Below are 57,671 nucleotides of genomic sequence, written 5' to 3'. Positions count from 1 at the left end.
CTGCTCCGTCGCCGGTTCATATTGAAGCAGTTGAAACAGGTCGTTCTCGAATACGACCGCGCCGCTGGATGCCGCGACGTCCTTTCCGACCTCGAAAGCGCCCTCGTCCGTGATCGTCAGACTACCCCTGCTCAGATCCGACATCAGGTTGTCCAGGCCTGCCTTGAGGCTTTGGCCTTCGGTGTCCGTCGCGAGCTTGATGACGTCGGGATTGGTGGTGACAAAATTGGTCGGACTCATCGCCTCGACGAGTTGGCGCGTGAAGAAACGCAGCCGATGCTTTTCCTTTTCGTCCAGATCCAGCGCTTCGACGAAGTCAGTGCAATAGCGCGAATCCAGCAAATAGCATTGCTTCAGCAGACTATGGAGCGAATTGTCCCGCCATTCCGTGGCGCTGAACCTGCGATCGCCGCGCAGAGGTTCGAGGGCCGCCTCGGTCTGCATTCCTGCCGCCGATTTGAAGACGTTTTCCGTGAGCTGGTACAGACGCATCAGATGGTCAGCCTGTAGTTCGGCGATGCGTCCCGACGAACTCAGAGCTGAGCTGACGCTCGCGCCGTCACGATCGGCATTCGGTGTCCATCCCAGCGACCGCCACAGGCTCGCACCCGCCTTCATGAATCCCTCGACAAACTCGTCAGGCATATTGAATGGCCGATTCATCGTTTCCCCTCACTCAGCAAATTGAATGCTTCGTTTGTTTCCGGTTTTGGGCCGCTTCTGTCCGGCGCCCTTCGTTGTCGTGCCCATCGCGCGATCGCCATGTCCGGCCAGCTGCAGGAGGCCGGCCCGCAAGCCTGCAAGGGCGTCGCAAGGGTTCGCTTGATCGTCAGGATCCGGTGCGAACGATTGTCGTCCCTTCCCTGATCTCGTCGACATTCACTGAAAGGCGTTTGATCTTATCGTACAGCGTCTGCTTCGGGATGCCCAAAAGCATTGCAGTTGCCTGAACGTCGCCCTGCTTGCGCCGCAGCGCGTCCTCGATGATCGACCGCTCGATGTTCTCCAACTGTCGAGGCAGCGACACGTCCGATGCGCCGAACCCGGGCTTGTTGACGGCCTTGCCGTCGAGCACGCCGAGCACGAAGCGATCGGCGACGTTACGGAGCTCCCGTACGTTTCCCGGCCACGAATAGGCCAGCAGGACGGACAGCGTCTGCTCGTCCAGTAGCGGCGCGTCGCGCTCGAACCGTCTGGCGGCATCCAGCGTGAAGTGCTCGAACAGGAAGGGAATATCTTCGCGCCGCTCGCGAAGTGGCGGCAGTTCGATGAATGCGACGCCGAGGCGATAATAGAGATCGGCGCGAAACACCTTTTTTTCGCTCAGCTCGAGCAAATTCGTTTTGCTGGCCGCAATGACACGGCAATCGACGGAAATCGGCTTGTTCGAGCCGACGCGCTCGATCGACCGGTCCTGCAGCGACCTCAACAACTTCACCTGCACGCTCAGCGGCATGCTCTCGATTTCGTCGAGGAACAGCGTTCCGCCATTCGCATATTCGATCTTTCCGATACGCTGACGGGTGGCGCCGGTAAATGCGCCCACCTCATGGCCGAACAGCTCGCTCTCGACCAGCGATTCGGGAAGGCCGCCGCAGTTTACCGCGACATAATTGCCGCCGCGTCGCCCGCTGTGATTGTGGAGACAGCGCGCAACCACGTCCTTGCCGGTTCCGGTTTCGCCATAGATCGTGACGTCGACATTGGTCGCGGCCAATGTGGAGACGAGCCTGCGAACTTCCTGTATCTGCGGCGACCGGCCCAGCAGGCTCGACTCGATTCCCTGGCGGTCCGCCAGAGCGGATCTCAACGAGCGTACTTCCAGGGTCAGCCGTCTCTTTTCGGCCGCCCTGCGCACCACCGAGATCAGCTGCTCCGAAGAACATGGCTTCTCGATGAAGTCGTAGGCACCATTTCGCATTGCCTGCACGGCCATGGAAATATCGCCATGCCCGGTGATCAGGATCACGGGCAGGTCCTGATCCAGCCGGCGCAGATCGGACAGCCATTCAAGGCCGCTCTTGCCGCGCAGGAGCACGTCGCAGACCACAACGAATGGCATGTCGGCGCACACGGACCCAGCAGCGGTCTCGACCGAGGCGAATCCCGAGACGGAAAACCCGGCGAGTTCGAGCGCCTGAACGCCACCGATCCGGACATCGTTGTCGTCCTCGACGTAGATCACGCCGATCGATTGGTCATCGTCCATGCGAGGTCTCTGATGTGCCAGCCAATGGAAGGATCACGACGAATTCGGCGCCGGACGGCATCAGGTTTCGGGCGCGCAGTTCGCCGCCAAAGGAGCGCGCGATGTGGTTGGAGAGCATCAAGCCGAGGCCGAGCCCCTTGCCGGCAGGCTTGGTCGTCACAAAAGGCTCGAACATGCGCTGCAGGACGTCGGACGCGATTGCAGGACCGCTGTTGCTGATGACGATGCGGCAGCGGGCGGTCTGCGCCTCTTCCCGGGTCGCGCGTATCAGGATCGACTTCCGATCGGCGCCCTCCACGGCGTCCAGCGCATTCGCCACGATATTGCACAACAGCTGCTCAAGTCGCGTCTGGTCGGCAACGACGGAGAGATTCGCGTCAATATCCGTTACGAGATCGACTCCGGTCTCCTTGACGCGCGCGGCGAGGATCTTGAGGGATTCGGCCATAGCATGCTCGACAGCGACCGCGTCAAGCGGGCTGCTCGACTTGTATGCAAAGACCCGCAGTTGACTGGTCAAGCGTCCGAGCCGACGTACCAACTCGCCGATCCGGGTGAGATTTCCGCGGGCATCGCCGATCGACCCGCGGTCGACGAGCAGAACCGCATTGTCGGCAGCGGTCTGCAGGGCGGCCAAGGGCTGATTCAGTTCATGCACGATTCCGGCCGACATCTGGCCGAGGGCGGCGAGCTTCCCGGCATGGACCAAATCATCCTGCGCGGCCCGCAGTTCAGCGGTTCGTTCCTGCACCCTGATCTCGAGCATGTCGTTCGCCGCCTGCAACGCCGCCTGATTGGCCAGGCGTTGCTTGATCGCTCGCCTGCGTTGCTCGACCAGACCAGCCGCCAGCAACGCAACGATGGAGGCGAGACCCGACATCGCACCGATGATGAGCGCAGTCTGCCGTATTGGCGCCTCATCGTCGAGAAGGACCAGCTTCCACAGACCATGGTTGATTGGCCGTTCGCTGAGGGTGTAGGCGCGGTTTTCTGCGGTGACGCGTGCAGAGCCATCCGAGAACTGAGCGGCAAAGGTCCATCCGAGCGGCGTCAGCTCGTGGTTTCCATATGGCTTGGATCGCGAAATCTCATCGTGCATCTGAAGCGACAGCGGCTGCATTGGACGAAAGCGCCACGCGTCGCGAGAGGAAAGTATCGCGACCCGGCGCTCGTCGAGCAGAAGAATATCGCTGTCAATGTCGCGCCACGCGCGCTCGAACGAATCCAGGTTGACCTTGACGGTAGCGATACCCCTCGTCTCTCCGCCCTCCTTGAGGGCATAGGAGAGATAGTAGCCGGCGCGCGCGCTTGTGATGCCGACACCGAAGAACGCCCCTCGACCCTTTGACAGAGCCTCGCTCACATAGGGCCGGTACGACAGGTTTTGGCCAACCGGTGTACCCGGCTGCTCGAAATCAGCCGCGGACAGCGTATCGCCGGAGACGCCGAGGACGTAGAGATTGTCGGCTCCCGCCAGCAGATTGATCGATTTCAGGTACTGGCTGACGGCTTGCCGCAACGCGGAATCGACGGGAGCCCCGAGCAGCTGGAAGACGCTGGGGGACGTTTCGAGCAAAGACGGCAGATACTCAAATCTTGAAAGATGACCGTCGAGCCGGGCTGCTTCCACGGCCAGCCGCTGCTGGGCGGCAGCGCGCAAATGGTCAAGTCCGCGCTGGAAAGCCACAGCATATCCGAGCCACGAAGCGGCAACGACCAGCGCGACTGCGGTTGCTCCGCGCACAAGCCAACGCGTGGAACCTGACGCCACCGAACTGATTTCGGGTCGCCCCTTGATGTTCACCAGCGATGGAAGGTCCGTCATCTCGGGAACCAGACAAATCCGAGGAGCGCCGGCCACGACGGACGACCGCTCATGCATAGTCTAACTCTATGGTCTTGCCCCGGAATACGCGATAGGAAAATCCGGTATAGGCGATGATGACAGGCAGCGTGACGCACACCCCGATCAGGATGATCTTGAGCGATTCGGGGCTGCTGGCGGCTTGCCAGACGGTAAGCCTGTCGATCACCACGAAGGGATAGATGCTGTAGCTGAGGCCAAGGAAGCTCAGGAGGAACACAAGCACAAGCAAGGCAAACGGCAACCAGCACAGGGCGCCGCGCACGGCGGGCGAGCCGAGCAGGAGGCGCACCGTCAGCAGCGCTATCCCCGCCGTTATCGGGATCGATGCCACCGCAATCATCGCCGGCAAGGTAAACCACCTCTCGCGAACGGTCTCGCTGATCCAAGGCGTCGCCATCGAGATCAGTATCAAGCCTACGACCATGGGCGGCCAGGCAATCTTGCTCCATTCGATCGCCTTGTGCTGGAGCTGGCCGTCGGTCTTCATCACCAGCCATGTCGCGCCGAGCAGCGCGTATGCCATGGGCAGCGCCACCGCAATGGCGCCGGCAAAGATCGGATAGTTCCAGCCCTCGCCGAAGCCGCTGATATAGCGACCAAGCATCCAGCCCTGACACACGGAGGCAAGCATTGATCCGGCGATAAACAGGCGATCCCACGTCGCCTTCCGGTTGGCCTTGCCCTTGACCCTGAAATCAAAGGCTGCGCCGCGCAGTATCAGGCCGACCAGCATGAGAGCGGTCGGCAGGTACAGTTCCGATAGGACCAGCCCATGCGCCTTTGGGAAAGCTACTAGCAGCAGGCCGACGCCAAGAACCAGCCACGTTTCATTGGCGTCCCAGAACGGACCGATGGACGCGACCATGGTATCCCGCTCCTCGGGCGTCGCCCGATGCATGAGCATGCCGACCCCGAGATCGTATCCGTCGCTCACGACGTAGACGAGCAGCGATACCCCCATCAAGCCGATGAAAATGAGCGGAAGGAGTTCATCGAAGGACATCGAAATCATGCGAATTCTCCCCGGCGCTGATACTTGTGCGGGCCGTCCTCATAGTCTTTCGATGTGATGGGGCCTTTGGTCCTTTCCGCTGTCTCCGACATGTATTTCAGCACCCCGACATACGCCACGAGCAAGGCCAGATAGAGCACAACGTAGATTGCGAGCGTCAGGGCAACGCTTGACGACGGCACCCGTGAGGCAACGTCGGCCGTTCGAATGAGACCGGAGACGATGAACGGCTGGCGTCCGATCTCCGTGACGTACCATCCGGCAATGGTCGCAACCCAACCGGCAAAGGTCATGCCTGCGAACACCTTGAGCATTGGCCGTGGCATCCGGGCGAAATCCCAGCCATCGCGCCAATGCCTCCACAGGCCGATCCAGCTGACCAGCAGCATCAGGATGCCGGTCCCGACCATGATCCGGAAGCACCAGAACACCGGAAAGACCGGCGGATGGGCCGATGGAAATTCGTTCAGTCCCTTGATTTCGCCGTCAAGATCGTGCCGGAGGATCAGGCTCGCGAGCTTCGGCACGGCCAACTCGAAATGGTTCGATCTCGTCGCATCGTCCGGGATCGCAAACAGAAGAAGCGGCGCACCGCGCGTCGTTTCCCAGACGCCTTCCATCGCCGCGATCTTCTGCGGCTGGTGCTTCAGCGTGTTGAGCCCGTGCAGATCGCCCGCCACCATCTGCGCGGGCGCCGCCAGCGCAGCGAAGATGAGCCCGGCCCGCAACACGCGTGATGCAGTGTCGATCGCGACGCCCTTGAGGATCTGCCAGGCGCTGATCCCGATGAGCAGGAACGCGCAGGTCAGCGCGGATGCCAGCACCATGTGGACGAAGCGATATGGGAAGGACGGGTTGAAGATGATCTCCAGCCAGTTTCGCGCGTGAAACTGGCCATCGACGATCTCATATCCTGCAGGCGTCTGCATCCATGAATTGAGGGCAAGGATCCAGAATGCGCTCATCAGCGTGCCGAAGGCGACCAGAAAGGTCGCCCCCAGGTGGACCATCTCGCCGACCCGGCGGTGGCCGAACAGCATCACGCCGAGAAAACCCGCTTCCAGAAAGAATGCGGTCAGCACCTCATAACCGAGCAGCGGGCCGGCAATATTGCCGACGCGCTCCATGTAGCCCGGCCAGTTGGTGCCGAACTGGAAGCTCATGGTGACGCCGCTAACGACCCCGAGCGCGAATGTCAGGGCGAATATCTTTGTCCACAGCCGGTAGGCGCGCAGCCAATCCAGCTTTTGCTGCGGGTCGGTCGCGCGCAGGTGCTTCAACCGAAAAACAGCAGAACCCAGCCCAGCGCGATCGAAATCGAGGGAAACAGAATGTGGAACGTGATATTGGCGGCAAACTGGATGCGCGCAAGGAACACAACGTCCATCAGGATGCCCTCCAGGTTCGGCGCAGTGCCTTCGCATCAATCAAGCACGACATCCCTCCCGCTTGCGACCCGATATCAATGAAGCTTCACATGCGGCTCCGTGCGCCGGGTGATCAGGCGGGCGAGCGTATCGAGCGCAACCTTCACCGAACCGTGCAGCGCGTGTTCGTGCATCTTGTAGAGAGACAGGTACATCATCCGCGCGAAGATGCCTGCGAAGACGAGGTTGCCGCCCACGAGCGCTCCCATCATCGAGCCGACGGTGCTGAATTCGCCGAGCGACACCAGTGATCCGAAATCTTTATACTTGTAGTCCTTGATCGGCTCGCCCCGCAGATAGCGCGGAAGCTGGGAATAGAGGTGTGAGGCCTGCTGATGGGCCGCCTGCGCGCGCGGCGGCACATTACCGCGCTCGCCCCACGAGCAGGCCGCGCAGTCACCGATGGCAAAGATGCCGTCGTCGCGCGTTGTTTGCAGCGTCGGCCGAACGACGAGCTGATTGATGCGGTTGGTTTCGAGACCGGCGATTTCTTTCAGGAGATCGGGCGCCTTGACTCCCGCAGCCCAGACGATCAGTTCGGCGGGGATCGTCCGGCCGTCCGTCAGATTCACACGGTCGGCACCGACCTCCGAGACCTTGGCGCCCACCAGCAGATTGACGCCCAGCCTGACGAGCAACTTCTCCGTCTCTTTCGAAACCCGTTCGGGCAAGGCGGGAAGCACCCGTTCGGCGGCTTCAATCAGCGTAATCCTGATGTCCTTCTGGGGATCGACCTGATCGAGGCCATACGCCACCACTTCGCGCGTCGTTCTGTGGAGTTCGGCCGCAAGTTCGACGCCGGTCGCACCGGCCCCGATGATTGCGACTTTCAACTGGTGCGCTCCCAGAGGCGCCGATTGGGCATGCGCGCGGATACACGCATTGACCATTCTTTCGTGGAACCGCCGTGCGTCCGACTGCGATTCGAGCTTGATCGCATGGTCCACGACTCCAGGCGTGCCAAAGTCGTTGTTCTGGCTTCCGACGGCGACGACGAGCACGTCATAGTCAAAGGTCCGCTTCGGCGTGACCTCGCGGCCCTCGGCGTCGAAATACGGCGCTACCAGCACCTGACGGCGATCCCGATCGATCCCGATCATCTCCCCGATCCGGTAGCGAAAGCCATGCCAGTAGGATTGCGCAAGATAATCGACCTCGTGGGCGGCGATATCCATGCTCCCGGCGGCAATCTCGTGAAGCTTCGGCTTCCACACATGCGTGCGGTTTCGCTCGATCAGCGTGATGTCGAGCTTTCCCTTGCGCCCGTATTTGTCGCCCAGGCGCGTCGCAAGCTCCAATCCGCCGGCTCCGCCTCCGACGATCACAATGCGGGATGTTCCCAACTGTGGCTCACTCATGATGATGGCCTCGACCGATCAGTTCACAGCTCGTCCAAGCGCTTTCCCGATCAAGCTCGCTCCGAAACGGCGTCAGCGGCCGCGACGGCAGCCATGTTAACGATGCGCCGCACCGTGGACGACGGCGTGAGGATGTGGGCCGGCTTTGCCGCCCCGAGCAGAATGCCGCCCACCGTCAGCCCCTGCCCTGCAGCCATCCGCAACAAATTGTAGGAAATGTTGGCGGCATCGAGATTCGGCATCACCAGCACATTCGCCGGCCCCTCGAAATCGGTGTCGGGAAACTCGTGATCAAGCACCGACTGCGACAGCGCGGCATCCCCGCGCATCTCGCCCTCCACGGCCAGATCGGGCGACCGCTCGCGGATGATCGCGCGCGCTTCCCGCATCTTGTGCGCTTCCGGGACCGCCGAGCTGCCAAAGCTCGAATGCGACAACAGCGACACCCTCGGCGTGATGCCGAACCGCCTGACCTCGGCGGCTGCCAACAATGCAATATCGGCGACCTGCTCGGCGGTCGGGTTAAGATTGCAGTGCGTGTCGCAAATGAACAGCTGATGCTTTGGGAGAATGAGCATCTGCATCACTGCGAGCGTGCGCACGCCGTCCCGGGTCCCGATCACGTGGCGTATGGCGGTGAGGTGATTGGCGGTCCTTCCGATGACCCCGCACAGCATGGCATCGCCGATGCCCCTCTCGAGCAGGATCGACGCCAGCACCGTCGCATCGCTTCGCGTCTCCGAGAGGGCCAGCGCGGCCGACACGCCATCGCGCTTTCTGCGCGCATGGTACACTTCCGCGCACTCGGAATATACCTGCGCATCATGCGGATCGATGATCTCGCAGTCGTCGCCCGGCCTGAGCCGGAGACCGAAGGCCTTGATCTGCTCTTCGATCGTTGACGGCCGGCCGAGAAGCAGCGGTCTGGCAATTCTCTCGTCGGCGATGACTTGTGCTGCGCGCAGTACGCGCTCATCCTCGCCTTCCGCCAGAAGCAGCGATTTGCCGCTTCCCTTCGCCACCAAAAAGACCGGCTGCATCGCGTTGCCGGACTGGTAGACGAACCGGCCGAGTTTCTGACGATAGGCCTCCATATCGACGATCGGACGCCTGGCGACGCCGGTGTCGGCAGCGGCCTTGGCCACCGCCGGCGCGATCATTTCGATGAGCCGCGGGTCGAACGGCTTGGGAATGAGATAGTCGCGGCCAAAGCGCAGCCCCTCCCCCTTATAGGCGGCGGCGACCACCTCAGGCACCTCCGCCATCGCCAGATCCGCGAGCGCGCGGACCGTCGCGAGCTTCATCTCCTCATTGATCGTGGTCGCCCCGCAATCCAGCGCGCCTCTGAAGATGAACGGAAAGCACAGCACATTGTTGATCTGGTTGGGGTAGTCGGAACGTCCCGTCCCGATGATCGCGTCGGGGCGGACCGCCAGCGCATCCTCCGGCATGATTTCGGGTATCGGGTTGGCCATGGCGAAGATCAGGGGATCTCGCGCCATCTTCTTGACCATGTCGGGCGTCAGCACATTGCCGGCCGACAAGCCGAGGAAGATATCCGCGTCCTGAATGATCTCGTCCAGCTTTCGCGCATCCGTTTTCACCGCATAGCGCGCCTTGTTGTCATCCATGCCCTCGGTGCGGCCCGCATAGACGACGCTTTTTGCGTCGGTCACGATGATACGGTCGTGCCGCAGGCCAAGGCTGACGATGAGATCGAGGCATGCAAGAGCCGCTGCGCCGGCGCCGGAGCAAACCAGCTTGACGTCCGCGATGTCCTTTTTTACCAGCTTCAGCCCGTTGAGGATCGCCGCCGCCGCGATGATCGCGGTGCCGTGCTGGTCGTCGTGAAAGACGGGAATTTTCATTCGCTCGCGCAGCTTCTGTTCGATATAGAAGCATTCCGGCGCCTTGATGTCCTCCAGGTTGATGCCGCCGAAGGTCGGCTCCATCCTGGCGATCGTTTCGATCAGCGCGTCAGGGTCTTCCTCGGCGAGCTCGATATCGAACACGTCGATCCCGGCGAACTTCTTGAACAGGCACGCCTTGCCCTCCATGACCGGCTTGCCCGCCAGCGGGCCGATATTGCCGAGACCGAGCACCGCGGTGCCGTTGGTGATGACGGCCACGAGGTTGCTGCGCGCTGTCAGTTCATCGGCCTGCAAGGGGTCTTTGGCGATGACCAGGCAAGGCTCCGCCACGCCGGGCGAATACGCCAGCGCCAGATCGCGCTGCGTTGCCATTGATGTCGTCGGCACGACGGAAATCTTCCCCGGCGTCGGCAGGCGATGATATTCGAGTGCGGCTTCCCTCAGATCCTGATCCATCGTGTTTCCTCGACTTGATTTCTTCGTTCGAAAGGCCGGCGCGACCGATCCCTCGCCTGCCTTGAGCTGTGGGTGGCCTCACGCGCTTCCGCTGCGATTGCGCGCGGCCCCCATTCCGTCCTCGAAGCGGCGGTGCAATATTTCCATCGTTTGCTTCTGGGAATCGGCCGCCGTCTCGGCAAGCTGGCGCATGTTGGCCAGGGCCTTCTCGAATCCCTGCCTGGCGATCTCAGTGCGGCGTCCCGCAACGGATTCGTCGCGCGCCTCGGCGGCGATCGCCGTCATGGTTTCCTGGAAAACCTCGGCCTGCCGAGCCATCAGGTTTCGCCAGCTGTCATATGCCGAACGGTTGACCTCGATCAGCGCGTCGATGTTTTTCTTCTCCGTATCGATCAGCGACATCATGTCGACGCCGCTGATCTGGCAGGATTCGATGAGCTTGGCGAAGTCGAACCCCGTAAAGCCCCAGTCGGCGTCGTTTGACTTCGATTTGCTGTCAGACATTTTCTTCTCCTTCATCGGTTGTTAGTGCCGGCTCGTTTGAAGCGTCGCTTACGGTCGAGATGCTTCCCCTTGTCGATCAAACCCGATCGGCGCAGGACGTCCCTCACCGTCGAGAGCGACGAACGTAAAGATACCCTCCGTCACCTTGACACGGTCCCCCAACCGGCTGCGCAGCGCCCAGGCCTCGAGGCGGATCGCTACCGACGTACGCCCCATGCGCTCGGCCGCCGCGTAAACGCAGAGAACATCTCCGACATGCACCGGCTTGATGAAATGCATCGCCTCGATCGCAACCGTCGCGACACGCCGCTGCGCACGCTGTCCGGCATGAATTCCTCCGGCGATGTCCATCTGCGAAAGCACCCAGCCACCGAAGATGTCGCCGCTCGGATTCGCATCCGCAGGCATTGCGAGCGTTCGTGTCGTGAGATCCCCTCGTGGCTGCATCGACATGGCGGCGGCTCAGACCATGCTCTGGCCGCCGTTTGCGGATATCGTCGAGCCCGTGATGAAACCGGCATCATCAGATGCCAGGAACACGACCGTGCGCGCGATCTCGTGCGGTTCGCCCAGACGGCCGACCGGGATCAGGGGAAGAATGTTCTTGGCCACGACTTCCGGGTTGATCGCCTTGACCATCTCGGTGGCGATATAACCAGGACAGATCGTGTTGACGGTGATGCCGGAGCGCGCTCCCTCCTGGGCCAGCGCCTTGACGAAGCCGATGTCGCCCGCCTTGGCGGCGGAGTAGTTGACCTGGCCCATCTGGCCCTTCTGGCCGTTGATCGAGGAGATGCAGATCACGCGACCGAACTTGCGCTCACGCATTCCTTCCCACACCGGCCTCGTCATGTTGAACAGCGAGTTCAGGTTGGTGTTGATGACCGCATACCATTGGTCCGGCGTCATCTTGTGGAACATGCCGTCCTTGGTGATACCAGCGTTATTGACCAGCACGTCCACCGGGCCGAGATCAGCTTCGACCTGCTTCAGACCTGCGACGCAGGCGTCGTAGCTCGACACGTCCCATTTGTAGGCGTTGATGCCGGTCTCGCCCTTGAATTTAGCGGCAGCCTCATCGTTGCCGGCATAACTCGCAGCCACCTTGTAGCCCGCCGCCTTGAGCGCGATCGAGATCGCCTCTCCGATACCTCGCGTACCGCCCGTCACCACCGCAACCCTGGACATCGTCTCCTCCTGATCCTGATCGGTTCAACTGGTATTTGCCCGGCTTTCGGAGAACCGTTGTTGTTCGTGGACGGCCTGGTGCCGTCCACGTCTCGCTTCGGCCGGATGACCGGCCGTCCGTCGGTCTAGCGCTCGACCGTCAGGGCGACGCCCATGCCCCCGCCGATGCACAGTGTGGCAAGCCCCTTCTTCGCGCCACGCTTCTGCATCTCGAACAGCAGCGTCGTCAGAACGCGCGCGCCGGATGCACCGATTGGATGGCCGATGGCGATGGCGCCGCCGTTCACGTTAACGATCGAGGGATCCCAGCCCATATCCTTGTTGACCGCGATGGCCTGCGCCGCGAAGGCCTCGTTGGCCTCGACGAGATCGAGATCCTTGACCTTCCAGCCGGCCTTTTCGAGCGCCTTGCGCGACGCCGGAATCGGGCCCGACCCCATGACCGCGGGGTCGACGCCCGCAGTCGCCCAGGAGACGATCTTGGCAAGCGGCGTGAGGCCGCGCTTGCTGGCTTCGTCGGAGCTCATCAACACCAGCGCGGCCGCGCCGTCGTTGAGACCGGAGGCATTGCCGGCGGTGACCGTGCCCTCCTTGTTGAAGGCGGGCTTCAGCTTTGCCAGCGCGTCCTGTGTCGTGCCCGGACGAATATATTCGTCCTGGTCGACGACGACGTCGCCTTTCCTGGTCTTGACGGTGACGGGAATGATCTCGTCCTTGAAGCGGCCGGCCTTCTGCGCGTCCTCGGCCTTGTTCTGCGAGCTGGTGGCGAACGCGTCCTGCTCTTCCCGGGTGATCTGCCACCTGGCAGCGATGTTCTCCGCCGTGACTCCCATGTGATAGCCGTGGAACGCATCCAAGAGGCCGTCCTTCAGCATGGAGTCGACGAACTTGGTGTCGCCCATCTTGGTACCGTTCCGCATATGCGATAGATGCGGCGCCATCGACATCGACTCCATACCGCCGGCGACGATGACCTTCGCATCGCCATTGGCGATCTGCTGCAAGCCGAGGGCCACCGAGCGCAGGCCCGAACCGCAAAGCTGGTTCATGCCCCACGCCGTCTTCTCCTGCGGAATGCCGGCCGCCATGGCGGCCTGCCGCGCGGGATTTTGTCCTTCGCCGCCGGACAGTACCTGGCCCAAGATCACTTCATCGACTTCTTCCGGCGAGACCTTGGCGCGCTCAAGCGCTCCCTTGATCGCCACCGCCCCAAGCTGATGGGCAGTCAACGCACCAAACGCCCCATTGAAGGAGCCAACCGGCGTCCGGGCAGCAGACACAATTACTACTTCAGTCATGATCAACTCCTCGTTTAGCGTTCCCTGCGCTTCTGTTTTCAAGGTCAAGCGACGACTGGCCGGGGCGCGCCTGCCTCTATCTCGTCATCCGCAATCTTTACCGACTCCGGATCGTCCGCTTCGACATCGCTCTCCTGGTTCAGGCGTTGATGGAGCATTCTTTCATCGAGCGCCCCTTCCCATTTGGCGACAACGACTGTCGCAACGCCATTTCCTATGAGGTTCGTGAGCGCGCGCGCCTCCGACATGAAGCGGTCAATGCCAAGGATCAAGGCGATGCTCGCAACCGGAATCGTCCCGACGGATGCAAGTGTTGCGGCCAGAACGATGAAGCCGGATCCCGTGACACCAGCGGCGCCCTTGGATGTAAGGAGCAGAACGCCAATGATGCCGAGCTCTTGCCAGATCGTCAGCTCCGTATTGGTCGCCTGCGCCAAAAAGATCGCGGCCATTGTCAGGTAAATACAAGTGCCATCGAGGTTGAACGAATAGCCGGTTGGAATGACCAAACCGACGACCGACTTTTCGCAGCCAAGATTTTCACACTTGGCGATCATACGCGGCAGCACTGATTCCGACGACGACGTGCCAAGCACGATCAGGAGTTCTTCCTTGATATAACGGATGAACTTGAAGATCGAAAAGCCGCTAAGGGCAGCAACGGAGCCGAGCACGATGAAGACGAACAACAAGCATGTTACGTAAAACGCCAACATGAAGTTCCCCAGCGAAATTAGCGTCGCCACGCCATACTTGCCGATCGTGAACGCCATTGCGCCGAACGCTCCGATCGGCGCAACTTTCATGATGTAGCCCACGATCTTGAAGAACACGTGGCTCACGACATCAATCAGCCGCAGCACGCCCTCACCGTGTTGACCGAGAGCTTGCAACCCAAATGCAAACAGGATCGCAAAGAACAACACCTGTAAGATTTCGCCTTGGGCAAAAGCGCCGACAACTGTCGGCGGGATAATGTCCATCAGAAACTGGACCGTGCCCTGGTCCTTCGCTTTTGCGGTGAAGGCCGCGATCGATTTTGTGTCAACGGTCGACAGATCGACGTTCATGCCGACGCCAGGCTTCCAGAAATTGATAACGATAAGTCCGATGATCAGCGCAGCTGTCGTCAGCACTTCGAAATAGATCAATGCCTTCAAACCAACGCGTCCGACCTTCTTCATGTCGCGCATGCTGGCGATACCATGCACAACCGTGAAGAAGATGATCGGGGCGATAATCATCTTGATGCATTTGATAAACGCATCACCAAGCGGCTTCATCTGCTCGCCAAGCTGAGGATGAAAATGGCCCAGTAATATGCCGGCTGTGATTGCAGCCAAGACCTGCACATAGAGGTGCTGATACCATTTTACGGAATGGTGACCGCCTGTCGTTACTGCTGCTGTTGCCATATCTCATTCCTCCCTAAGCTTCTTCTCAGTCCGCATTCACAACTCCGGGCGTAAGCCTGCTGCGATACCAACTGACCGCGCCGCCATGCAGCGGGATGAAATTGTTGCGCGTGATGTTCGAGGGAATCGTTTCCGCCGCCGCAGGATGAAATTCGATCATCCGCTCGTTATTGGCGAACACTGTGTTGACGATGGCTGTGACCAGATCGTCCGGCAAATCCTTGTGCGCGACGGCAAAATTGAACAGGCCGACCGTGTCGTAACGGCGCCGCAAGGTGGGATACGTACCTGCCGCGACAACGGATGCGGAGAGTTCCGGCATCGTCAGGCGCAGCGTTGCGATCTCCTGCCGCGTGAGAGGCAGGTAGCGCACCTTCGCCTTTCGCTCTATATCGATAAGCATTGGAACCGGTACGCCGGCGCCAACCGCGAGCGCATCGATGCTTCGCACCAACGACTTCTCCGCAAGCTCCGCCCAATCGCCGTGAACTACGGTGGCCTCGATCTTCAGCGCCTTAAGGAACTCGGGAAAGTAGGTGGCGGTGGTGCCGCCTTCGGGCCCGACACCGATACGCTTGCCGGCGAATTCGGCAAACGATTGAATCGGCGAGTCACTGAGCACCTGAAACTGAAACGGCGTATCATACATCGCGAACATGACGCGCATGCTTCGGTATTGCCGCCCATCGGTCCAGGCAGCGCTGGCGTTCCAGGCTTGCAACGCCACGCCTTGTGTGACGAAGGCCAGCTGGATTTCACCGGTCTCAAGCAGCTTGATATTCTCAATCGGGCCGCCAGTTGGTCGCGCCACCACCGCGATGCCGAGTTCTCGCGAGAGCAATCGAGCCAGCCCTTCGCCATAGGCGTAATAGGTGCCGCCTTCCGACGCGGTGCCGAGAGTGAGCACCTGGGGCCAATGCGCCTCCGCCGCCGACGCCAACCTCGGCGGCAGCAGAACAAATGCGAGAAGGATAAGAATTCGCCACGCTCTTGAAACCATGACTGTCTCCTTCATTTCGACCGCGGCGTCACTTTTTCTTTTGCGGCGGCAGGTCCGTGCAATGGCCCTCGAACACTTCGGCCGCCATGCCGATGGACTCTCCAAGTGTCGGATGCGGATGAATGGTCTTGCCGATATCGGCTGGCTCGCAGCCCATCTCGATGGCAAGGCAGATCTCGCTGATGAGATCGCCGGCATGCGTCCCGACGATGCCGCCGCCGACCACGCGATGGGTCGTCGCATCGAACAGCAGCTTGGTGAACCCCTCGTCGCGGCCGTTGGCGATGGCGCGGCCGGAGGCCGCCCATGGAAAGACCGCCTTGCCGACCTTGAGCCCCTCGGCCTTGCACTGCTCCTCGGTCTTGCCGGCCCAGGCAACTTCGGGATCGGTGTAGGCGACGGAAGGAATCTGCCGCGCGTCGAAATAGGACTTCTCGCCATGCGCGACTTCGGCGGCCACATGGGCTTCATGCACGGCCTTGTGCGCCAGCATCGGCTGACCCACGATGTCTCCGATCGCGAAGATGTGCGCCACGTTAGTGCGCATCTGCTTGTCGACGTCGATGAAGCCTCGCTCGGTCACCGCAACGCCGGCCTTCTCCGCGCCGATCTCCTTGCCATTCGGGCTTCGGCCGACCGACACGAGAACGAGGTCGTAGACCTGCGGCCCGGCGGGCGCCTGCTCGCCCTCGAAGCTCACCTCGATCCCGGCCTCGGTCGCCTTCGCGCCGACCGTCCTGGTCTTCAGCATGACCTTCTCGAAACGGCCCGCGTTCATCTTCTCCCAGACCTTAACGAGGTCACGGTCGGCTCCCTGCATCAAGCCGTCGAGCATTTCGACAACGTCGATGCGTGCGCCGAGCGTCGAATAGACCGTCGCCATCTCGAGACCGATGATGCCGCCGCCGATCACCAGCATGCGCTTGGGGATTGATTTCAGTTGCAGCGCGCCGGTCGAATCGACGATGCGCGGATCGTCGGGCAGAAACGGCAGTTTCACGGCCTGACTGCCGGCGGCGATGATGGCGTTGGCAAACTTGACCGTCTTCTTGCCTCCGGCTGAGAGAACTTCGAGATGATGCGGGTCGAGGAAAGTACCGACGCCGGTCGCAACCTCGACCTTGCGGGCCTTCGCCATGCCGGCAAGGCCGCCCGTCAGCTTCCTGATCACGCCGTCCTTGAACGCGCGCAGCTTGCCGAGGTCGATCTGCGGCGCGCCAAAGGAAATGCCGTGGTCGGGGAGATGCCTGACCTCGTCGACCACGGATGCCGTATGCAAAAGCGCCTTGCTCGGGATACAGCCGACGTTAAGGCACACGCCTCCGAGCGTATCGTAACGCTCGACCAGCACCGTCTTCATGCCGAGATCGGCGGCGCGGAAGGCGGCCGAGTAGCCACCGGGACCGGCGCCCAGCACCAGCATGTCGCACTCGATTTCTGCCTTGCCGGAATAGGATGCCGCGGAAGGCGCGGTTAGCGGCGGACTGGCGGCAGCGGCCGGCTGCGATGCCGGCGCAGCTTTTGGCGCGGCAGCGGCGCCTGTAGCCTCCAGCACGAGGATGGTCGATCCTTCGCTCACCTTGTCGTCGACCTTGACCCGGACCTCCTTCACGACGCCGGCGTGGGAAGACGGAATCTCCATCGACGCCTTGTCGGACTCGACCATGATGAGGCTGGTGTCGACCGCGACGGTCTCGCCGGGCTTCACCATGATTTCGATCACGGCAACGTCCTTGAAGTCGCCGATATCCGGAACCTTCACTTCGATCTGCTGAGCCATGCTGATTCCCCCGATCTCAGAACAGCACGCGCCGCAAATCGGCGAGCACGTTGGCGAAGTAGACGTTGAAGCGCGCGGCCGCCGCACCGTCGATGACGCGGTGGTCCCAGGACAGCGACAGCGGCAGTGTCAGCCGCCAGTTCGACGTCTTGCCGTCGGAGGAGTGCTGCTTCCAATAGCCCTTGCAGACGCCCATGATCGCGACTTCGGGCGCGTTGATGATCGGCGTGAAATAGATGCCGCCGATGCCGCCGAGCGAGGAGATCGAGAAACTCCCGCCCTGCATCTGGTCGGGCTTGATCTTGCCTTCGCGCGCGAGTTTGGCGAGGGCGTTCATCTCCTTGGCAATCTCCGGCACCGATTTCTTGTCCGCGTCGCGGATGACAGGCACCATCAGGCCATTCGGCGTGTCCGCGGCAAAGCCGATGTGCCAGTAGTTCTTGTAGACGAGCGCGTCGCCGTCGAGGCTCGCATTGAATTCCGGGAATTTTTGCAGCGTTGCTACCGCGGCCTTCACCATGAACGGCAGGAGCGAAAGCTTGACGCCGCTCTTCTCCAGTTCCTTGTTCATCGTCACCCGGAATTGTTCGAGATCGGTGATGTCAGCCTCATCGTGGGTCGTTACATGCGGGATGACGACCCAGTTGCGGTGAAGATTGGCCGCGGAAATCTTCTTGATGCGGCCAAGATCCTTGCGCTCGACCGGCCCGAATTTTGCGAAATCAACCTTGGGCCAAGGCAGAAGGTCGATCCCGCCGACACCGCCTCCGCTTGCGGCCGCTGCTTGCGGCTTTGCAGAGGGTGCCCCGCCTTTGCCGAAGGCCTCGACGTCTTCACGCAGAATACGGCCGTGATTCCCCGAGCCCTTGACCTTGCCGAGATCGACACCCAATTCGCGTGCCAGCTTGCGCACGGCCGGACCGGCATAGGCGAGCGCGAAGCTTTTTTCGTCAAGGGCGTCGGCCACCGCCGTTCCAGCGGCGGTGGCCGACGAGGACGCAGGCGGCGACATGGGAGAGATGTCGGCCTGCAAAGGTGCTGCCCCAGTTGCGAGCGATAGGATGATCGAGCCCTCGCTGACCTTGTCGCCGGTCTTGACCTTGATCTCGCGCACGGTGCCCGAGAGAGGCGCCGGCACTTCCATCGTCGCCTTGTCCGACTCGAGCGCGATCAGCGGATCCTCCGCCTTCACGCTGTCGCCGGCCTTTACGAAGATCTCGATGACCGGAACGTCCTTGAAGTCGCCTATGTCAGGGACCCGCACCTCGGCGACTCCAGCCGGTGCGTTGACCGGCGATGGTGGAGCGCTGACGACCGGGCGTGCCTCGACCTGCTCGGCGCCGCCGCCCTCGAACTGCACAACCACCGTGCCTTCGCTGACCTTGTCGCCAACCTTGGCGATCACCGACTTCACCACGCCATCGCGTGGCGACGGCACCTCCATGGTCGCCTTGTCGGACTCCAGCGAAACCAGGGGATCCTCGGCCTTCACCTTGTCGCCCGGCTTGACGAAGACCTCGATCACCGGGACGTCCTTGAAGTCACCGATGTCGGGCACCTTGATGTCGATCAGACCACTCATCGCTCTGTCCTCGGCTCCGCTGGCTCACACGGTCCAGGGCGCAGCACGCCCGGCGTCGATTTTGTATTTGGCGATGGCTTCGGCCACGATCGCCGGCTTGATCGCCCCGTCGTCGGCCAGTGCCTTGAGCGCCGCGACGGCAACGTAGTGCCGGTCGACTTCGAAGAATTTTCGCAGCTTCACGCGATAGTCGCTGCGGCCAAAACCGTCCGTGCCGAGCACGACGTATCGACGGCCGGCGGCCTGGACATATTCCCGGATCTGGTCGGGGTAGTTGCGCATGTAGTCGGTCGACGCCACGACGGGCCCCGGATGCCCATCGAGTTGCGCCTCCACCCAGCTCTTGCGGCGCGGCTCGGTTGGATGCAGCAGGTTCCAGCGTTCCGACGCCATGCCGTCACGGCGCAGTTCGTTGAAGCTGGTCGCGCTCCAGATGTCGGCGGTGACGCCGAAGTCCGCCTTGAGCAGATCGGCGGCCGCGATCACCTCGCGCAGGATCGTACCCGAGCCGACGAGCTGGACGCGAAGCCCCTTCTTCGGCGTCTCGCCACCGTTCTTCAGGAGATAGAGCCCCTTGAGAATTCCCTCCTCCGCCCCCTTGCCTGCGTCGGCGAGGGCGGGATGCGGATAGTTCTCGTTCATCAGGGTGATGTAGTAGTAGACGTCCTCCTGCACCTCGTACATGCGCCGCATGCCTTCGCGGACGATCGTCACGACCTCATAGGCAAAAGTCGGGTCGTACGACACGCAGTTCGGGATGGTCGCGGCGAGGACATGGCTGTGGCCATCCTCATGCTGCAGCCCCTCGCCGTTGAGCGTGGTGCGGCCGGCGGTGCCGCCGAGCAGGAACCCGCGCGCACGCATGTCGCCGGCGAGCCAGGCCAGGTCGCCGACGCGCTGCAGGCCGAACATCGAATAGTAGATGTAGAACGGAATCATCGGCACGTTGTTCGTGCTGTAGGACGTCGCGGCGACGATCCAGCTCGACATCGCGCCGCCTTCGTTGATGCCCTCCTGCAGGACCTGCCCGCTCTTGTCCTCACGGTAGTACATCAATTGATCGGCGTCCTGCGGCCGGTAGAGTTGGCCGACCGATGAATAGATGCCGAGTTGGCGGAACATGCCCTCCATGCCGAAGGTCCGGGATTCGTCCGGCACGATCGGCACGATGTGCTTGCCGATCGCCTTGTCGCGCAAGAGGGTGCCGAGCATCTGCACGAACGCCATCGTGGTCGAGATTTCGCGGTCGCCCGTAGCGTCGAGCAGCCGCTGGAATGTCGACAGCGGCGGAATTTGTAAGGACGTGGATTTGCGCCGGCGTTGCGGCAGGCTGCCGCCAAGTTTTTCGCGCTGTGCGCGGAAATACTTCATCTCCGGGCTGTCTTCCGGCAGGCGGAGGAAAGGAACCTTCGCCAGATCATCGTCGGTAACCGGCACCTGGAAACGGTCGCGGAAGCCGCGCAGCGCGTCCTGCGTCATCTTCTTGGCCTGATGCGCGATCATCTGGCCTTCGCCAGACTCGCCCATGCCGTAACCCTTGACGGTCTTCGGCAGGATCACCGTCGGCTGGCCCCTGTGATTCACCGCCGCTGCGTAGGCCGCAAAGACCTTCTCCGGATCATGGCCGCCGCGCGCGAGCTTCCAGATCTCGTCGTCGCTCATGTCAGCGACGAGCTGTTTCAATTCATCGTACTTGCCGAAGAAATGTTCGCGGATGTAGGCGCCGCTCTTGCTCTTGAAATCCTGGTACTCGCCGTCGACGCACTCCTCCATGCGCCTCAGCAGCAATCCGCTCTTGTCCTTTTCGAGCAGGCGATCCCAGCCCGAACCCCACAGCACCTTGATGACGTTCCAGCCCGCGCCGCGGAAAACGCTTTCGAGCTCCTGGACGATCTTGCCGTTGCCACGGACGGGTCCGTCGAGCCGCTGGAGGTTGCAGTTGATGACGAAGATCAGATTGTCGAGATTTTCGCGGCCGGCGAGCGAAATCGCGCCGAGCGATTCCGGCTCGTCCGTTTCGCCGTCGCCCATGAAGGCCCAGACCTTGCGATTCGAGGTCTCGGCCAGCTTGTGGTTCTCAAGATACTTCAGGAACCGCGCCTGATAGATCGCCACCAAAGGCCCCAGTCCCATCGACACCGTCGGGAACTGCCAGAAGTCCGGCATCAGCCATGGGTGCGGATAGCTCGACAAGCCCTTGCCGCCGGTCTCCTGCCTGAAACCGAGAAGCTGCTCCTCGCTCAACCGGCCTTCGAGAAAGGCGCGCGCATAGATGCCGGGCGAACAGTGACCCTGCACGAAAATCAGATCGCCGCCATGGCCGTCGGTCGGCGCATGCCAGAAATGGCCGTAGCCGATATCATAGAGCGTGGCAGCCGACTGAAAGCTCGCGATATGACCGCCGAGCTCCGAGCTTTCCTTGTTGGCGCGCAGAACGATTGCAAGAGCGTTCCACCGGATGATCGAGCGAAGCTTGTGCTCGATCGCGCGATCGCCCGGCAGCGCCGGCTGCCGATCCGGCGGGATCGTGTTGCAGTAGGGCGTTGTCAGTGACTGCTCGATCTTAAGGCCGCCACGGCGTGCGGCGTCAAGCATCGCACTGACGACGAACTCGGCTCGTTCGTTGCCGCGATGACCGCGGACCGCCGACAAGGCGTCCAGCCATTCCCGGGTTTCCTGCGGATCCAAATCCTGCGCGTCCGCGACCTTCATTAACATCTCCATTGCATGCCAAGCCGAAAACAGGCGTCAACGTTCATTGCGCTCCGCATGCTGCGGAAACGCGCAATGCCACACAGGCGATATCGCCTGGCGCTCTAGGTCATGAGTTGAATACTGGCTGGCATCTGAACGTCCCCTCGCGTTGTTTATTTTCGAGCTGTCGCTTCTTTTGCGGATACCTAAGCAGCATTCGTGCCAGACCATGAAAAGCGCAGCCATTCGCGCGCATGCCATTCATTTTGCTTGAGTTCGCCTCGGCTGCCGCCGCGCGCGCCAATCCGATCGGGCAGGATCTGTCCGAAGCTCCGGAAAACCGGCTGGAGGCTCATCCGAGATATCGGATCGTCCGGCGACGGGTTCCAAATACAAGGCTCGAAGTCGCAAACCAACCTGCGCGCACGAAGCGAGAGCGCCCGCAGGCAGCGTCCGGTCACGAGAGGGTCGCTGGTGGGGGACAAAGAATCGAATTGACGAAGTTCGCTTGGATAGCTGAATGTCCGCAACCGGCGCATTCACGAGGCGCACCAAATGACCGTCGTACTCGATCTCCTCAACAACGATCCGAGAACGAAGATGCGGCCCGACATGCCGCGTCACCCCGAAAAGGCCAATCGCCCCGACACGCCCATGCAGAGCAAGCCTGCTTGGATTCGCGTGAAGGCTCCCGGCTCCGCCGAATGGGCCGAGACGAAGCGTATCGTGCGCGAGAACAAACTCGTGACCGTCTGCGAGGAAGCGAGCTGCCCCAATATTGGCGAGTGCTGGGCGAAGAAGCACGCGACCTTCATGATCATGGGCGATACGTGCACTCGTGCCTGCGCTTTCTGCAACGTTCGCACCGGTCTGCCCGGTCCGCTCGACGCCGATGAACCGGTCAAGGTCGCCGAAGCAGTTGCCAAGCTGGGACTGGAGCATGTCGTCGTCACCTCGGTCGATCGCGACGACCTTGCCGACGGAGGCGCCGCCCATTTCGCCGCGACGATTGCGGCCATCAGGGCGACGAGCCCGGGTACGACTGTCGAAATCCTGACTCCGGATTTCCTCCGCAAAGACGGCGCGCTCGAAACGGTCGTTGCGGCAAAACCCGACGTGTTCAACCATAATCTGGAGACGGTGCCGTCGAAATACCTGACGGTGCGGCCCGGCGCGCGCTATTTCCATTCGGTCCTGCTGCTGCAGCGCGTGAAGGAACTCGACGCACAGATCTTCACCAAGTCCGGGATCATGGTGGGCCTCGGAGAAGAGCGCAGCGAAGTGCTGCAACTGATGGACGACCTTCGTTCCGCCGACGTCGACTTCCTGACCATCGGCCAGTATCTCCAGCCCACGCGCAAGCACCATGCTGTCATGCGCTTCGTACCCCCTGACGAATTCGAGGCGTATGAGAAGGTCGCTTATGCCAAGGGCTTTCTGCTGGTGTCAGCCACGCCGCTGACACGCTCCTCGCACCACGCGGGCGATGACTTCCGCAAGCTGCGTGAGCGCCGGCGGGGCTAGCGATTGGTTGCGGTCGAGCCACACGTTGCGGTGCTCGACGATCAGGCTCGTGGTTAAACCGAGCCCGTTAGCTCAGCAGAACCATCCCAACGTCTTCATCTTGCCTGCACCCTGATCGTACCCGTTGCCGACGGGACCTGACAGAGTTCGCGACACTTCCCGACGATCGCCCCAGCGGCATTAGACGCGCGGCACCAATAAAGGAACCTCGTCAAGGCCCGATAGCCTGCGAAGCGAGGCGTCCTTCCTCGATCAGTTGTCGCCGCTGTTCGCCGTTCAGCGAACCGGCACCAACATACTGCACCGCGCTGTTCGGATTGTAGCTTCGTCGATCCCGCGGCGCGCGGCTTTCGTCCTCTTCCTGGCGATTTGAACTGCCGTCTCCGCCGCCGAGCCAAGCACTTCGACGATGATGACGGACGGCTGCTCGGACGTTCGCGATTGCGTGACGTCCTTCACGGCATCGGTCGCCGCCTTCTGGCTCGCGTCGCCCTCGAGCTTCAAGGGAGGCGCCGAACTCTCTTTCGCCGGTAAACCTTTGACTTCACCTGAGACCTGGAAATTGTTCGCGTTCAGCACAAAGAGGGGCCGTGTTCCGAACCGAATACAAGGGGGCGACCCTGCGCGACCACCTCGGCCTGTCGCGCCCAAAAACTCCTCACTTTCGACACTGCATGACTTCTGCGACCATCCGGATCGACCAGAGCCCTTCGCTTCAGCCTGACGTCCGGCCGCCGAGCGGAACGCCGTCGAGACCGTCCAGTGGCAAACCGAGGTGGTACAGCGCGGTCGGCGCGAGATCGATGATACGGCTCGTCGTCGTGACGACGCTGCCAGCCGAAAACCCGTTGCCGACGGCTATCAACGTTGGCTGCGTTTCATGCGGGCCAAGCCCGCCGTGCATTCCGCAATCGCGCCGTACGGCATCCTCGTTCTCGGCGAAGCGAACCGCCATCGCCGTGAGCCCCGGAATGCCGTTGCAATTGCTGCCTTGCGACTTCGCCATATCAACCGCGAGAACGTCGGCGGCTGGAATTTGACCAAGCTCGGCGAGGTCTTCGCCTTTGATGATGCGTCCAGCCCAGGACTGTTGGCCGAGCCAGTCGGCCACCTCGTTACGCCGCGACAGGGCGTCGCCGCCAAAATGGATGAAAGCCGATGACCCCTGAGGCGCAACGACAATTTCCGGGCTTTCCAGGCCCGCCTTGAATCCCGCTTGGTACAGCCGCCGTTCGACCGGCACCGTCTCGGTGACGGATTCGTGGCCATGGTCTGACCCGACGAGCAAGAGCACATCATGACCGCGGTCCCGCAACTGTTCCACGGCTTCCGCGACCGCACCGACATGCATATCGACCTCGCGCAGCACCATGAGATGTTCCGGTGATCCGAGCGGAAAGGCGTGCATGGTCTTGTCGGGCTCGGACAACCAAAGCGCTGCAACCGAGGGCGGTCGCTCCATCAGAATCGATATAAATTTGTCCGTTAGCACCGCATCACCAGCCGCGCCAGGAGGAGCGACAACTGCGGGCATCAGCGGTACGCGGCCTCGGCTATAACTCAATTCGCGGTGGTACAGTTCGCCGTGCCCCTCAGCGTCGTGAAAGAAGGCCGCGCCCGGCGAGACGTTGGAACAGAGCACCGCTCCGTGCAACGGCGCCGCCCGCAGCGACAAGGATGGGCGCGTCAACAATCGCCCGAAATGATTGCGGTACGTCTCGTAGAACTCCGGCCTTCCCGCGTCATGAACTTCATGGCCGTTCTCAATCGGCAATGCGACCGTATTGCCCCTCAGTCCATGCGATATGGGCCAGCAACCGGTGGCGATGGATGCAGACGACGCCCGCGTCGCCGACGGAAAAATCCCGCGATGGTCCGCGAACCAGGTTCCCGCCTGCCGAAGCCGCGCCATGTGCGGCGTCATCTCTTCGGACACGAAGTCCGGCCGGTGCCCATCGCAGATGACGATGACGACGATCGGGTGTGACATCGGTAATCCCATTTTGAGAAATACTAAGCCAGGGTAGGATCGAGCTTGTCGCGCAGCCAGTCGCCGATCAGCGAGACCGCAAGCGTCGTCAGCGTGATGACCGCCGCCGGCGTCAGCATGATCCACGGCGCGCTGCCGATATACTCGCGGCCATATCCCACCATGTTGCCAAGGCTGGTCATCGGCGGCTGCACACCGAGACCTAGAAAGGACAGCCCGGATTCGAGCAGGATGACCTCGGGAAACACCAGAGTCATCGAGATGATCAACGTAGACGCAATGTTGGGAAGAATATGGCGCAGATAGATCCGCGACGGCGCCGCGCCGAGCTGCCTGACGGCTGAGGCATACCCCTGCCCTGTTGCGGAGATTGCCAACCCCCGGGCGATGCGCGCGTAGCGTTCCCAGCCATAGAAGCCCATGAGCCCGATAAGCAGTGGCAGCGAACTTCCGAAAAAGGCCAGCACTGCAAGCGCCAGAATCAGAAACGGCATGCTGGCTTGAAAATCGGCCAACATCAGCACGGCCTGTTCGGCGAGTCCGCGGAAATGCGCCGCGAAAAATCCGAGAAGCGTGCCAACGATGGCCGAGATCGCTGTCGCGCCGAAAGCGATCAGCAATGAAATGCGGATCGAAAAAATGAGCCGTGAGAGCACGTCGCGGCCGAGCTCGTCGGTTCCGAGCCAATGCGCGGCATTGCCGGGGGCCGAAAGACGATTGCGCAGATCCATTTTTGTGACGCTATAGGGAGCGATCGTTTCAGCCAGGATTGCCACCACCAACATGGCAACGACCCACAGGATAGCAACGGCGACGACGGGCGGAATCCTCGGCCATGAAATCGTTCGTTTCGCCACGCTTGATCCCGGTAATGACAAATCCGCCATGTCAGTGCGCCCCCGCCGCTTCCCGGTTCCTCAGGCGCGGATCGAGGAAACCATAGAGGAAATCGACGACCAGATTCGATGTCACCATCGTCGCCGCGACGAGAAGCAGGATGCATTGCACCACAGCAAGATCGCGGTTCGCAACGGCAACGACAAGCAGTCGCCCGACCCCGGGCCAGGAGAACACGCTTTCGACGACGACGGCGCCGGCGATCAAGGTGCCGACCATGAAGCCGACGATGGTCACCGTCGGGATCGCGGCATTGGGTAAGGCGTGCGACAGGACCACCGCGCGCCATGATACGCCTTTGGCCGACGCCGTGCGGATGTAGGGCTGGCCTAGCACTTCCAGCATCGCGCTGCGCGTGAAGCGCGCAAGTACCGCCGCACCTCCGATGCCGAGCGTAACAATCGGAAGGATCGCGTGCCGCCAGGTTTCCTGCCCGCCGGACGGCAGCCAGCCGAGTTGTACGGCGAAAATCAGCACCAGCACGAGGCCAAGCACGAAACTCGGAACCGTAAACCCGGCCACGGCCCCGATCATCACCGCGCGATCGATCAGGCTGTTGCGATGCAGCGCCGCGAAAATGCCACCGGGGATGCCAATCGCAAGCTTGAGCAGGAGCGCCGGGATGGTCAGCGTCAGGGTTGCGGGGATTCGCTCGAGAACAAGAGTGATCGCTGGGCGCCCGTCTCGCATCGAGCGTCCGAGTTCTCCCTTGGCGATGGCGCCAAAATAATCGAAATATTGCATCCAGATCGGATCGTCGAGCCCCCACGCCTTGCGGAAGGCGGCGATGACTTCAGGAGGCGCTTCTGGGCCCATAATGATCAGTGCCGGATCGCCGGACAGCCGAAGCACGACAAACGCAAAGGTGACGACCAGAGCGATCGTGATCATGGCCCGTCCAATGCGGATCACGAAATAGCGCGCCATCAGGCAACGGCTCCCAACGCCACAGCCGCAGGCGATTCAAGTCCAGTCAGATGGCAGGCCGCACTTCGATCGGGAGAAACCTCGACAAGAGCCGGCGCTTCGGTGCGGCAGCGAGCGAAGGCGCTTGGGCATCGCGGGTGAAAGGCGCATCCACCCGGTTTCGAGGCTGGATTTGGCGGATCGCCAGAAAGCACGATCCGCTCACCTCTGCGCGCCCCAGGGGCCGGCGATGCGGAAACCAGCGCCCGGGTGTAGGGGTGCTGCGGCGAGACAAACAGGTCGTCGGCGTTCCCCAGTTCGACCACACGCCCGAGATACATCACGGCGACGCGCTCGCTAATCTGGCGTACCACGCGCAGATCGTGACTGATGAACAGCATTGTCAAATCCAGTTCCGCCTGAAGATCAATCAGAAGATTGACCACCTGCGCCTGGATCGAAACGTCGAGCGCACTGACTGGCTCGTCGCAAACCAGAAAATCGGGCTTTGTCGCCAGAGCGCGTGCAAGCACGGCACGCTGCCGTTGGCCACCCGACAGCTCATGCGGATATCGCTGCCCAACGTCGTCCGAAAGCCTGACGCTGCGCATCAACTCCTCGACGCGCGCCGTGCGGAATGCCTCATCTCCGACGGCGTGAATATCGAGCGGCTCTCGCACCTGCGCTGCAATCGGCAGGCGGCGGTCGAGCGCACCGAGCGGGTCCTGAAAAATCATTTGCATACGGGCACGCGAGGCCCGCCATTCCGGTGTGTCCATCGCCGGAAGTCGCCGGCCGTTGAAGGCGACGGACCCTGCGTCTGGATTTTCCAGACCCAGCACGAGCCGGCCTGTAGTCGATTTTCCCGACCCGGATTCGCCGACAAGACCGAGCGTCTCGCCGCGATTGATCCTGAGGGTCACCCCGTCGACGGCACAAACCCCGCGTGGACGGCCGAACATACCCGCCCGCATCCGGTAAGTGCGGACCAGCCGGTCGACGCTTACCAATGGCGCGGTCATTCAGCGGCCTGGCCGATGATATCTGTCGCGCGCGCACGCCGATCAATTACGCAGGCAACACGTCGATTTTCACCAACGGCGCGAAGCCGTGGCGGTTTCGTTCCGCACAGCGCGGCGGCATGGACACAACGCGGCGCAAAAGCGCAGCCCCGCGGCATGGCCTTCGGATCCGGCACGGTGCCGGCGATGGCGGTGAGCCGACGGCGCGGGCCATCGATGGGCGGCAGCGATCCGATAAGTCCATGTGCGTAAGGATGGAGCGGATCATCGAACAACTCCACCGACGGCGCCTCCTCCACCACACTGCCCGCATACATGACCGCGACGCGGTCGCAGTTTTCCGCGACCACGCCGAGATCATGGCTGATGAGCACAATCGCCATGCCGGTCTCCCGGCGCACGCGCCGGATGAGTTCAAGAATTTGCGCCTGAATTGTCGCATCGAGCGCCGTCGTCGGCTCGTCCGCGATCAGCAGATCCGGGTTTCCAGCCAAAGCCATCGCGATCATGATGCGCTGGTTCTGTCCACCGGAAAATTCGTGCGGATAGGCGGAAAGCCGGCGTTCTGCATCCGGGATACCGACGAGGTCCAGCAGGCGCCTGGCTTCGGCGTGGATCGCTGCCCCCGACAGTCCCCTATGCAGCGCCAGGCTTTCGCCGACCTGCCTGCGAATCGTGAGCACCGGATTCAATGCGCTCGCCGGGTCCTGAAATATCATCGCGACGCGGCCGCCGCGCACCCTGTCCATGGTGGAAGGCGACGCGCCGAGAATTTCAGTTCCTTCAAGTTTCACGCTGCCGCTGACGGCCGCAGTCTTCGGAAGGAGACCGAGCGCCGCCAGCCACGTCACCGATTTGCCAGAGCCGGATTCGCCGACAAGCCCGACCGCCTCGCCGCGACCGACACTGAGGCTTATGCCGTCCAGCACCTTTATTCCGTTAAAGGCGACTGTCAGGCCGTCGAGCGAAACCAGCGGCTGCATGTCTCAAACCTCGAAATTTCCGGCGCGGAAATCCATGGCAAAGGCTGGGGCAGCCTTCCACTTGATGGACTTCGGCTTCGCGGTGAAGGTCGCGTTCTGGTGCAGCACCGTATAGGCCGGATCCTCGCGCTCACAAATCTCAAGCATGCGGCGGAAGGCCGTACGGCGCGCCGCACGATCGGTCGAAGTCTCCAGGAATTCGGAGAGCTTGTTGGCTTCCGCGTTTGTGAATTCCCCGATCTGCTGCTGCTGTCCATTCGGTCCGTGCTGGGCGACGAGCGAGGAGACCGGATCGTTGAATGGCGCGGAATTCGACCAGTCGCGCACTGCGCGCGTCGGCGTCCGCTCCATGATCTGGGTCCAGTTCTCCTTCGTCTCGATCTGGACGTTGATGCCCACAGCCTTCCACATCTCCACCAGCACCTGCGCCGTTGCGACCTGATTGGTGTAGTAGTTATTGAGCATCCGGTACGGGATCGGATCGCCCTTGTAATTGGCCTGCTTCAGGAGATCCTGCGCAATCTTGGGATTGTATTCCGGCACGGTCCAGTCGGACTGGAACATGTCGGCGTAGAACTCCCATTGCAGTCCGCGCGGAACGCGCGTGCGTCCGGCCCAGAGGCTATCGACGATCGCCTGCCGGTCAATCGCATGAGTGAAGGCACGACGAATCAGTGGATTGGCAAGCTGCGGATGGTTCTTGTCGAACACCGTAAGCCGGTGGTTCATGATTGTGCCACCCTGAACCTCGAAGGCCGCGTTCTTCTCGATGCCGGAAATTTGATCTGGTGGAATGTCGCAGGCGAACTGGTACTGGCCGGACACAAGCCCATTCACGCGGCTTGATACTTCCGGAACCTCGACGAAACGAATACGTTTGATCGGCGGACGGCCGCCCCAGTATTCATCATGCGCCTCAAGCGTGAGCGACACGTCCGGCCTGAACTCGACCACCTTATAAGGACCGGTCGTAATCGGCCTGCGTGCCCAGTCGAGATAGCTTCCCGCCTCCTCCCAGCCGCGGCGGCTCATGATGTCGGATCCGTAACGCGACAGCCGGCCCTCCAGCGTTACATCGGGCGTGGCATTGACGAAGCGCACCGTATATTTGTCCACGGCCTCGACGCGGATGAGGTCGGGCCACGCACGGCGCGCCGCGGCCGGCACTTCCGCCGGCAGTTCCTTGCCAGGGCGCGGCGTCGGGATCTGCTCAAACGCCTTGATGGTACTCCGGTTCTTGGCTTCCGTATTCGCGAACATGCGCTCGCGACTGAAGCTGAAGATGACATCCTCGGCCGTCATCTCATCGCCGTTGTGGAATTTTACGCCCTGCCGAAGCTTCAGTTCGACGACCTGATCGTCGACACGACGCCATTCGGTGGCGAGTCCCGGCCTCACGCTGAGGTCGCCGCCCCAATTCTTGCCGATCAGAGCCTCCCACAAGGAGGAGAAGAACACGCGCTCGCCGACATTGGACTGCTCGCGCAACACATCGAGCGTGTTGGAGTTCGTGATCTTCTGAACCGCGATATTGATCGACGGACGACTGTCGGCCTGCCCGATCGAAATACGCGGCAAGACAAACGCACCGGCGGCGCCGGCACCGAGGCTCAGAATGGAACGGCGGGTGGGACGGATCATGAATCGTTCCCCTTTCACGGGACAACAACAATGTGTACGGAGATCGGCGCCGCGGTTGTCGCGCGTATCGTCGACCTATTATTCTCCCGAACAGGCGCGAGGCGACGCCTGCTTGACTTTCACACCGCGAGGCCGAGCGCCTCGAGATGCGCGGCACCACGACGAATGTTGGTCTGATCCTTGACCTCGATCAGAAGACGGGGCTTGCTCGATAAACGGCCGAGCGCCCTGAACACAGCAGCCCAACGCACGGAGCCATCACCCGGCAACCAATGACGGTCCGAGTAGCCGTCGGTATCCTGAATGTGGACGTGGGCGAGGTCATCGCCGGCGGCATCGATGTAATAGTCGACCGGCGGCGCGCCGGTGGAAACATGCGCATAATGCGCATGTCCGGTATCGATCGAAACCCGAACCGCGGCGCTGTTGAAGCTCCTGGCGAGCAGGACGCGAGCAGTCGGGTCTTTGTCCTCTATGTTTTCGATGACGAGTTCGCAACCGACGTTTTCGGCACGCTGCACGACGTCCTTGAGCGTCAAGTGGACCCGTTCGGTGAGTGCATGCCGGGACCCCGGATTGATATCCAGATTGTTGTAATCCCATGTCGTGAAGGGCGAGTGGATAACCATCTGGGTCGCACCGACCATCTCGCACGCCTCAAGGCCCTGCAAGAGCCGCTTGCTGACGACGGAGCGGATGAGCGGATCCTGGCTGTCGATCTTGAATCCCCAGAACGGGCCGTGAATCCCAAGCCGGCCCGTGTAACCGTCGAGCAGCCGTCGGATCTCCGCGCCCACTGAACGCCAATCCCCATCGAGCGTCTCACTGCTGAAAAAATCCTGAATTTCCAGATCGCGCTGCTTCTCAAGAATCCAGTCGCGTTGAATGGCGAGTGTCTCTTTTGTCAACGCAGCGCCGAGAATCGGCGCTTCCAAACTTGCGGCCATAGATGCCCCAATAGCTCGATCATGCTTCATGCAGGCGGAGCTAATCGAGCAACGTGACGGGCTGATGAAATTGCGCCGGCCAGCCTCACGATGACAGGCTTTTTCCACGATCTAGTGTTGAAGCGTTGGCATATCGGTTGTTGAGGAAACGACCGCGAAGGACGCGTGGACCTGCCGGTCCTCTATGGGCGGCCTCTTGAACCTGCCTCATCGTCCGTCGCTCGCGTACCTCCCCCTGCCGCGCCCTATCCCGCAAGAAGGCGCGACAGTGGCGGAGGACCAACATCAGATTGGCGTGGTGGATCGGCTCCCGCGCGCCCGCATGTGAAGGCCGCGCAAGTCGACGCAAACGACAACGCACGACCAAGCTCGTCGGAATTCAATTGCGCCAGCGTCCCGCACTTGATCCGTCCGATCGCGCGCAAAGCGAACAACAGGGCGGCCTGAAAGCTGTCGCCTGCCCCGATGGTGTCGACTACATCTACTGTCGGCGCCTCGACCTTCACCAGACCCGCTCCTCTGTGCCAGGCCTGGGCTCCATTGATCCCACGCGTAACGACGACGAGACTTGCACCAGCCGCAATAAGCGAGCTCGCCCTTTCCCCGTAGTTGCTCCCGCCATAGAGAAACTCAAAATCGACATCCGACATCCGCACGATGTCTGCGGCGGCAGCAAATGCGTTCATCTGATCGACGTAACGCGCCTTGTGCCTGACCAGGTTGGGCCGGCAATTCCGATCGAAGGAGATGGTGGTTGAGCCGCCCGCCTCTTCGATCATCACGAGCGCCTGGGCTGTCCCCTCGTCGTTGGCAAGCGTGGTCGATCCGACATGAATCGCTTCGATCTCGTCAAAGGGGATGGAGCCGCGCTGGTAAGTCCAGTTTCGGGACGCCGTCGCCTCGTCATAGAACGCATACTGCGGCTCGCCGCCCACGTGGCGGACGAACGCGAGCGTCGTCTGGTGCGCACTGCGCGTCACGTAGCGAAGATCGACCTGCGAGGCCGATGCGTGGTCGGCGATCATACGGCCGAAGAGATCGGTCGAGATGCCACCGACAAAACCCGCCGGCGCGCCGAGACGCGCCATGCCGACAGCGATGTTGAGACAGGAACCTCCGACAACCGGCACGGCCGCGTCGCGTCCATCCGCGGACTTGACCGGCAGGAAATCGACCAGGGCATCTCCACAACTCAGCAGCATGGCTCTAGTTCTTCGTATCAAGTTCGGCGATCGATGCGATCCCCTGCATCGCATTGCGGCTGTCTCGCTCGAGCTTTCGCATCATTCCGTGAACTCGCCGCTTTGTCCGGTGGAAATCCGTCAATCCCGGCGGTGTCGACTCGCTCAGACGGCCGATCGCCGACATTGAGGCCATCGCTTCGCCAATTGACCCGCAAGCCTTCGCCGCGACCGCGCCCAGCATGGCAGCGCCGAGCAGCACGGGCTCCTGTGTTTCGGGGACCGCAACGGTCAGGCCGGTCGTATCCGCCATGATCTGGCGAACTAGCGGACTTCGTCCCGCGCCACCGCTGATCACCATCATATCGCTGTCCACGCCGTGCGATCGAAAAGCGTCGACGACATCGGCAAGACCATAGGCAAGCCCGCACAGCCCGGCCACGAACAGCCGCTCCATCGAGCCGATGTCGACGTCGAGATCCAAGCCTGCAACCACCGCGCGGGAATAGGGATCGGCGAAGGGCGACCGGTTGCCGAGAAACTCGGGCAGAACGTGGATATCGCGGGCCAGCAACGCCGCCTCACCCAGGCTGGGTGCACGTGAGACTATGCGCCGTTCGAGAAATTCAAGCACTTCCATGCCGGCAGAATGCGCGGTCGCGACGGCCTCATCATGGGCTGGATGGGACCTGATGAGGTGATCGATGGCCGCACCGGCGGCAGACTGCCCGCCCTCGTTGAGCCAGAACCCGGGCACCATTCCCGAATAGTAAGGACCCCAGACGCCCGGGACGAAGCAAGCCTTTGACGTTGTCGCCATGATGCAGGCCGAGGTTCCCATAATGTAGGCAAGGCGGCGACACACATCGACCTCTTCACCCGACTTCCCGCGCCCGCCGATCGTACCCACGCCCCCGGCGTGGGCGTCAATCAGCGACGCTCCGACCGGCGTGCCTTCGAGGAGGCCGAAATCGTGGGCCGCGGACTTCGTCAGGCCAGCACCCAGCGGCGTGCCGGACGCGACGATCTCTGTTCCGATTTTCGCGTATTTGTCGGAGACCAGGTCACCAAGGCCAACGCGCTCGAAATAGCTGCGGCTCCAGCGCTGATCGTGGGCGAGATAATTCCATTTGCAGACGACCGTGCATATCGATCGCGCCGTCGATCCGGTGGCACGAAACGAAAGATAGTCGGCGAGGTCGAAGAAATGGCCCGCCGACCGATAGGTCGACGGCAGGTGCCGCTTCAGCCAAAGCAGTTTTGGAATTTCCATTTCCGGCGAGATCGAGCCGCCAACATAGCGCAGCACCTCGTCCTGCGTCCCGTTCACCTCGCGCGCTTCGGTCATCGCGCGATGATCCATCCAAACAATGACATTCCTTCGCTCGTCGCCCGAGCTACTTACCGTCAGCGGCTGGGCGCCAGCGTCGAGCACCACGAGCGAGCAGGTCGCGTCAAAACCCAGACCCTTGACCGCGGAAGGCGGAATGGCCGCCTCCCCCATCGCGGCGCGGACCGAAGCAGCGCATGCTGACCAGATTTCGGACGACGACTGTTCGACGACACCGCCCGCTTCGTGCCATAGCGTGATCGGATGCCGGGCGGTTGCCAGCAAGGTTCCGTTCGCATCAAACACTCCGGCGCGGGCGCTCGACGTTCCAACGTCGATGCCGATGAAGGCCTGCTGCATTGCAACTCCACTACAGATCAGCGCCAGTTCACCAGCACGTATAACCTCCGTCAACGAGGACGACGCTCCCGGTCATCAGGCTGGCGGCATCGGACGCCAGAAACAGGACGACGGACGCGATTTCGTCGACCTCTCCCATCCGGGCCATCGGCGTACCGCCGATCCAGGCATCGTACATCTTCGGGTTGCTTTTGACGAATGCGTTGAGAGGAGTTGTAATATAAGTCGGCGCCACGGCGTTGACACGGACGCCGCGCGCCCCCCACTCGGCCGCGAGCGATTTGGTCAGATGGTGCACCGCGGCCTTGGAGGCGTTGTAGTAGCACTGCTCCTGCGGTTTGTTGACGATAAAGCCGGACATCGATCCGATGTTCACAATGGAACCGGACTTCGCGTCCAGCATATGCTTGCCGAAGGCGCGGCAGCACCAGAACGTGCCATTCAGATTGACGTCGATGACGTTGCGCCAATGTTCGTCGGCTACCTTCTCGGCCGGTGTCTCGCTCCGCGCAATGCCGGCATTGTTGACGAGGATATCGACCCGGCCGAAGCGAGATGTCAGCTGATCGGCGACCTCGGAAACGCGCGTTGGGTCCGTCACATCCATGATGGCGATCTCGGCATCCAGACCTTTCGCCTTCAGGCTCGCGCACCCGACAGCGGCAAGTTGCGGGTCGCGATCTGCGATGACGACCTTCGCTCCCGCCTCCGCCAGGGCTTCCGCGCAGGCCAGTCCGATTCCCTGACCGCCGCCGGTTACGACGGCTGTCCTCTGGTCCAGTTTGAATTTTTCGAGATACATCTTTTGTTAGTCCTGTTTTCCTATGCGGCGCAGCGCGCCGTCCGCTCATGTCCTGATCACCGCGCCATCCTTGTCGAAACGGTGCAGCCGGGTTGGATCGGGCGAAAGCCATACACGGTCGCCGGACTTGAGATTGAATTCTCCGATGCAGCGTGCCGTCAGCATGCCGAGCTTGCCGGCGTCGACATAGAGGAAGGTATCGCTGCCGAGATGCTCGGCGACCGACACGGTGCCGGGCCAGCCTTCTCCCTCCTTGCCGATCCTTAGATGTTCGGGCCTCACGCCGAGGGTAGCGACGTCGGCCTCGCCGACCGCCTCGCCGGACACAAAATTCATTTTCGGCGAGCCGATGAAACCGGCGACGAAAAGATTCGCAGGCCGCTCGTAGAGCTCCAACGGCGAGCCGTATTGTTCGATATTACCGGCGTTGAGCACGACGATCTTGTCGGCCATGGTCATGGCCTCAACCTGGTCATGGGTGACATAGATGGCGGTGGTCGCGAGCTGCTTCTGCAATTTGGTGACTTCCAGGCGCATCTGAACGCGGAGAGCCGCGTCGAGATTCGACAAAGGCTCGTCGAACAGAAACGCCTTGGGCTCGCGTACGATCGCGCGTCCGATCGCGACGCGCTGGCGCTGTCCGCCGGAGAGCTCGCGCGGCTTGCGGTCCAGATAGGGGGTGAGATTCAGTGTGGCGGCCGCCGCCTCCACCTTACGGTCGATATCCGGGCGCGGCAGGCCGGCCATCTTCAGGCCGAACGCGATGTTGCCACGGACGCTCATATGCGGATAGAGCGCATAGGATTGGAACACCATCGACAAGCCCCGCTTGGCCGGCGGCACGTCCACCACGTTCTTGCCATCGATCAGGATTTGCCCGCCGGTGACGTCCTCCAGTCCGGCGATCAGGCGCAAGAGCGTCGTCTTCCCGCAGCCGGACGGTCCGACGAACACCACGAAGGAACCGTCTTCGATATCCAAATTGGCATTCTTGATGATGTTGACCGGTCCGAACGATTTCCGGACTCCCTGCAGCGTGATCTGGCCCATGATCTCTGTTCCCCTGCTATTTGACCGCGCCGAAGGTCAGTCCGCGGACAAGCTGACGCTGCGTGAACCATCCGAGGATGATGATCGGCGCAATGGCGAGCGTTGAGGCGGCCGACAGTTTTGCCCAGAACAAGCCTTCAGGACTCGAATAGGATGCGATGAACGTTGTGAGCGGTGCTGCGTCCAGCGTCGAAAGGTTCAGCGTCCAGAACGCCTCGTTCCACGCCAGAATGAAATTAAGCAGCAGCGTCGAGGCGAGGCCCGGGACAGCCATCGGCGTCAGCACATAGACGAGTTCGCGCCCGATGGTCGCTCCATCCATCCGCGCCGCTTCGAGAATGTCTTTCGGGATTTCCTTGAAGTAAGTGAAGAGCATCCAGATCACGATCGGCAGATTGCCGAGACAAAGAATCATCACGAGACCGGCGCGCGTATCGAGCAGCCCAAAATCCCGGAAGATCAGATAGATCGGAACCAGCACGCCTACCGACGGCATCATCTTGGTCGAGAGCATCCAGAGCAGGACGTCCTTGGTGCGTTTGGTCGGAGCGAACGCCATCGACCACGCCGCAGGTATTGCGATGATCATTGCGATCAGCGTCGATCCGCCGGCAATGAGGATCGAATTCAGCGCATGATGCAGGTAATCGCTGCGCTCCTGCACCGTGGCATAGTTTTCCATGGTCCAGTGAAACAACAGGAACTTTGGCGGCATCGAGAACGCCTCAAGCTCGGTCTTGAAGCTTGTCAGCACCATCCACAGGATCGGCAGGAAAATCAGAAATCCGAACAGCCACGCGGCAGCCGTGGACACCCATACGCGTCTTGCCGTCACCTTGCGTGCCATCGCTTACGTCTCCAGATTCCGCCCGACGATCCGCACCAGGAAGAAGGCCACGATATTGGCGATCACGACTGCGACCAGTCCACCGGCTGAGGCGTTGCCGACGTCGTACTGGACCAGCGCCTGCTGGTAGATCAGGAATGCGATATTGGTGGTCGCCAGGCCTGGACCGCCGCCGGTCGTGACAAAGATCTCGGCGAACACGGTCAGCAGGAATATCGTTTCGATCAGGATGACCACGGTGATCGGCCGCGCAAGGTGCGGCAAGGTGAGATAGATGAAGCTCGAAAGCGCGCTCGCCCCGTCCATCTCGGCCGCTTCCTTCTGCTCCTCGTCCTGGGACTGCAGCGCCGTCAGCAGGATGAGGGTCGCAAACGGCAGCCATTGCCAGGCCACGATCAGGATCACCGCGAACAAAGGCACGTCGTTGAACCAGTCGATCGGCGTTGCTCCCACGAGTGTCGCGACCCAGGCGAACAGTCCCGACACCGGATGCATCAAGAGGTTCTTCCATACCAGCGCGCTCACGGTCGGCATCACGAAGAACGGCGCGATCACCATCAAGCGGACGATGCTGCGCCCGATCACTTGCTGATCGAGCAGCAGGGCCAGCGGTGTGCCGAGCAGGATGGTGATTGCGAGCACTGAACCAACCAGCACCAGCGTGTTCCGCAGCGCGGTCAGAAAAGCGGGGTCGGTGAGAAAATATCGAAAATTCTCCAGCCCCACAAAACTCCAGTTTTCCGAGTCGAGCAGGCTGTAGTGCAGCGTGGAAAAATAGATCGTCATTGCTAGCGGGACGATCATCCAGATGAACAGCAATGCGACGGCCGGCGTCAGCAGAGCCCTTCCGAGGACCTGGGTTTGCTGCGTCGCCATCGTCGCCTCCTGCTATCTCTTGAAGGGAGATGTGGCTGCCGTCCGAGCTCCGGTCGGTCAGAAGCCAAGATTGGCGTGGCGCGCTATTTGATATAACCGGCGCGCTTCATTTCGCGTTCGGTGGCTGTTTGCGCGGCTGCGAGCGCAGCATCCACCGTCGAGGAGCCGGCCAACGCCGCCGAGAATTGCTGACCGACACTGGTGCCAATGCCCTGGAACTCCGGAATCGCTGCGTACTGCACGCCGACATACGGCACCGGCTGCACACTCGGCTTGTTCGGATCGGCGGCGTCGATCGATGCCAGCGTCAGCTTGGCGAAGGGCGCGACCTTCAGATATTCCGGATTCTGGTAGAGCGAGGTTCGCGTGCCGGGCGGCACGTTGGCCCATCCCTCCTTCGAGGCGACGAGCTTGGTGTAGTCCTTGCTGGTCGCCCAAGCGATGAATTTTTCCGCGGCGGCGGTCTTCTTCGAGCCCGCAGGGATCGCGAGATTCCACGCCCACAGCCAGTTGGCGTTCTTGCCTAGCCCCGCATTCGGCGCGAGCGCAAAGCCGACCTTGTCTGCCACCTTGGAGTCCTTTGGGTTGGTGACAAATGAGGCGGCCACCGTGGCATCGATCCACATCGCGCATTTGCCGGAGTTGAACAGCGCGAGGTTTTCATTGAAGCCGTTCGAGCTGGCGCCGGGAGGACCTGCAGCCTTCATCAGATCGACATAGGTCGAGAGCGTCTTCTTCCATTCCGGCTTGTCGAACTGCGGCTGCCACTTCTCATCGAACCAGCGCGCGCCGAACGAGTTCGACATCGCGGTCAGGAACGCCATGTTCTCGCCCCAGCCGGCCTTGCCCCTCAGGCAGATGCCGTAGACGCCGTCGGATTTGTCGGTGAGCTTCTTGGCTGCGTCGATCACGAAATCCCAGGTTGGGTTTTCCGGCATCGTCAAGCCGGCCTTCTGGAACAGGTCGGTGCGATACATCACCATCGAACTCTCGCCGTAGAACGGCGCGGCGTACAGCTTGCCTGATGCCGAGACTGCGTCGCGGATCTTGGGGAGCAGGTCCGCGGTGTCGTAGTCGGACCCGAGGTTGTCGAGCGGAATGAGCCAGTTCTTCTTGGCCCAGATCGGGACCTCATAGGTGCCGATGGTAAGCACGTCGAACTGTCCACCCTTGGTCGCGATGTCGGTGGTGACGCGCTGGCGCAGGACGTTCTCTTCGAGCGTCACCCATTTGACGGTGATGTCAGGATTCTTGGCGGTGAATTCGTTGGTCAGCGCCTGCATCCGGATCATGTCGCCGTTGTTCACCGTGGCGATGGTCAGGGTTGTCTGTGCGATGGAAGGGGCTGCGCCCAACAAGGTAGCCGCGCCCAGGAGGGCGCTGAGGACGTGTTTCACGATAACCTCCCTTAGTGACGTTGAGCATATGCCCACGCCTTGCAATTATGTTCACATTGACTCCATAGGTTGTCAAGGATCGGAATTGCGCTTGTGCACGGACGCGCAGGCGGGAGGACACGGTTCGATAGGCCCACCTACCCGGATCGGCGGGCGGGAAACTCGCGCGCGACGAGGCCGAAAGACCGGTCAGTTAGACTTGAGGATCGCGCTAGCCGTCGCCTCATCGGTGATCAGCCCGTTCAGCAGCCGCCCCTTGAGCGCCGCCCTGATGGCCGCAACCTTGGCACGACCGACCGCCGCTCCGATGGTGAGGGCCTCGGCAGGTACCCGCGGCGGGATGCTGGTGAGGCGAAGGTTTGTTCCGCCTTTGATGAGGTGCCCCTCCTCGTCGAATGCCCAGCCGGTCAGTTCGCCAACGGCGCCCAGCCGCATCATCTCGAGCAGTTCTTCGCGCGAGACGAAACCGTCAATGTGGACTTGCGCCTGCCGATCCATCTGCCCGACCCCGACAAGCCGCAGGTCGGCCTTGGCGGCGACCGCTCTCACCCTGGCAATCGGATCTATCTTGAGCATCTGGTCGCGCTCGCGCTCGGACGACATCAGAAACGGCAGCGGCATCGGATAGTGGCGCGCCTTGGTCCGATCGGCGAGACGACCGACGGTGTCGAAGAAGCTGGCAGAGCCGTCGGCCGAAATGTTTCCGACCAGCGACACGATCTGGTGATTCGGACAGTCGATCGGAGACACGCGCTCGACGGCGGCCCGCACCGCTCTCCCGGTGCCAAGCGCAACGATCGTCGGCTTCTCGGTGCGCAGCGTCGTTTCGAGGATGTTCGCAGCCCGCTCGGCAATCCCGGCCGCCGAGAGCGGCGCGGCGGGGTCGGTTGGCACCACTTCGCAGTAGACGAGGTGAAACAAGTCCTTCAGCCGTGCTGCCAACTCCATGCAGGCTGTGATCGGGTGCTCCAGCCGGAAGGTAATCAGGCGCTCGGCAAGACAGAGTGAAACCAGGCGCTGGGCCGATGCGCGCGATACCTTCAGCATCTTGGCGATTTCGTCCTGGGTGTGACCGGCAATAAAATAGAGCCAGCCTGCCCGCGCGGCTTCGTCGAGACGCGACTTCTCGTTGTCGGATGACGCCATCAGTCTCCTTGCCGATCCGTCCGCCAGAAATCCGCCATTCGTCCGAACACCCGATCAGCCCCCGCTTCGCGCAGAATGGCGTTGCCGTCACGCGATTGATAGTGGCTGCCTCCGACAAATCCCCAGACGGTCATACCAGCCGACTTGCCCGCCTTGACGCCGCTAACGCTATCCTCGATCACCAGGGTGCGATGCGGATCCACTTGCATCCTTTCGGCCGCGTAGAGGAAGAGGTCGGGCGCCGGCTTGCCGCGTTCCACCATTTGGGAGGTATAGAGGAGGCGCGCGCCGAAATGCGGCGCTAGGCCGGTCAAAGAAAGGGAGAAAGACACCCGATCGACCTCGCTGGACGAGGCGACACAATGCGGGATTTGCAAGTCCTGGAGAACTGAATTCACCCCATCAATCGGACAAAGCGAAGAATGAAACGCAGCGCGAACGCTGGTCCTTAATTCGGCCGGAAATTGCGCGGGGATCGAGCGTCCCAGCGCTTCGTAGTGTTCGCGCACCGCCGTCACACTTCGTCCAAGGAACAAATCCTGCGCCTGATCCACTCCAAGGTTGATGTCGTACCGCGCCAGAACTTCCGACAGGCAGCGGCAGCTCAGCACCTCGCTGTCGATCAGCACGCCATCGCAATCGAAGATGATGAGATCGGGCTTCGCCATCACAAGTCTCCTGCTCTAATCAGAGCATATACTCTTGGAATGGGCAATAGCTCGGTACGCCAGAGCTCTTCAGGGAAACAGGAAGGTCTCGTACCGGGACGCAACAAGCCGCGGCCGATCGCTAAGCAAGGATCTATATCGGACATCCGCTCAACCCTTGACCCTCTGCGCTTTCAATCTCCAGGGCCGGTCGTCGCGTCAAGACGATGCTGCAAGGCTTCTCGATGAACTCGCCGGCAAGTTCGCCGAATTCAACATACAGGTCGTGCCGAGTGCACACAGCGAAACCACGACGAGCTATCCGATTTGTGTGCAGTTGCAGCGCTCACATCGGCCAGCATGCTTCTTCCCTAGAGGTGCGCTGCGCTGGCCGCCGGCTCAATCCATGTTCTGTAAATGGATATAGAAGAAGACGGCTGCATCGCAGCCAGTATCAGGTTAACTGCGCTCTTTCCGATTTCGCGGCATAACGTTCGTACGAAGTTCAAGCCGAGTCTGCATTTCTCTAAGGAGGAACATTCCATAATCGCCCATTCTGCGATTTGCCCCCTCGCCGGCTTCGCCAATTTTGGCTTGCCGCGCGCAATCACATCTCCCGTAGCGGAGACGTTGAGCGAGCGCCAGCACCCACGTCTTCCTGCCAAACGAGCTGCAAGCGGACCCCCGGTCCAACAGCTCGCTAGACGGCCTTTGTCAGCGCCCCATCGACGATGAGGTTGGTGCCGGAGATGCGGCTAGCTACCGGGCTCGCTAGGAACACCACGCCGGCGGCGACTTCCTGCGGCGTGCCCATGCGTCCGGTCGGATTGAGCGACATCGCCGTCTTGTAGAGATCGGGCATGCCGCGCTCGATATTCTGCCAGATGCCGCCTTCGAAATAGGTATTGCCCGGCGACACCGCGTTGACGCGGATGCCCTTGGCGATCAGCTGATTGCTGAGGCCCTTGGCGTAGTGGATCAAGGCCGCCTTGAACGCGCCATACGAACCGGCGGCGAAATCGACCTCGAAGCCCGACACGCTGGAGACGATGATGATCGATGCCGATTTCGACCTTTCCAGATAGGGCACCGCGGCCGCGACGGAATTGACGGTATGCATCATGTCGGTGCGGAACGATTTCTCCCAGGTCTCGGCCGTATCGCCAACCGCCAGCGCGCTGACGTTGCAGACGATGGTATCGATGCCGCCGAGTTCGGCGGCGGCGCCATCAATCCAGCCCTTCAGCGCATCCGGGTCGGCGACATCAACCGCCCTGCCCCACGATTTGACACCTTTCGCCAACAGGCTCTTCACGACATTACCGACCTCGTCGGCATTCCGCGCGCAGATCGCGACGTTGGCGCCCTCGGCTGCAAACAGCTCGGCGATCGCAAGCCCAATGCCCTTGCTACCGCCGGTCACGAGCGCGCTCTTTCCCTTTAATCCGAGATCCATGGTCGCCTCCGTTGCTGGTGCGGCGGCCTGCTCGCATGCCGGCAGGCCGCCTCGATCCGGTTACATCTTCCTCCAGTCGCCTGCGCCTTCGAACGCGGCGGCGGCGCGATAGATCGTCGGTTCGTCAAAATACTTGCCGATCAACATCAGCCCGACCGGCAGACCGTTGCTCATGCCGCAGGGAAGGCTCATTGCCGGATGTCCGCTGGCGTTGAACGGCGCGGTGTTGGGAACCATTTCGAACGCGCGCTGGATATAGAGTTCGCGCGGCGCGTCCGGCGGCGGCAGCGGCGTCGCCTTCATCGGCAAGGTCGGCATCAACAGCAGGTCGTAATTGCTCATCGCCGCGTCATAGGCAGCGCGCAGCTTGCGGTTCAAATTCTGTGCCTTGGCGTAGAAATGACCGCGATAGTGCTTTGTGAAGTATTGGCCGAGCAGCATCGTGATCTTGAGACTGTCGGACAATTCGTCGGCGCGATGCTTCCAGGCCGAGTGGGCGTCAAGCAGCGTGGTATTGTAGAGACCGCGCCAATTGGTCCCCATGCCGTTGCCCTTCATCATGAACTCGGTGGCGCCTTCGGCGGCGATCGGCAGCCAGATCGCGGGCGCTGCGAGATGCATCGGGATCGAGATTTCCTCGACGGTGGCGCCAAGCTTGCGGAACAGGTCGGCGCCCGCCTTGACCTTGGCATCGACGTCCGCCTCCGAACTCGGATGCCCAAAACCTTCCTTGACGACGCCGATACGCAATCCCCTGACGCCGCCGCCGATCTCGTCGGTATACTTCGCAACCCTGAGCGCGCCTTGGCGGGGATCGAGTCCATCCGCACCCGCCAGTACCTCCAGCAGCAGCGCGTTGTCGCGGACGTTGGCCGTCATCGGGCCAGTGTGATCGATCGTGAGCTCGATCGGCATCACGCCGGTATAAGGCACGAGGCCATACGTGGCCTTCATCCCGTAAATGCCGCTGAAGGCCGCCGGAATGCGGATCGATCCGCCCTGGTCGCCGCCGATCGCCATATCGGCCTCACCGGTCGCCACCACGACCGCGCTGCCCGACGACGAGCCGCCCGCGGAGTAGCCCATCTTGTGCGGGTTGTGGACCGGACCGGCAGCGCAGGTGTGGCTCCCGCCGGAGAAGCAGAAATATTCGCAATGGACCTTGCCGATGATGGTGCCGCCGGCATCGAGCATGCGGGTGACGATGGTCGCATCCGTATCGGGCGTGTAGCCTTCGAGGGTCGAGGCGCCGTTCATCATGGGAACGCCGGCGAGGCAGATGTTGTCCTTCAGCGCGATGGTCTTGCCGGCAAGCTTGCCGCTGGGGGCGCCCTTGATCTCGGTCTTGACGTACCAGGCGTTGTATTTGTTCTCCTCGCCTTCCGGGCGATAGCCCGGCGTCCGCGGATATTTCACCGCCGGGACATAGTCCGGCATGGCGTCGACCGCTTCGTAGGCAGCGTAGTTCGCCTGCATCAGGGCGTCGTAGGATTTGAGCTCTTCGTCGCCCATATGCATGCCGAGGTCTTCGGCGACGCTGCGCAGTTGATCGAGTGTGGGTCTCCTGACTGCCATGGCTTGGGTCTCCCTCTGATCATGCCCGCGAGAAGCGGGCTTTACGTTGCGATACCGACGAATTCTCCGACCAGGCTTGCGTCGCCGAGTTCGGCCGGCGCCACCTCCCGGATGATCGCCCCCTTCTGGATGATAAGGATGCGTTGCGAGAGCGCAGCGATGAAGTCGAGATTCTGCTCGACCAGGATCATCGTGAGCCCGCTCTTGGCCCGCAAACGCTGCAGGGTCTCGACGATCTCGTCGATGATGGAAGGCTGAATGCCCTCCGTCGGCTCATCCAGCAGGACCAGACGGGGGCCGCCGCAAAGGCAGCGCGCGATCGCCAATAGTTGCTGTTCGCCGCCCGACAGTGCGCTGCCGGTGCGGTCGACCAACGCCTTCAGGCGGGGAAACTCCTCCAGCACGGCTGCGATGATGTCCTCCTCGGCGCCGTCCTGCGTGCTGCAACCCATGCGCAGATTCTCGTAGACGGTAAGCCCAGGGAAGATCTCGCGGCCCTGCGGCACGTAGCCGAGCCCAAGCCGTGCGCGCCGATAAGGCTCGACCGTCGTGACGTCGTCGTGGCCAAACATCACGCGCCCGCCGGTCGCCGGCAAAAAGCCCATCAGCGCTTTCAGGAGCGTCGTCTTGCCCATGCCGTTGTGGCCGAGAATGCCGATGAATTCGCCCTCGTTGACGGAGAAGCTCACCCCGTTGAGGATCGGAATGCGGCCATACCCCGTTCGCAGTCCCTGCACATCGAGCATCATGCGGCCGCCTGTTTGCCCAGATAGATGTCGCGCACCTGCGGATTGCGCATGATGCTTTCCACCGTGTCCTCGACCAGCACGCTGCCCTGGTTGAACACGGTGACCTGCTTGGCGATCATGCGGATGAACTGCATGTCGTGCTCGACGACGATCAGCGCCTTGGTTCGGTTGATCTCGCGCACCAGTTCAGCGGTCTTGTGGACCTCTTCATGCGTCATGCCGGCGGCGGGCTCGTCGAGCAGGATCAATTGAGGATCGGTGGCCAGTACGAGGCCGAGTTCGACCCATTGCCGCTGCCCATGCGCGAGTTGGCCGACCAAGCGTTCGGCCACTTCGATCAGGCCGACCCGTTCCAGCATCTCGTCGACGACGCGTTTGGTTTGCTCCCGGGAATGAATCCGGCTTGCCGCCAGCCAGATGTTTTCGCGCACCGAGAGGCCGTCAAACACGCTGGGAACCTGGGTCTTGATGCCGATGCCAAGCCGCGCGATCTCATGGGCGTGGGCATAGGATATTTCCTGGCCACGGAACAGGACGTGTCCATGGGTTGGCTGCAGCTGCCCGGTCAGCATCTTGAAGAAGGTGCTCTTGCCAGCGCCGTTCGGGCCGATAAGGCAGCGCAGCTCCCCTTCGGCCAGCGAGAAGTCGACGTGGCGCACGGCACGAACGCCGCCGAAATGCATGCTGAGATCCCGGGTCTGAAGCAGCGGTGCGGCCATCAGCCCTCCTCCGCCCGCTTGGGCTCCAGCCGCGTCTTGGCCCGCTTGGTGCGTGAAGACAGCAGCCATTGGCCGAGATCGCCGAGCGTCGGCACCAGCCCTTTCGGCACCAGCAATACGAACGCGATCAGGATGATACCGAGGATCAACGGCGCATTGGCAAAGATCTTGGCCCACCAATCCGGGCCGCCGCTCGGTTGGTTGGCGCCGAGCGCGGTAGTGAGCCATTGAATGCCGATGCAGCCGACGATCGGACCGATCAGTGTGCCACGCCCGCCGACAATCACCCAGATGATGATCTGCGCGGATTGGGCGAGGCCGAAGATCGTGGGGCTGACGAAATTTCCCCAATTGGCGAACAGGCAACCGGCAAATCCGGCAAGCGCGCCTCCGATCGTGAAGGTCGCGAGCTTGTAGGCCCGCGGATCATAGCCCAGCAGTTCGGCGCGCCGTTCGTTTTCCCTTATGCCGACGATGATGCGGCCGAAGCGGCTCGCAAGCAGCAGCCGCAGGCCGAAATAGGCGAGGAGCAGCGAAATAGTCGCAAGATAGAACATACCCTCGAGGTCGATCGGTGAAGCCTTGTTGCCGGGGAAATTGAGCGGCGGAATGCCGGGAATGCCGTTGAAGCCGCCGAGCCGCGCCGACCCGATGCGGAATTCCGGTCCCGCTGTGGAATTGACCGAATTGAACAGGATCAGCGTCACCGTCAGCGTGATGACGCCGAGATAGACGTCGCTGATGCGGCCATAGAACATGAAATAACCCAGCAGCGCGGCGAAGGCGGCGGGCAGAACGATCGCGAGCAGCAGCGGAATCGTGCTCTCGCCGATGTTGAACACCGCGATGGCGTAGGTGTAGGCGCCAAGTCCAAAGAAGGCCGACTGCCCGAAACAAAGGATGCCCCCATAGCCCCAGATCAGCGCCAGGCTGAGCGCCAGGATCGCCATGATCATGTAGACGGTGAGCTCCAGCACCACATCGAGTTCGAACAGGCGCGGAATCAGCACCAGGAACGCGATGCCAATCACGCCGACGAGGCCGAGACCTAGAAGATTGAGCGCGCGGCCGTTCACAGCCCTCTCCGGAAAAAGCGGCCAGTGATGCCTTGCGGCAGCAGGCGGATCAGGACGATGGCGGCGCCGAGCAAGGCCACCTCGCCGAACACGGGCGTGGTGACGAAGGTAGCGATCTGATTGATCGTGCCGAACAGCGCGGACGCCGAAACCGTGCCGGTGAGGATAGCGGCGCCACCGCCGATCACCGTGATGAAGGATTTGGCGATATAGGCGACGCCGATGGTCGGAAACACGCCGGAGACCGGCGCCAGCACGGCGCCGGCGAGACCCGACAACGCGGCGCCGACGCCGAAAGTAATAGCGTAGACGCGGGGCGGATTGACACCAAGCGCCGCCGCCATGTTGGCGTTCTGCATCGTGCCACGGGCAATCAGCCCGAGCCGTGTCCAGCGCATCACGGCGAAGATCGCCGCCAGCACCACGGCCGCAACCGCGATCACGAACAGCGTGTAGGCGCTGGTGCGATAGGCGCCGATCTGGAAACTGCCGAGCGGCGCCGAAATGCCGACGGTGGTATTGCCGAAGATCGCCGTCGTCAGCCCGACCAGGAACAGGCTGAGACCCCAGGTCGCGAGCATGGTGTCGATCATGCGACCATAAAGAAAGCGGATAATGGTGCGCTCGACGACGACGCCGATGATGCCGACCACGATAGGCGCGACCACCAGCATCGACAGCCAGATGCTGATGCCGTGGCTGGTCGCAACGATCGCCGCATAACCGCCGAGCATCAGGAACTCGCCATGGGCGAGGTTGATGACGCGCATCATGCCGAAGATAATCGCCAGCCCGACGCTGATCAGCGCCAGGCTGGCTATCGCGTAAAGGACCTGGATTGCCAGGAGAGCAACGAGACCCACGTTCACCTTTCCCAAGCAAGATCCGGGGGCAGACCCGCCCTCAAATCTTGATTACGTATTGCTGGTTGTCGTTCGGGTTCTTGATGAGGTCGCAGACAGCAGCGGTATCGGCCGGCTTCTGCTGGGCGAAATCTTCGAGCACCTTGAGCTTCTTGTCGGCAACTTCGGCGATGTGCACGTCGAGCACGCAATGATGCGTCGGCGGATCGATCGTGACCTTGCCGGACGGCGCATCGATGCTGATCCCGGTCTCGAGAGCATCGATAACCTTGATCCGATCGACGCTCCCGGCCTTCTTGACCGCTTCTGCCCATAGCCGGAACCCCTGGTAGGTTCCCATCGCAAGTTCGGTAATGTTTGGGTAATCGGCGCCAAACCGCTTGTGGAAGCTGGCGACAAATTTCTCGTTCACCGGGTTCTTCAGATCCTGGAAGTAGTTGTAGCAGACCAGCATGCCGTTGCACTCGTCCGGCGACAGCACGATGTGCTCGTTGCCGACTGCAAAGGTGGTTGACGCCATCGGAATGCTCTTGCGCATGCCGGCGGCCGCCCATTGGCGGTAGAACGAGATATGGGCGCCGCCGACCAGCGCCGACCAGACGAAGTCGGGCTTCGCCGCCTGGATCTTGGAGATGGTCGGGCCGAAATTGGTGACGTCGAGCGGGAAGAAGTCGATCGAAGGTACCTCGCCGCCATTTTCAGTGACGTATTTCTTCACCCATTGCGAGGTGATCTGGCCGTAGTTGTAGTCGGCCGCGATCACGTAAACCTTCTTGCCCCATTTCTTCATGGCGTGAGGCACCAGCTTTTCCACCGTCTGCGCCGGGGTCACGCCGGTATCGAACTGGTTGCGGTCGCAGACGCCACCCTCATATTGGGTGTTGTAGAAATACAATGTCTTGAATTTGCCGAGCACCGGCCGGATTACCTCGCGGGAGGCCGAGGTGATGCCGCCATGGACTACCGCGACCTTGTCCTTCAGCGCCGCCTGCTGCGCGAACTGCGTGTAGAGCTGCATGTTGGACTGGGTGTCGTAGTTGATCAGCTTGATCTGCCGGCCCAGCAAGCCGCCTGCCGCATTGGCTTCCTCGATGGCAAGGGTCAAGGCGTCGACCATCGGCTTGCCGTAGATATCGAGGCCGCCGGAGAGATCGTGGATGCTGGCCACGTTGATCGGATCTTCCGCCCAAGCGCTGGAGGAAAACATCCCGGCGGCAGCGGTAGCAGCCGTACTTTGCAAAAACGTTCTGCGATTGACTCTCATGGCCCTGTCCTCCTCGCGGTTGCCGATGACTCATGAAATCAGGTATTTTTTCAGTATTGACGCGCCCATCGTGTATTTCGGGTCGACCATGTTGCCGAGCCGAATCCGTCCGGCCTGGCTGAGCAGCATGTAGGCGTCGATCTCGTCGAAGCCGTAATCCGCGCTCATCCAGCGAACCAGTTCGCGATAGGAGATGCGCGCCGCGTCTTCGAGCGGTCGGGCGCTGCCGATCGTCATGACAAAATCCTTTGTCTCAAGCCGCGGCCAGGCAAAGCTCCAGCCCTTGATGACGTCGATCTGCATCGTGACGGTGGCACGCTGTTCGATCGCCACGCCTGACAATTCGCCATCGCCCTGGGCGGCGTGGCAATCGCCGACATAGAGAAAGCCACCTTTGACATGCACGGGGAAGTACAGGATCGCGCCGGGCGCGACATCCGGCAGGTCCATATTGCCACCGTGATAATCCGGCTGCAGCGACGAGATCGCCTCGATCTCAGGGGAAATTCCAATGGTTCCGATGAACGGCTGATAAGGCAGCGTGATCTTGTCGCTCCAGCGCACGCCATCCTTGTCGACGTGCATCACCCTCACCCGTTCGGGTAATGGCGGATTGAGCAACGCTGTGGACGCCGTTCCGACAAGGCCACCGAATTCCGGAATAATGCAGGTCTTGCCGGCCGGCTGCGCGCCCCTTGTCTCCACGGCATGAATATGCACGGCCAGACAATCGCCCTTCTCGATCCCGTTAATGGCGATCGGACCGCATTGCGGATTGAGGAAGGGAAACTTCAACTTCGCCGTCGGGCTGTCCTGCTCGCTGGTGATGACGCCGCCGAAGGCGTCTTCGGTCTCGACCGCGACGATGTCGCCGGGGTCGATGGTGAGAACCGGCTTCGTGTAAGGTCCATAGACGTAGTGAAAATTGCCCTGCCCCTCGATCGTGAGCTCATGGCGCTTTCCAGCCTGGCCTTTGGCAAGGCCGCGCTTTGCCATGATCGAGGTCTTGAGCCAAAGGTCGTCGGTCATCGCGAGATCCTCGAAGCTTGGCGACAATGCAAATCGCACGCCAAAAGTCAGATTTGACTCGTTCGTCCTAGTTCAACTTCCAGTCTCCATCGGCCTCGATCGCCCGAGCCAGACGTATCAATGTCGCTTCCTCGAAGTGACGCCCGACCAGCATCAGACCGACCGGCAAACCATTGACGCGGCCGCATGGCACGGTGAAGGCAGGATGGCCGGAAACGTCGAACGAGCAGGTGTTAGCTTGCATATTAAGTGCGGTATCGATCACGGTGTTCAGCGGCGCATCGGGCGGCGGGATCGGCGTTGCGGTGAAGGGAATGGTCGGCATCACCAGCGCATCGAATTTTCCAAGCGCCTCGTCATAGGCGCGCCGCAGCAGCCCCCGGAGATTTTGCGCCTTCGAATGATAGCGCCCGTGATAATGACGATGCATGTACTCGCCGAGCATCAGCACCAGTTTGACGGTCGGCGACACGTCGTTGATCCGCGTCCCCATGCCGCGCGCAAGGGCCTCCTGCATCGAGAGCGGATAGTAGCCCTGGATGTTGTTGCCGACGCCATAGCCCTTGAGCATCATCTCGGCAGCGCCTTCCAAAATGATGCCGCTCCAGACATGCGGTCCATCGAGATGCCAGGGCACGGAGACCTCTTCGCTTGCGATGCCGGCCCGCCCGAGCGCCGCAATGGTTTGCCGCACCTTCTCGTTGACCGCGGGATCGCTCTCCGGATGGCCAAATCCTTCGCGCAGCACGCCAATGCGCAGTCCCTTCGCGGGATTGCCGAGCGCGGCCATATAGTCGCCGGTGCGCGCTGCGATCGTTCGGGTATCCCAGCCGTCGTGGCCAGCGATAACGGTCAACAGGCGCGCAACGTCCTCAACCGACGCGCACATCGGACCGCAATGATCGACGGAGTAGCTGATCGGCATGGAGCCGGTGGTCGGCACCAGGCCCCAGGTCGGCTTCAGACCATAAACGCCACACCAGCTTGACGGTGTACGGATCGAGCCGCCCTGGTCTCCGCCGAGCGCCATCGGTACTTCACCGGCCGCCACCAGCGCGGCGCTGCCGCCGGACGAGCCGCCGGCGCTGTGGGCCGGATTATGCGGGTTACGGATCACGCCGCCTGCGCAGGTATGACTCGCCCCTGAAAAGCAGAGGTCCTCGCAGGCGGCCTTGCCGGCGATAGTGCCTCCGGCTTCGAGGATCCGTGTTACGACGGTAGCATCAAGTTCCGGCACATAACCTTCAAGCAGCGCCGAGCCGTTCATCATCGGGACGCCGGCGACACAGATGTTGTCCTTGATCGCGACCTTCTTGCCGCTCAACAGTCCTTCCGCGCCAGTCTTGATATTCGTTTTCCAGTACCAGGCGCCGTAAGGATTTTCCGATGCCGCAGGCCGGTAGCCCGGCGATCGCGGCGCAATCGGCGCCAGGGCTGGCGGCACCAACTCGTCCAACCGGCCGTAGGAGGCCAGCGGTCCCTTGAAGGCCTCCTGAAATCCAGCAATCTCGTCTGCGGTGAGAACGAGACCAAAGTCAGATCCGAGACGATCAATCTGGTCCAGCGTCGGAAGGCGAACTGCCATGCCCATTTCCCGTCTTTGGGAGACAAAACGAAAAAAGCCATCCGCGGCCCGAAAAGGCCCCGAATGGCATCAATGCCGCTGATATCGGTGGTCGCGTAGGTTACGATGCAGAACGAAACTTGGAAGTCTTCACTCAGACGTCATCGGCTGCGCGAGAACTCTTTCGCCATGCACGCATTCACGTACCGAGATATTCTGTCTTAGCGTCGCCGGCCTTGTCAATGCGAAGCCAGCACCTTTTTTATGCTTATAGCTTGAATGACGCGCAGCGCAGATTGATGATACGAGGCAACAAAGCCTGCTTTCCTGCGAAGAGACAGTTGCCGCACAGCACCCGAGCTACTTGATGACCAAGCCGTCCATCCCTCTTGGCCTCGTATTTTCCCAGTCGGGACCTTACGCCATGATGGCTGGCGAGATGCGCAAAAGCGCGTTGATGGCGGTCGACGAAATCAATCAGAGCGAAGGATTCGATTTCACGTTCACGCCTCACCTGCGCGACCCCGGCGGGGTTGTCGCCCGGTATCATACCGCCTGCGCAGATCTTATCCGCGAAGAGCATGTCGATCATATCGTCGGCTGTTACACGTCGGCCTCACGCAAGCAGGTCATCCCGATTGTCGAACGGACCGAGCGGTTGCTCTGGCACCCGGCACGGTATGAAGGGTTCGAAAGCAGCGACAACGTCATCTATGTCGGAGCCGCGCCCAATCAGCACGTCGTGCCGCTCGTGCGCCATATGCTGGACCACATCGCAACTGACGTGTTCTGCATCGGGTCGAACTATATCTGGACCTGGGAAATGAACCGGGTCATCCGTGAAATTGTGACCAGCGCAGGCGGACATATTCTTGCCGAACGACTGCTGGAGCTCGGCGAGACCGCCGTGGACCACATCGTCAATGAGGTCGTCGACCGAAGGCCGCCGGTTGTGTTCAATACGCTGGTGGGTGAATCAAGCTACGCCTTCATGCGCGCCCTGCACGCGGCGGCGTCGCATGCCGGCCTCTCGATTCCGATGCTGAGCTGCAGCCTGTGCGAGCCCGAGCTCAAGCTGATCGGGTCGGCGGCGTCGGTCGGATGCATCACCTCATCTGCTTATTTCGAGAGCATCGAGGGGCTCGAAAATCGCGCTTTTGTGGCGCGGTGGAAGGCCCGCCACGGCGCGGGCAGCAGTCCCTCCGTCGATGGACAGTCGACTTATGTCTGCGTCATGCTGCTTGCTCGCGCCATCCGCCGCGCGGGTTCGGCGGACGTCGGCGCCGTGCGGCGCGCTGCGGCAAATCATCGCTACGATTCCCCGCAGGGGCCGGTATGGGTCGACCCCGACAACAATCACTGCTTCCTGACGCCGCGATTGGCACGCTCCGTGCCTGGATGTCAGTTCAACATCTTCTGGGAGGCGGATGCCCCTGAACGTCCCGATCCCTATCTTTCGAACCTCGATCTCGCAGCGATTGGCATGAGGCCGGGAAAGAGCAATGATGCAATGACGAAGCGCTCAACCCATCTGCGTATCGTGAAATGACCAGGCCCTCGCCCTTCTCCGTTCGCGGCCGTCGCGCTCTCATGGTGATGAGAGATGAGCGCGAAATTTCTATCGTGCGCCGCCAGCTCAGCCGTCTCGGCATGACGATTTCAGAGCACGATCCGGCCGGGCCGCCACCGCCGAACCAGGCCGTTGACGTCATCCTGATGGATGCGGACGCCATTCCCATCAAGTCCGATCAGGCCACATTATGGAAAGGCAGCGTGCCGATCATCGCGCTGATCGGGACGGAAACGCCCAGCCGGTTGAAATGGCTGCTCGATCTGCGGCCGGCGTCTTTTCTCGTCAAGCCGCTGCGATCGGCGGGACTATACACCGCGCTGGTGGTTGCGTTCGATTCCGCCCAACGAAGGGTTGAAGACGCGGCACACATAGAAAAGCTGGAGGATCGCATTCGATCTCGGCGCGTCGTGCTCTCTGCCGTTCTGCAGATCATGCGCGGTCACGATATGTCGGAGACGGATGCGTTCGCACTCATTCGACAGACCGCGATGCGCCATCGCACGACGATCGAGGTCTTGAGCGCGGAAATCATCGCGGCCGGGGGAATGCCGAACCGGAACACACGAACCGCATAGCAATTACAGCACTAAAGATCGTTGACACGCTGCACGCCGGCCTCGGCCATCCCTGCCCAGGCGGCGTCCAGCGAGCCCGCCAGATCGATCGCCCGGCATCCACTCTCGACAAGCACGGCGTCGAAGCCGAGCCGGCGCGCGTCCACGGCGGAATAATGGACGCAAAAATCGGTAGCGAGTCCGACCATGAAGATTCGCCGCAAACCGCGGTCGCGCAAATAACCGGCGAGACCGGTGGGCGTGTGCCGGTCGTTTTCAAAGAATCCCGAATAGGAATCGATCTCGGTGCGAAAGCCTTTCCGGATGATCAGTTCTGCCCGGTCGATCGCCAGTTCCGGGTGAAACTCCGCCCCGGCAGTTCCCTGCCGGCAATGTTCGGGCCAGAGGGTTTGCTCGCCATATGGCATGGCGACGCGGTCGAAGGGGTTGGCTCCCGGATGCGACGTCACAAAAGAGCTGTGGTTTGGCGGATGCCAGTCCTGGGTCAGCACGATGTGATCAAAGCGTTCGGCGAGGCGATTGATGACCGGCACCACCGCGTCGCCGTCGGCAACCGCAAGCGCTCCGCCGGGGCAGAAATCGTTCTGCACATCGATTATAAGCAGCAAATCATCGTTGCCTGGCCGGATCAGCATTCTGGACCTGTGTTTGTCTTGAGCACTGAACTCTAGCGCAAGACAAGGGCGCTGACAGCAGGAATGCAAGCGGGCGATTATTCGCGGCCGCTTGCTGCAGCCGGCATGCGGGCGTCACGGTTCGACGGCCGCAATGAGAAGAAGCGACCATTTAATTTGCCCTCCCGAAACATCGGCCCGCCGCTGGCATTGAAGCGCTTTCGGCAGCTGCCCCCGTTGGCTGTTTCTGGATTTTCTTTGATCTCCCAGTGCACACACAATCCTACAACCGATTGAAAATACTGAGCTTTTTCTCAAATCCATCATGGAGAAGTTTGAGCTAGGTCCAGCCAGCCGCAGCTAGGAGATCTAACGTCTGAACGTCACCGACCGCTTTGCGCCAACATGGCGGTCTCGTCGTCTTCCGCTTCAATGTTTGTTCGCACGACCTGGCAGGGTCGGCCACATCCCGCGCGAGACCTCGTCCTTGATCACATGGTGATGGAAAAGCGCGGCCGCGGAATGAAACAGTGCTACGGTGATAATCACATTTGCGATCAATCCGTGCCATGCATTGATGCTGCGCATGAATTCGTCTCCGCCGAATTTCGGAAAGTGCCAAAGATTGAATAGCGGAAAAACATGCGCAAACACATTGGTGATGCCCAGCGCAACCATGATGAGCAATAGAAGATCGAGCAGCCGGTGCGTTGCCACCGCGGTCAAGTGGAGGACACCGCCGTTTAGCGGCGACAATCTACGGCCGTGCGTCGTGCGCCAAAGCAACCCCACCACCACCACGCCGGAGAACGCAAACCCGAACAGGACGTGCACGGACCAGATGTCGACCCGAAGCGGGCCACGCGGCAGAAGGCCCGTCGTTCTGCCGATCAGAAACTCGATCGCAACGAGGATTGCGGTCACCCAGTGCAGCGTGACCGTCTTGCGGTCATAGATCTCCGGTGCACTTTCTGAGTGAACAGTTATGCCGCGGCTCAATCCGCTTCCAGCGAGGCGTACTTCTTCTCGAATTCCCACACCTCCTGAAAGCCAATCAACGAGCTGAACTCGTTGAAGTCATAGATCGGCGCCTGCACCGGCTTGCCGTCGGCCAGCGAACCATAGACATTGTTCAGTGCATAAGCGGTGGCGAGCAGGCCCGCTGTCGGATAAATCGCCATCCGGTACCCGATTTCCCTGAGTTTATCCTGGCTGAGGATGGGGGTCCGGCCCCCGTGCAGCTGATTTGACAGCAGCGGCACGTCCAGGGACGATCCGATCTTTCGCATCTCCGCTTCCGATTCCGGACTCTCGATGAAAATAATGTCCGCCCCGGCTTTGGCATATGCCTCGCCACGGTGGATCGCCTCGTCGAGGCCGAGCGCCGTGCGAGCATCGGTGCGCGCGATGATCAGGAAGTCTTTTGAAGAGCGCGCATCGGTTGCGACCGTCAGCTTGTTGATCATTTCATTGACGGGGATCACGTGGCGGTTCGGCGTGTGGCCGCATTTCTTAGGACTCTGCTGATCTTCAAGCTGGATCGCTGCCGCCCCAGCCTTCTCGTAGCCACGAACTGTATGATGAACGTTGAGCAGGCCACCGTAACCGGTATCCCCGTCGGCGATCAGCGGCTTGCGCACGGTTTGGACGATAGCCTGCACGCGATCGAGCATCTGTGAGTAGGTCGCCAGGCCGGCATCGGGCAGTCCGAGATAGGACGCCACGACCCCATAGCCTGTCATGTAAAGCGCATCGGCCTTGGTACGATCGGCGAGCTTGGCGGAGACCAAGTCGAAGACCCCGGGACAGGTCACAAACGACTTTTCCTCAATGAATGTTCTTAAGGCGTTAGATCTCACTGTGATCTCCTCAACTGATTTTGGCCCGTAGCCTCTCTCCCGGATTTGACGCTCGTCGGAGTACATGGAACACTCCAACGTATAAGTGCGCGGTCTGCCCCCGGGCAGTCGATGCTTTCCGTGTTGGACCTAATTCGGCGCACTCAAAAAGATATGCACGAGGCCACCTCACACCAATTAAATACAAATTCATTTGCGGGTTCGGCCGATCACGACTCGCTGATGGCCCGTCATCGCATCGACGATACCAGCAAGCAGAATGAATTTTTATATAATCGATTTCATCGACATCGCACCCCATCTCAGGATTGGGCAGGACCTAGATGGACTATGACCATGAGAACGATTCAGAAGGTCGCGATTGCCTCGACAATCGCTTTTTCCGCACTTGCATTCTTCCCGGCGACAGCTTCCACGGCGCAGGCCGGACCGATTGTGCCGTTGGGCCACTATTGCCTGTCATATGACGAGGGTGGCACCGACTGCAGTTTCACAAGCTACGCGCAATGTCAGGCCACCGCGTCAGGACTTGCCGCCGAATGCTACGGCAAGACCGTTCGCGATGACGAGCACGAACGCCCCTGGGGCGCCGGCCGCGATCGCTCCCTGCGGTGAGCGGGAGGCGACGCGATCGCCTTCAATCGCGCCGGTCCGGACAAGCAATCTCCACCCTGCAGGCCGGCCCCGGTTGGATCGTCAGGCGAAAACCATGCAGCTTCACGATGGCGGCGACGAGGCTGAGGCCAAGACCGACGCCCGGCGTATTTCGAATCTTGTCGGAGCGATAAAATCGCCGCAGCACGGCTTCGCGCTCCTGTTCGCTGATGCCGGGCCCGCTATCGTTCACGCTCACGACGGTTCCGTCTCCACTGCGCCTCAACCCTATGTCCACCGTTCCGCCCTCCGGCGTGAACTTGATGGCGTTGTCGACGAGGTTGGCGACCGCCTCGATCAGCAAGTCGCGGTCGCCGCGCACGGAGAGCGGATGAGGTGCCTCGACATGCAGGGCGATATTCTTGTTTTCCGCGATCGGTTCGTAGATATCGCCCACCTCACGCAGCATGTCCTGCAGGGCAACGTCGTCGAAGGCGGCCGAGCGGCGGCTGTTTTCTATCTCGGCCAAGCGCAACAGCGCGGTGATGATCGTCAGTGACTGATCGATGCCGGCGATGGCCTTGTCCACGACCGCCTGAAGCTGCTCCAGCGAATGGGCGTTGGTACGCCCGCGCTCCAGCGCAAGCCGGGCGCGGGTCAGCGGCGTCCGCAAATCATGGGCGATATCGTTGCCGACCCCGGCAAGCGCGTGGATCATCGTTTCCATTTCATCCAGCATGCCGTTGACGATGACCGCGAGCTTCGAGAACGGCTCGTCGACGGCACGGTGCGGCAGCCGCTCGCTGAGATCGCCGGCGATGATGCGCCGAACCCGTTGATTGACCTCCTCGACCCGCCTCTGCGCACGCACGCTGAGCCATGCGCCCGCCAGCAGGCAGAGGAGAAACCCGGGCAGCAGACCGAGCGCAAGCGCCTGCCCGACGACATGGGAGA

The 57,671-nt window shown here is 61.5% G+C and carries 52 protein-coding genes (2 of these 52 only partly in view); 4 read left to right on the top strand and 48 right to left on the bottom strand.

The genetic code is table 11. The features are described 5' to 3' along the window. The 18 genes from phaC to IVB22_RS07825 all read right to left on the bottom strand — a co-directional run. Positions 1-663: the 5' end (the start) of a class I poly(R)-hydroxyalkanoic acid synthase gene (phaC, locus tag IVB22_RS07910; protein WP_247516730.1), read on the bottom strand. 1,056 nt of this gene lie to the left of the window's left edge; the window shows 663 of its 1,719 coding nt (coding positions 1-663); its start codon is at positions 661-663; its stop codon lies beyond the left edge, outside the window. Positions 664-829: 166 nt separating this feature from the next. Further along, positions 830-2,209, bottom strand: a complete 1,380-nt coding sequence (locus tag IVB22_RS07905) for a sigma-54 dependent transcriptional regulator (RefSeq protein WP_247516729.1) — start codon at positions 2,207-2,209, stop codon at positions 830-832. Beyond that, positions 2,199-4,034, bottom strand: a complete 1,836-nt coding sequence (locus IVB22_RS07900) for an ATP-binding protein (RefSeq protein WP_247516728.1) — start codon at positions 4,032-4,034, stop codon at positions 2,199-2,201. Before IVB22_RS07900 ends, IVB22_RS07905 begins: the two co-directional genes overlap by 11 nt. Positions 4,035-4,083: 49 nt before the next feature. Then, positions 4,084-5,079, bottom strand: coding sequence for a cytochrome d ubiquinol oxidase subunit II (locus tag IVB22_RS07895; protein WP_247516976.1), 996 nt, complete (start codon positions 5,077-5,079; stop codon positions 4,084-4,086). 5 nt (positions 5,080-5,084) lie between these two features. Further along, positions 5,085-6,368 carry a cytochrome ubiquinol oxidase subunit I gene (locus tag IVB22_RS07890; protein WP_247516727.1) on the bottom strand — a complete coding sequence of 428 codons (1,284 nt, stop codon included), beginning with the start codon at positions 6,366-6,368 and terminating at the stop codon, positions 5,085-5,087. Continuing rightward, a complete protein-coding gene (locus IVB22_RS07885) occupies positions 6,365-6,475 on the bottom strand; it encodes a cytochrome ubiquinol oxidase subunit I (protein WP_247516726.1) in 111 nt (36 codons plus the stop codon). Before IVB22_RS07885 ends, IVB22_RS07890 begins: the two co-directional genes overlap by 4 nt. Positions 6,476-6,550: 75 nt before the next feature. Further along, a complete protein-coding gene (locus tag IVB22_RS07880; RefSeq protein WP_247516725.1) occupies positions 6,551-7,873 on the bottom strand; it encodes an NAD(P)/FAD-dependent oxidoreductase in 1,323 nt (440 codons plus the stop codon). 50 nt (positions 7,874-7,923) lie between these two features. After that, positions 7,924-10,200: an NADP-dependent malic enzyme gene (locus IVB22_RS07875; protein WP_247516724.1), complete on the bottom strand. Its 2,277-nt coding sequence runs from the start codon at positions 10,198-10,200 to the stop codon at positions 7,924-7,926. A gap of 78 nt (positions 10,201-10,278) precedes the next feature. Continuing rightward, entirely contained in the window at positions 10,279-10,704 is a 426-nt protein-coding gene (phaP, locus tag IVB22_RS07870) for a TIGR01841 family phasin (protein ID WP_247516723.1), read from the bottom strand. A 48-nt stretch (positions 10,705-10,752) separates the two neighbouring features. Continuing rightward, positions 10,753-11,112, bottom strand: a complete 360-nt coding sequence (locus IVB22_RS07865; protein ID WP_247516722.1) for an acyl-CoA thioesterase — start codon at positions 11,110-11,112, stop codon at positions 10,753-10,755. Between the two features lie 54 nt (positions 11,113-11,166). After that, positions 11,167-11,892, bottom strand: a complete 726-nt coding sequence (gene phbB, locus IVB22_RS07860; RefSeq protein ID WP_247516721.1) for an acetoacetyl-CoA reductase — start codon at positions 11,890-11,892, stop codon at positions 11,167-11,169. 125 nt (positions 11,893-12,017) lie between these two features. Further along, positions 12,018-13,190 (bottom strand): acetyl-CoA C-acetyltransferase, encoded by a 1,173-nt coding sequence (locus tag IVB22_RS07855; protein WP_247516720.1) that lies wholly within the window; start codon positions 13,188-13,190, stop codon positions 12,018-12,020. A gap of 44 nt (positions 13,191-13,234) precedes the next feature. Beyond that, a complete protein-coding gene (locus tag IVB22_RS07850) occupies positions 13,235-14,605 on the bottom strand; it encodes a dicarboxylate/amino acid:cation symporter (RefSeq protein WP_247516719.1) in 1,371 nt (456 codons plus the stop codon). A 25-nt stretch (positions 14,606-14,630) separates the two neighbouring features. Then, positions 14,631-15,605, bottom strand: coding sequence for a TAXI family TRAP transporter solute-binding subunit (locus IVB22_RS07845; protein WP_247516718.1), 975 nt, complete (start codon positions 15,603-15,605; stop codon positions 14,631-14,633). A 28-nt stretch (positions 15,606-15,633) separates the two neighbouring features. Further along, complete coding sequence (gene lpdA, locus IVB22_RS07840) at positions 15,634-17,385, bottom strand: dihydrolipoyl dehydrogenase (RefSeq protein WP_247516717.1); 1,752 nt, start codon at positions 17,383-17,385, stop codon at positions 15,634-15,636. Between the two features lie 16 nt (positions 17,386-17,401). Further along, complete coding sequence (locus tag IVB22_RS07835; RefSeq protein WP_247516716.1) at positions 17,402-18,967, bottom strand: dihydrolipoyllysine-residue acetyltransferase; 1,566 nt, start codon at positions 18,965-18,967, stop codon at positions 17,402-17,404. Between the two features lie 24 nt (positions 18,968-18,991). Next, entirely contained in the window at positions 18,992-21,679 is a 2,688-nt protein-coding gene (gene aceE, locus IVB22_RS07830; protein WP_247516715.1) for a pyruvate dehydrogenase (acetyl-transferring), homodimeric type, read from the bottom strand. Between the two features lie 188 nt (positions 21,680-21,867). Continuing rightward, complete coding sequence (locus IVB22_RS07825) at positions 21,868-22,017, bottom strand: hypothetical protein (RefSeq protein WP_247516714.1); 150 nt, start codon at positions 22,015-22,017, stop codon at positions 21,868-21,870. A gap of 199 nt (positions 22,018-22,216) precedes the next feature. Here IVB22_RS07825 and lipA point away from each other — a divergent pair, with 199 nt between their 5' ends. Beyond that, complete coding sequence (gene lipA / locus IVB22_RS07820; RefSeq protein ID WP_247516713.1) at positions 22,217-23,185, top strand: lipoyl synthase; 969 nt, start codon at positions 22,217-22,219, stop codon at positions 23,183-23,185. Positions 23,186-23,461: 276 nt separating this feature from the next. Here the strand turns inward: lipA and IVB22_RS07815 are convergent, their stop codons facing one another. From IVB22_RS07815 to IVB22_RS07690, 26 genes are all read right to left on the bottom strand, one after another. Further along, a complete protein-coding gene (locus IVB22_RS07815) occupies positions 23,462-23,689 on the bottom strand; it encodes a hypothetical protein (protein WP_247516712.1) in 228 nt (75 codons plus the stop codon). A gap of 211 nt (positions 23,690-23,900) precedes the next feature. Then, positions 23,901-25,175 carry an alkaline phosphatase family protein gene (locus IVB22_RS07810; protein ID WP_247516711.1) on the bottom strand — a complete coding sequence of 425 codons (1,275 nt, stop codon included), beginning with the start codon at positions 25,173-25,175 and terminating at the stop codon, positions 23,901-23,903. Between the two features lie 23 nt (positions 25,176-25,198). After that, positions 25,199-26,062 (bottom strand): ABC transporter permease, encoded by an 864-nt coding sequence (locus IVB22_RS07805; protein ID WP_247516710.1) that lies wholly within the window; start codon positions 26,060-26,062, stop codon positions 25,199-25,201. Between the two features lies 1 nt (position 26,063). Beyond that, a complete protein-coding gene (locus tag IVB22_RS07800) occupies positions 26,064-26,999 on the bottom strand; it encodes an ABC transporter permease (protein ID WP_247516709.1) in 936 nt (311 codons plus the stop codon). After that, positions 26,999-28,000: an ABC transporter ATP-binding protein gene (locus IVB22_RS07795; RefSeq protein WP_247516708.1), complete on the bottom strand. Its 1,002-nt coding sequence runs from the start codon at positions 27,998-28,000 to the stop codon at positions 26,999-27,001. Before IVB22_RS07795 ends, IVB22_RS07800 begins: the two co-directional genes overlap by 1 nt. Next, positions 27,997-28,983: an ABC transporter ATP-binding protein gene (locus IVB22_RS07790; protein ID WP_247516707.1), complete on the bottom strand. Its 987-nt coding sequence runs from the start codon at positions 28,981-28,983 to the stop codon at positions 27,997-27,999. Before IVB22_RS07790 ends, IVB22_RS07795 begins: the two co-directional genes overlap by 4 nt. Before the next feature lie 3 nt (positions 28,984-28,986). After that, positions 28,987-30,624, bottom strand: coding sequence for an ABC transporter substrate-binding protein (locus IVB22_RS07785; protein ID WP_247516706.1), 1,638 nt, complete (start codon positions 30,622-30,624; stop codon positions 28,987-28,989). Between the two features lie 119 nt (positions 30,625-30,743). After that, on the bottom strand, positions 30,744-31,571 hold the full coding sequence (locus IVB22_RS07780; protein ID WP_247516705.1) for a sugar phosphate isomerase/epimerase: 828 nt from the start codon (positions 31,569-31,571) through the stop codon (positions 30,744-30,746). Between the two features lie 245 nt (positions 31,572-31,816). Beyond that, on the bottom strand, positions 31,817-32,773 hold the full coding sequence (locus tag IVB22_RS07775; protein WP_247516704.1) for a carbohydrate kinase: 957 nt from the start codon (positions 32,771-32,773) through the stop codon (positions 31,817-31,819). A 4-nt stretch (positions 32,774-32,777) separates the two neighbouring features. Beyond that, positions 32,778-34,442, bottom strand: coding sequence for an FGGY-family carbohydrate kinase (locus IVB22_RS07770; protein ID WP_247516703.1), 1,665 nt, complete (start codon positions 34,440-34,442; stop codon positions 32,778-32,780). Positions 34,443-34,470: 28 nt separating this feature from the next. Then, on the bottom strand, positions 34,471-35,244 hold the full coding sequence (locus IVB22_RS07765; RefSeq protein ID WP_247516702.1) for an SDR family NAD(P)-dependent oxidoreductase: 774 nt from the start codon (positions 35,242-35,244) through the stop codon (positions 34,471-34,473). A 45-nt stretch (positions 35,245-35,289) separates the two neighbouring features. Further along, a complete protein-coding gene (locus tag IVB22_RS07760) occupies positions 35,290-36,294 on the bottom strand; it encodes an ABC transporter ATP-binding protein (RefSeq protein ID WP_247516701.1) in 1,005 nt (334 codons plus the stop codon). Between the two features lie 16 nt (positions 36,295-36,310). After that, positions 36,311-37,141, bottom strand: coding sequence for a carbohydrate ABC transporter permease (locus IVB22_RS07755; protein WP_247516700.1), 831 nt, complete (start codon positions 37,139-37,141; stop codon positions 36,311-36,313). Between the two features lie 3 nt (positions 37,142-37,144). After that, positions 37,145-38,017 carry a carbohydrate ABC transporter permease gene (locus IVB22_RS07750; protein ID WP_247516699.1) on the bottom strand — a complete coding sequence of 291 codons (873 nt, stop codon included), beginning with the start codon at positions 38,015-38,017 and terminating at the stop codon, positions 37,145-37,147. An 83-nt stretch (positions 38,018-38,100) separates the two neighbouring features. Further along, positions 38,101-39,414 (bottom strand): sugar ABC transporter substrate-binding protein, encoded by a 1,314-nt coding sequence (locus IVB22_RS07745; RefSeq protein ID WP_247516698.1) that lies wholly within the window; start codon positions 39,412-39,414, stop codon positions 38,101-38,103. A 189-nt stretch (positions 39,415-39,603) separates the two neighbouring features. Further along, positions 39,604-40,560 carry a sugar-binding transcriptional regulator gene (locus IVB22_RS07740; RefSeq protein WP_247516697.1) on the bottom strand — a complete coding sequence of 319 codons (957 nt, stop codon included), beginning with the start codon at positions 40,558-40,560 and terminating at the stop codon, positions 39,604-39,606. Continuing rightward, a complete protein-coding gene (locus IVB22_RS07735) occupies positions 40,560-41,228 on the bottom strand; it encodes an HAD family phosphatase (protein ID WP_247516696.1) in 669 nt (222 codons plus the stop codon). The genes IVB22_RS07740 and IVB22_RS07735 overlap by 1 nt, the downstream gene beginning before the upstream one ends. 679 nt (positions 41,229-41,907) lie before the next feature. Beyond that, positions 41,908-42,663, bottom strand: a complete 756-nt coding sequence (locus tag IVB22_RS07730; RefSeq protein ID WP_247516695.1) for an SDR family NAD(P)-dependent oxidoreductase — start codon at positions 42,661-42,663, stop codon at positions 41,908-41,910. Positions 42,664-42,723: 60 nt separating this feature from the next. Beyond that, entirely contained in the window at positions 42,724-44,238 is a 1,515-nt protein-coding gene (locus IVB22_RS07725; protein WP_247516694.1) for an amidase, read from the bottom strand. 41 nt (positions 44,239-44,279) lie between these two features. Then, positions 44,280-44,987 (bottom strand): ABC transporter ATP-binding protein, encoded by a 708-nt coding sequence (locus IVB22_RS07720; RefSeq protein ID WP_247516693.1) that lies wholly within the window; start codon positions 44,985-44,987, stop codon positions 44,280-44,282. Then, on the bottom strand, positions 44,984-45,706 hold the full coding sequence (locus IVB22_RS07715; RefSeq protein WP_247516692.1) for an ATP-binding cassette domain-containing protein: 723 nt from the start codon (positions 45,704-45,706) through the stop codon (positions 44,984-44,986). Before IVB22_RS07715 ends, IVB22_RS07720 begins: the two co-directional genes overlap by 4 nt. Then, positions 45,706-46,782, bottom strand: coding sequence for a branched-chain amino acid ABC transporter permease (locus IVB22_RS07710; protein ID WP_247516691.1), 1,077 nt, complete (start codon positions 46,780-46,782; stop codon positions 45,706-45,708). The genes IVB22_RS07715 and IVB22_RS07710 overlap by 1 nt, the downstream gene beginning before the upstream one ends. After that, positions 46,779-47,645 (bottom strand): branched-chain amino acid ABC transporter permease, encoded by an 867-nt coding sequence (locus tag IVB22_RS07705; RefSeq protein WP_247516690.1) that lies wholly within the window; start codon positions 47,643-47,645, stop codon positions 46,779-46,781. The genes IVB22_RS07710 and IVB22_RS07705 overlap by 4 nt, the downstream gene beginning before the upstream one ends. A gap of 40 nt (positions 47,646-47,685) precedes the next feature. After that, on the bottom strand, positions 47,686-48,909 hold the full coding sequence (locus tag IVB22_RS07700; protein WP_247516689.1) for an ABC transporter substrate-binding protein: 1,224 nt from the start codon (positions 48,907-48,909) through the stop codon (positions 47,686-47,688). 30 nt (positions 48,910-48,939) lie between these two features. Next, positions 48,940-49,938, bottom strand: coding sequence for an acetamidase/formamidase family protein (locus IVB22_RS07695; RefSeq protein ID WP_247516688.1), 999 nt, complete (start codon positions 49,936-49,938; stop codon positions 48,940-48,942). A gap of 67 nt (positions 49,939-50,005) precedes the next feature. Next, complete coding sequence (locus IVB22_RS07690) at positions 50,006-51,523, bottom strand: amidase (protein ID WP_247516687.1); 1,518 nt, start codon at positions 51,521-51,523, stop codon at positions 50,006-50,008. A gap of 346 nt (positions 51,524-51,869) precedes the next feature. On the opposite strand from IVB22_RS07690, the gene IVB22_RS07685 reads away from it, so the two are divergent. Together IVB22_RS07685 and IVB22_RS07680 are read left to right on the top strand one after the other, a co-directional pair. Beyond that, positions 51,870-53,051: a transporter substrate-binding domain-containing protein gene (locus tag IVB22_RS07685; protein WP_247516686.1), complete on the top strand. Its 1,182-nt coding sequence runs from the start codon at positions 51,870-51,872 to the stop codon at positions 53,049-53,051. After that, positions 53,048-53,650 carry an ANTAR domain-containing response regulator gene (locus IVB22_RS07680; RefSeq protein ID WP_374207482.1) on the top strand — a complete coding sequence of 201 codons (603 nt, stop codon included), beginning with the start codon at positions 53,048-53,050 and terminating at the stop codon, positions 53,648-53,650. Before IVB22_RS07685 ends, IVB22_RS07680 begins: the two co-directional genes overlap by 4 nt. A gap of 11 nt (positions 53,651-53,661) precedes the next feature. Here IVB22_RS07680 and pncA read toward each other — a convergent pair whose 3' ends face one another. The 3 genes from pncA to IVB22_RS07665 form a co-directional block, all read right to left on the bottom strand. Then, entirely contained in the window at positions 53,662-54,285 is a 624-nt protein-coding gene (pncA, locus tag IVB22_RS07675; protein ID WP_247516684.1) for a bifunctional nicotinamidase/pyrazinamidase, read from the bottom strand. A gap of 408 nt (positions 54,286-54,693) precedes the next feature. Continuing rightward, positions 54,694-55,302: a cytochrome b/b6 domain-containing protein gene (locus IVB22_RS07670; protein ID WP_308200360.1), complete on the bottom strand. Its 609-nt coding sequence runs from the start codon at positions 55,300-55,302 to the stop codon at positions 54,694-54,696. Next, positions 55,260-56,189, bottom strand: a complete 930-nt coding sequence (locus tag IVB22_RS07665) for an oxaloacetate decarboxylase (RefSeq protein WP_247516683.1) — start codon at positions 56,187-56,189, stop codon at positions 55,260-55,262. The genes IVB22_RS07670 and IVB22_RS07665 overlap by 43 nt, the downstream gene beginning before the upstream one ends. 270 nt (positions 56,190-56,459) lie before the next feature. Here IVB22_RS07665 and IVB22_RS07660 point away from each other — a divergent pair, with 270 nt between their 5' ends. After that, positions 56,460-56,738 (top strand): DUF3551 domain-containing protein, encoded by a 279-nt coding sequence (locus IVB22_RS07660; RefSeq protein ID WP_247516682.1) that lies wholly within the window; start codon positions 56,460-56,462, stop codon positions 56,736-56,738. Between the two features lie 22 nt (positions 56,739-56,760). On the opposite strand, the gene IVB22_RS07655 is transcribed toward IVB22_RS07660, so the two are convergent. Further along, a protein-coding gene (locus IVB22_RS07655; protein ID WP_247516681.1) for a HAMP domain-containing sensor histidine kinase crosses the window boundary here: on the bottom strand, positions 56,761-57,671 show its 3' portion. The gene runs 454 nt beyond the window's last position; only the last 911 of its 1,365 coding nucleotides appear in the window; its start codon lies off the right edge, out of view — the gene reads right to left on this strand; it ends in the stop codon at positions 56,761-56,763.

It is taken from the genome of Bradyrhizobium sp. 190 (assembly GCF_023073415.1).
Lineage (GTDB): Bacteria > Pseudomonadota > Alphaproteobacteria > Rhizobiales > Xanthobacteraceae > Bradyrhizobium.
This window is presented reverse-complemented; position numbering and strand designations above follow the sequence as displayed.

What these genes read in the sequence shown, in the direction of transcription:
- phaP (WP_247516723.1), bottom strand. Translation starts at nt 10,704, where the DNA reads ATGTCTGACAGCAAATCGAAGTCAAACGACGCCGACTGGGGCTTTACG.
- IVB22_RS07775 (WP_247516704.1), bottom strand. Translation starts at nt 32,773, where the DNA reads ATGCTGCTGAGTTGTGGAGATGCCCTGGTCGATTTCCTGCCGGTCAAG.
- IVB22_RS07900 (WP_247516728.1), bottom strand. Translation starts at nt 4,034, where the DNA reads ATGACGGACCTTCCATCGCTGGTGAACATCAAGGGGCGACCCGAAATC.
- lpdA (WP_247516717.1), bottom strand. Translation starts at nt 17,385, where the DNA reads ATGGCTCAGCAGATCGAAGTGAAGGTTCCGGATATCGGCGACTTCAAG.
- IVB22_RS07825 (WP_247516714.1), bottom strand. Translation starts at nt 22,017, where the DNA reads ATGAGCCTCCAGCCGGTTTTCCGGAGCTTCGGACAGATCCTGCCCGAT.
- IVB22_RS07780 (WP_247516705.1), bottom strand. Translation starts at nt 31,571, where the DNA reads ATGGCCGCAAGTTTGGAAGCGCCGATTCTCGGCGCTGCGTTGACAAAA.
- IVB22_RS07665 (WP_247516683.1), bottom strand. Translation starts at nt 56,189, where the DNA reads ATGTACTCCGACGAGCGTCAAATCCGGGAGAGAGGCTACGGGCCAAAA.
- IVB22_RS07695 (WP_247516688.1), bottom strand. Translation starts at nt 49,938, where the DNA reads ATGACCGACGACCTTTGGCTCAAGACCTCGATCATGGCAAAGCGCGGC.
- IVB22_RS07720 (WP_247516693.1), bottom strand. Translation starts at nt 44,987, where the DNA reads ATGATGCTCGATGTGCAGGGACTGCGAACGGGGTATGGCCGCATTCCG.
- IVB22_RS07740 (WP_247516697.1), bottom strand. Translation starts at nt 40,560, where the DNA reads ATGGCGTCATCCGACAACGAGAAGTCGCGTCTCGACGAAGCCGCGCGG.
- IVB22_RS07895 (WP_247516976.1), bottom strand. Translation starts at nt 5,079, where the DNA reads ATGTCCTTCGATGAACTCCTTCCGCTCATTTTCATCGGCTTGATGGGG.
- IVB22_RS07750 (WP_247516699.1), bottom strand. Translation starts at nt 38,017, where the DNA reads ATGGCGACGCAGCAAACCCAGGTCCTCGGAAGGGCTCTGCTGACGCCG.
- IVB22_RS07855 (WP_247516720.1), bottom strand. Translation starts at nt 13,190, where the DNA reads ATGACTGAAGTAGTAATTGTGTCTGCTGCCCGGACGCCGGTTGGCTCC.
- phbB (WP_247516721.1), bottom strand. Translation starts at nt 11,892, where the DNA reads ATGTCCAGGGTTGCGGTGGTGACGGGCGGTACGCGAGGTATCGGAGAG.
- IVB22_RS07680 (WP_374207482.1), top strand. Translation starts at nt 53,048, where the DNA reads ATGACCAGGCCCTCGCCCTTCTCCGTTCGCGGCCGTCGCGCTCTCATG.
- pncA (WP_247516684.1), bottom strand. Translation starts at nt 54,285, where the DNA reads ATGCTGATCCGGCCAGGCAACGATGATTTGCTGCTTATAATCGATGTG.
- IVB22_RS07885 (WP_247516726.1), bottom strand. Translation starts at nt 6,475, where the DNA reads ATGGACGTTGTGTTCCTTGCGCGCATCCAGTTTGCCGCCAATATCACG.
- IVB22_RS07685 (WP_247516686.1), top strand. Translation starts at nt 51,870, where the DNA reads ATGACCAAGCCGTCCATCCCTCTTGGCCTCGTATTTTCCCAGTCGGGA.
- IVB22_RS07875 (WP_247516724.1), bottom strand. Translation starts at nt 10,200, where the DNA reads ATGGATCAGGATCTGAGGGAAGCCGCACTCGAATATCATCGCCTGCCG.
- IVB22_RS07845 (WP_247516718.1), bottom strand. Translation starts at nt 15,605, where the DNA reads ATGGTTTCAAGAGCGTGGCGAATTCTTATCCTTCTCGCATTTGTTCTG.
- IVB22_RS07850 (WP_247516719.1), bottom strand. Translation starts at nt 14,605, where the DNA reads ATGGCAACAGCAGCAGTAACGACAGGCGGTCACCATTCCGTAAAATGG.
- IVB22_RS07785 (WP_247516706.1), bottom strand. Translation starts at nt 30,624, where the DNA reads ATGATCCGTCCCACCCGCCGTTCCATTCTGAGCCTCGGTGCCGGCGCC.
- IVB22_RS07810 (WP_247516711.1), bottom strand. Translation starts at nt 25,175, where the DNA reads ATGTCACACCCGATCGTCGTCATCGTCATCTGCGATGGGCACCGGCCG.
- IVB22_RS07730 (WP_247516695.1), bottom strand. Translation starts at nt 42,663, where the DNA reads ATGGATCTCGGATTAAAGGGAAAGAGCGCGCTCGTGACCGGCGGTAGC.
- IVB22_RS07905 (WP_247516729.1), bottom strand. Translation starts at nt 2,209, where the DNA reads ATGGACGATGACCAATCGATCGGCGTGATCTACGTCGAGGACGACAAC.
- IVB22_RS07765 (WP_247516702.1), bottom strand. Translation starts at nt 35,244, where the DNA reads ATGTATCTCGAAAAATTCAAACTGGACCAGAGGACAGCCGTCGTAACC.
- IVB22_RS07715 (WP_247516692.1), bottom strand. Translation starts at nt 45,706, where the DNA reads ATGGCCGCACCGCTGCTTCAGACCCGGGATCTCAGCATGCATTTCGGC.
- IVB22_RS07880 (WP_247516725.1), bottom strand. Translation starts at nt 7,873, where the DNA reads ATGAGTGAGCCACAGTTGGGAACATCCCGCATTGTGATCGTCGGAGGC.
- IVB22_RS07790 (WP_247516707.1), bottom strand. Translation starts at nt 28,983, where the DNA reads ATGCAGCCGCTGGTTTCGCTCGACGGCCTGACAGTCGCCTTTAACGGA.
- IVB22_RS07760 (WP_247516701.1), bottom strand. Translation starts at nt 36,294, where the DNA reads ATGGGCCAGATCACGCTGCAGGGAGTCCGGAAATCGTTCGGACCGGTC.
- IVB22_RS07755 (WP_247516700.1), bottom strand. Translation starts at nt 37,141, where the DNA reads ATGGCACGCAAGGTGACGGCAAGACGCGTATGGGTGTCCACGGCTGCC.
- IVB22_RS07660 (WP_247516682.1), top strand. Translation starts at nt 56,460, where the DNA reads ATGAGAACGATTCAGAAGGTCGCGATTGCCTCGACAATCGCTTTTTCC.
- IVB22_RS07770 (WP_247516703.1), bottom strand. Translation starts at nt 34,442, where the DNA reads ATGCAGCAGGCCTTCATCGGCATCGACGTTGGAACGTCGAGCGCCCGC.
- IVB22_RS07725 (WP_247516694.1), bottom strand. Translation starts at nt 44,238, where the DNA reads ATGGCAGTCAGGAGACCCACACTCGATCAACTGCGCAGCGTCGCCGAA.
- IVB22_RS07800 (WP_247516709.1), bottom strand. Translation starts at nt 26,999, where the DNA reads ATGGCGCGCTATTTCGTGATCCGCATTGGACGGGCCATGATCACGATC.
- IVB22_RS07735 (WP_247516696.1), bottom strand. Translation starts at nt 41,228, where the DNA reads ATGGCGAAGCCCGATCTCATCATCTTCGATTGCGATGGCGTGCTGATC.
- IVB22_RS07805 (WP_247516710.1), bottom strand. Translation starts at nt 26,062, where the DNA reads ATGGCGGATTTGTCATTACCGGGATCAAGCGTGGCGAAACGAACGATT.
- lipA (WP_247516713.1), top strand. Translation starts at nt 22,217, where the DNA reads ATGACCGTCGTACTCGATCTCCTCAACAACGATCCGAGAACGAAGATG.
- IVB22_RS07795 (WP_247516708.1), bottom strand. Translation starts at nt 28,000, where the DNA reads ATGACCGCGCCATTGGTAAGCGTCGACCGGCTGGTCCGCACTTACCGG.
- IVB22_RS07865 (WP_247516722.1), bottom strand. Translation starts at nt 11,112, where the DNA reads ATGCCTGCGGATGCGAATCCGAGCGGCGACATCTTCGGTGGCTGGGTG.
- IVB22_RS07700 (WP_247516689.1), bottom strand. Translation starts at nt 48,909, where the DNA reads ATGAGAGTCAATCGCAGAACGTTTTTGCAAAGTACGGCTGCTACCGCT.
- aceE (WP_247516715.1), bottom strand. Translation starts at nt 21,679, where the DNA reads ATGAAGGTCGCGGACGCGCAGGATTTGGATCCGCAGGAAACCCGGGAA.
- IVB22_RS07835 (WP_247516716.1), bottom strand. Translation starts at nt 18,967, where the DNA reads ATGAGTGGTCTGATCGACATCAAGGTGCCCGACATCGGTGACTTCAAG.
- IVB22_RS07690 (WP_247516687.1), bottom strand. Translation starts at nt 51,523, where the DNA reads ATGGCAGTTCGCCTTCCGACGCTGGACCAGATTGATCGTCTCGGATCT.